The organism is Achromobacter sp. ACRQX, assembly GCF_022346505.1.
GTDB classification, from domain to species: domain Bacteria; phylum Pseudomonadota; class Gammaproteobacteria; order Burkholderiales; family Burkholderiaceae_B; genus Achromobacter; species Achromobacter animicus.
In genome coordinates this window covers 1-55,910 of record NZ_JAKRML010000024.1, presented here as the reverse complement: position 1 = coordinate 55,910, position 55,910 = coordinate 1, and the positions used below count along the sequence as shown (strand labels likewise).

Here is a 55,910-nt window from a genome sequence, read left to right as displayed (position 1 = left end):
GACGGTGGATGAAGAAGTTGATGCACAGCAGCACCGCGCCCACCGACAGGTGATTGAACAGAAAGTGCTTCATGTCCACCTGCCACTCGCCGCGGAACACGGGCTGGCCGGGGTACAGCGGCGTCAGCTTTTCAAAGATGATAAAGACGGTGCTGGACGCCAGCAGATCCAGGATGAACCAATCAAGACCCAGGTACGGATGGCCGCCGGTGTTGGTGGCATTGACCGCTACCTGGCTGCCGCCAGCAGCCACCGCGCAGCACACCAGCACGAACGCGGAAATATTAAGCCAGCGCTGCCGCCCCAGCACCGTGTTGGCCAGCGCGATCGAACCGGACACCAGCAGCGCGCCGAACAGCAGCGTGCGCATGGCTTCCACCGAATAGAAGCTGCGCAGCTCGGGCGTGGTCAGGTAGGCGGGAAAGTGAAACGCCAGCACGCCCAGCACAGAAAGAATCGCCAAAAACAGCGCGATCACGCCGCTCATCATTCCGGTGCCGGGATGAATCCGGCCGTCCTGCTTGAAAAGATCCATCACTCTGCGATAGACGGGGGCGTGCTGTTTCATTGGGGATCTGGGACAGTCCAAGGGGAAGCGAGTGTATCGCCGGGGACGGACCCTTCTGTAAAGAAACGTGAACGCTCACGACAGAATGGCTCATTTATTGACACCCTTGCGCGGGGTCAACGGCGCACAGCCGTGGTTCGACCCGTAAGGTTGACAAGGCGTTGTCATTGGCGTGTCATGGCCTTTGACGCTGATGATCGCGTCGTGACAGGCGCATCGTCGGTCCCGTCAACCGGTTCCTCAAGAGGCCTTTATGTTCCCTGAATACCGCGAGCTCATTACCCAACTCAAGTCCGAAAACGCTCACTTTTCGGCGCTGTTCCAGCGGCATAACGATCTGGACCAGGAAATCCAGAACATGGAGGACGGCATCAAGCCGTCCTCGGGCGCCGCGATCGAGGTGCTTAAAAAAGAAAAACTGCACCTGAAAGACAAGCTCTACGGCCTGCTCCGCGCGGCCGACCAGAACGGCCACGGCAAAAGCAACGGCAGCTGACCTGCCGCTCGGCGCGGGCTACATCAGTTCCAGGCCCGCGCCCTTGACGACGGAGGCGTACTTCGTCATTTCCGAACGGAAGTACGCCACCGTCTGTTCCGGCGGCATCAGGACGATACGGTTGTTCTGGGTCGCCATCGCCTGCTTCACCTCCGGCGAGTTGAACGCGCGCCCCAGCGCGTCGTAGATGCGGCGCACGTCCGCTTGCGGCAACTTTGCCGGCCCGACCGCCGCAAACCATCCGCCGATCTCGTAGTCCGCCATCCCCTGTTCGCGCAGCGTCGGCAGGTCGGGCAGCGCCGCCATGCGCTCCGCGCCACAGGCGCCCAGCGCCTTGAGCGCACCGCTCTTGATCTGCGGCAGCACGGACGGCAGCGACAGCACGCCAAAGTCGACCTGCCCGCCGATCAGATCGGCCATCATCGGACCCACGCCCTTGTAGGGAATGTGCCGCGCCTTCACGCCCGCTTGCTGCACGTACATTTCCGCGGCCAGGTGCAGGATCGTGCCGTTACCCGAGGACGCGTAGTTATAGCGGCCGGGTTGGCTCTTCAAGAGCGCGGTCAGCGCCTTGATGTCGTTGGCGGCAATCTTTTGCGGATTGGCGACCAGCAGGAACGGCGTCATGCCCACCATGCTGATCGGCGTGATGTCGGCCAGCGGATCGAACGGCAGGCTCTTGTAGACGCTCGGGAAGATGACATGGTTGTTCGACACCATGCTGAGCGTGTACCCATCGGGCGCCGATCGCACCAGCGCCGACGTGCCCACGATGCCGCCCGCGCCCGGCTGGTTTTCCACCACGACGGTATGGCCCAGCGCGGTGGACAGCGCTGGCCCCGCCGCCCGCGTGATCGTGTCCACGCCGGACCCCACGCCCACCGGCAAAATGAATTTCACCGGCCGGTCCGACTGCGCCCACGTCACGCCGGGCACGCCCAGCATGGCGGCGCCCAGCGCACCCAGAACCTGGCGGCGGCTCCAGCGCCCGCCCGCACGTTGATTGCTCATGTCTGTCTCCTGATGGTTTTTGTATCGGCCGACTTGCGCGGCCGTTTACTGCAAGGGCTTCAATCATTGCGCTGGCGCGGCATGCTGCCCGCTTTGTGCGCGCCGTTACCTCATGCCGCGGCGCCCTGCTCGCGCAACGCTTCGATCTGTCCGGCGTCGTAGCCCAGCGCTTGCAGAAGGTCTTTGGTGTCCGCCCCCAGCACAGGCGGATCGCGCCTCACTCCAAGCCGCTGCCCGTCCATCATCAGCGGAAACAGCGCGGCGCCGGCGGTCTGCCCGGCACGCTCGCCGTCGGGCAGACGGATCTCGGCCAGCCCGCCGGTGGCGCGCAGGTGCGGATCGTCGTACAGCTCCTCGGGCTTGACGATGGGGGCGAACGGCAGACCGATGCGTTCGAATACGGCCGCCAGTTCGGCGGCGCGGTAATGTGCCAGCCGCTTGCGCAGATCCGCCAGCAGCGTGGGCCGCAACAGGACCCGGTCATTGTTCGTGGCCATTGCGGGATCGTTCTTCAGGTCGTCGAATCCGAAGGCATCGCAGAACGTCACCCACTGCGCGTCGCTCACTGCCGCCAGGAATATCTGCTCGCCATCTTTGACCGTGAAGACGTCGTAGAGCGCCCAGGCGGACACGCGCTGCGGCATCGGCGCGGACGGCTGGCCCGTGATCGCGTACTGCAGCATGTGTTGGCCCACGAGGAACACATTGTTCTCGAACAGCGCCGACTGCACTTCCTGCCCCCGCCCGGTGATGCCGCGCTGGATCAGCGCCGCCATCGCTCCGATGGCGCCGAACATGCCGCCCATGATGTCGTTCACGCTGGTGCCGGCGCGCACCGGATCGCCCGGCCGCCCGGTCATGTAGGCCAGCCCGCCCATCATCTGCACGACCTCGTCCAGGGCCGTGCGCATGGCGTAAGGGCCCGGCAAAAAGCCTTTGTGGCTGACGTAGATGAGGCGCGGATTCGCTTTGGACAGCGAGGCGTAGTCCAGGCCGAATTTCGCCATCGTGCCGGGCCGGAAGTTTTCCGCCACCACGTCGGCGCTGGCGGCCAGCTTGCGCGCCACTTCCGCGCCCGCCGGGCTTTGTATGTCCAGCGCGATGCTCTTCTTGTTGCGGTTGAACATCGGAAAAAAGCCCGCGCCGACGCCCAGCAGATGACGCGTGCGGTCACCGCGCACAGGTTCGACCTTGATGACTTCGGCGCCCAGATCGGCCAGGACCATTCCGCAGGTGGGGCCCATGACCATGTGGGTGAACTCCACGACGCGCAGGCCGGCCAGCGGCAACGGACGGGAGGATGGGGGAACGGCGGCGTTTTGCATGGTAAGGCTCGATGTCGATGCGTGATGCGCGCGCTCAGGCCGGCTGGCCGATGCGTGCAGGATAGGTCTTGGGCAGGCCGGCGCGCCACAGCGCGCCGTGCAGGGGCTGATCGGGCAGCCACCCGGCGGCGGCTTCGCGCAAGGCGAGCAGACGGGGCAGATCGACGCCGGTCTCGATGCCCATGCTCTGCAGCATGAACACGAGGTCCTCGGTGCTGACGTTGCCGCTGGCGCCTGGCGCGTGCGGGCAGCCGCCGATGCCGGCCAGGCAGGCGTCAAAGCGGGCCACCCCGGTGTCCAGCGCGGCCAGCACGTTCGCCAGCCCCAGCCCCCGTGTGTCGTGAAAGTGCGCGCAGCACAGGCGATCGCCCGCGATGCGCCTTGCCGCCTCAAACAGGCGTCCCACCGAGGCCGGATCGGCATATCCCACGGTATCGGCCAGACTGACGCGGTCGGCGCCGGCATCCAGCAGCGCCTGCATGAGCCGCAGCACTTCCTCCTGCTGCACTTCGCCCTGCAACGTGCAGCCAAAGGCCGTTCCGACGCCACCCTCGATCAGCATGGACGAACCCGCCGCGTCGCGCGCCGCGCGCATCTGGCCGACCATCGCCACCACCTCGTCCGGCGTCTTGCGCAGGTTCGCCAGGCTGTGCGCGTGGCTGGCCGACAGCGGCACCAGCATCAGGTGGGCGCCGCTGGCCAGCGCCAATTCCGCGCCCTTCAGATTGGGAACCAGCACGGACACCATCAGGCCGGCAAGCTGCGTGGCATGCGCGATCAGTTCCGCCGTATCCGCCAACTGCGGCAGCAGGCGGGCGGGCACGAACGAGCCCACTTCGATCTCGCGCTGGCCCGCCGCGTAGGCCGCGTCGATCCAGTCGAGTTTGATCTGCGTGGGCATCACGACAGAAAGGCTCTGCAGGCCATCGCGCAGGCCCACTTCACGGACCGTGACGGCCGATGGGCGACAGGCGGGTTCTTGGATGGGCATGGCGACAAGGCCTCTAAAAAGACAAAGCCCAGTGTAGATATTCTCAAACCAGCCACAAGCGGTATTTTGGAACGCTTAAAATTCCGTTTCGGAACATCAAACAGGATGACCGCCATGCGCGACCTCGACATCACCACCCTGCGGCTCTTCGTCTCCGTCTGCGAGACCGGCAACATTGCCCGCGCCGGCCAGCGCGCCAACATCGTGGGGTCGGCCATCAGCAAGCGGCTCGCGCAGCTTGAGGACACCGTGGGCGCCAAACTGCTGACGCGCAAGCGCCGGGGCGTCGAGCCCACCGAAGCCGGCGAAACGCTGCTGGAGCACGCGCGCGCCATCCTCGCCAGTTCCGAACGCATCGAACGCGACATGTCCGCCTACGCCAGCGGCGTGAAGGGGCAAGTGCGCATCCTGGCCACCGCGTCGGTCCTGGCCGAATCCCTGGCAGAGGACATCGCGGCCTTTCTTCAAGCCGCCCCCCACCGCAACATCCGGGTCGACATGGAAGAACGCGTCAGCCAGGAGGTCGTGCGCGGCGTCCGCGAGGGCATCGCCAGCCTGGGCATCTGCTGGGATGCGGCCGATTTTCATGGGCTGGAACGGCGTCCCTACCGGGGCGACCGCCTGGCCATCGTCACCGCGCCGGGCCATCCGCTCGCTGACCGCGAAGCCGTTTTCTTTGAAGACGCGCTGGAGTATGAGCATGTCAGCATGCCGGCCGCCGGCGCCGTCCTGCGCATGTTGCAGACGGCAGCCAACGACAGCGGCAAGGCGCTGCGGCACCGCGTCACGGTCAGCAACTTCGACTCGGCCTTTCGCGTCGTGCTGGCGGGACTGGCCATCAGCGTGGCGCCCATCGAAGTCGCCACGCCCTATGCGATGGCGCACGGGCTGCGGGTGCTGCCGCTGAAGGACGCCTGGAGCCGGCGGCGCTTTGCGATCTGCATGCGTAGCGAAGCGGCGCTGCCTGCGGCGGCGGCATTGTTGCTGGATCATCTGGTGGCGGCGGGCGCGAGCAGCGAGTCGTGAACTGGCGTGGGCTTGGACGGGGCTTCGGCGTGCGCATCGACCGGGAGCAGGCAAGTCAGGGATGATTAGCCATGCTAATCAAAGATTAGGATATTTAGTTTTTCTAATTTCCCAGCCAGCGCTAGTCTGAGCGCCCCCTAATGACCTGCCAGACCTTGCAGTATGTCCACCGCCTTCATCCCTGGATTTCTCCTCGGCCTCAGCCTCATCGTCGCCATCGGCGCACGAAACGCCTTTGTGCTGCGGCAAGGCTTGCGCAAGGAGCATGTCTTCCTGATCTGCCTGACTTGCGCGCTGTCCGACGCCATCCTGATCGCGGCGGGCGTGGCGGGCTTTGGCATGGCGGTCGGCCTGCTGCCGTGGCTGGAGCCCGCCATGCGCTACGGCGGCGCCTTGTTTCTCTTTGTCTACGCGGCGCGCAGCCTGCACTCGGCGTTTCGCAAGCAGCACGACCATCTATCACCCTCGTCCCGTCAGGCAAATAGCCCGTTAGCGGCGCTGGCCACGTGTCTGGCGCTCACCTGGCTAAACCCGCATGTCTACCTGGACACCGTCGTCCTGCTGGGCTCCATCTCCAGCCAGTACGAAGGGCGCAAGCTGGCCTTTGCTGCCGGCGCGATCTGCGCGTCGTTCTGCTTTTTCTTTGCGTTGGGATATGGCGCGCGGCTCCTGCGACCCGTCTTCGCCAATGCCACCGCGTGGCGTGTGCTGGATGCCTGCGTCGGCATCCTGATGATCGTGATCGGCATACAGCTGGTGAGGTAATCCTCATCCTTCTGACGGACGGCGAAGGCGGCGGCGCGCTGCTACGCTGCCCTACCCGTCGTCCTTGAAGGATCGTCCGCCATGAGAATCGCAGCTGGCGCCGCCGGCGCATTGGCCATCCTGCTGTGCAGCGGCCCGGCCTTTGGCCAGTATGTGGTGCGGACCCAGGACATGAGCGGCAAATGGAGCGTGCCCAACCCGCAGTACGAAGGCGTGCCCGAGCTGTTCCGGGCAAGCTCGGGCGCCAAACGTGCCTGCCTGGATCGCGGCCCGCCCAGCAACCTGTACCGCGCCGCCAAGGTCATCGACCTGCGGACCGGCGAAGAGGTGCTGGTGGTGGACTGCATTCCGATCCGCAACGAGCAGCGCCAGCGATCGGAGCAGATTCGGGCCAATGCGTTGAAGGCGGCGCCGACGCAGTGACCCCTCGTTCTTGAAACGTGGCGCCGTCCGTGATGGCGCGCCGCCAGGGTTCGGCGGCGTAAGCCACGCGTCTTTGCGACGAGCGCCCTATCGCTTCTTTTGCGCGCCGTCCCTTTCGCCCGCGGACGCGTTCATGTAGTCCTTGACCGTGCCGTCCTTGTTGTAGGTCACCGTCAGCGTGCGCTGATCCTGCATGGCGCCGTACTCGCTGTTGTTGAAGTAGAACCATGACGCGGTGCGCAGGCCTTGCGAATTGACCTGCTGCGTGCGAGGGGGACCAAAGTCGCGGACCATCTCATCGAACGTCGTGACGTTGATCTGGATGGCTTGCACCTTATCTTGCGTGATCATGTCTCCCGGCGCGGGAGCAGCGCAGCCCGCCACGATGGCGGCCACGAAAAGCACGGACGATCTCATTGAACTTCCCCAGTCCTGTGTCAGCCGGCAAACGCGGCCGTTGTGTTTGTGAATTCCGAACGAGCATAAGAATACTCTGCCCGCTGCCGCGCGCAGCGTGGGCGTGCGCCGCAATGGCCGGTTAACGTCTGTCACGTTGCGGTCATCTACAATGCCGCCAGTTGCCGAGCGCGAAGTGGCGCCGGCCCGCAACAAACAGGCAGCATGACCCGCGCGAAGAAATCAGCACCCAGAAAGAGAGCACCGGCCAGCAAAAGCCGGGCCGCCAGCCCCGGCCGCATCTACCGATTCCTGCGAACGTTCACGCTCACGTCGCTGGCCGCTTTCGGCGCGGCCACGTACGCGCTGAACCCGCAATGGCGCGCCCACTTCTCCATCGACGACATCCTTGCGCGCGTCGGTTGGCCGACCCAGGAAAAGTTCGCGCCGGCCGCGGTGCCCGCCGGCGGCATGGCGCACACGCGCTTTGCCGACTGTCCGCAATTCTTCCCGCAGCAGCGCCCGCCCGTCGTGCCCGCCAGCCAGGCGCTGCGCGAGCTGTGCTTTTCAAACTTCGCCATCCTGCACAACGGCCAGACCAAGACGCCGGTGTTCGTGGCCGAGCGCCTGAACCGCAAGATCCTGACGCAGGCGCAGGGCATGGAGCGGTCCGACAAGTTCTATGCCGAGGCACGCGTGCCGCGCGCCGAACGCGCTGAACTGACGGACTACAAGGGGTCGGGTTACTCGCGCGGTCACATGGCGCCGGCGGGCGACATGTCCACCCATGAGTCCATGGCGCAAAGCTTTTCACTGGCGAACATGGTGCCGCAGGACCAGCGCCACAACGGTGGGCCGTGGAGCCAGATCGAACAGGACACGCGCAAATACGTAATGCGGGCATCGGGCGACGTGTATGTGTTCACCGGGCCGTATTACGGCGACAAGCCCAAGGAGATTGGGTCCGGCGTGGCGGTTCCGAGCCATCTGTTCAAGGTGGTGTTTGATGCGTCCACGGGGCGCTCGTGGGTGCATTGGCAGGCGAACAGCGCGAGCACAAAGGCGGGGGCGCCGATCAGTTATGAAGAGTTCGCGCGCCGCACGGGGATGCAGTTGCTGCCGACGGGGAATTGAACGTCTCGTCGGCGTTGACTGCCCGGTTTTGGTTTAGGTGTCGACCGCATATCGCCCGCGGCGCCTACTTCGGCCGCGGCGATGGCAACCCCTGATCCACGGCGGGCCACTCTCCGGCCCGCAGGCGCGGCAGGCACAGCACCATCGCCTTCGCCACATTGCGCACCTCTTCCTGCAACGCCGAGTCCTCGTCCAGCTCGGCATGACTCGTGGCATACGGCTTGTAGTAGCCAATGTAGCGATCCAGCTTCGACGACGCCCCGGCATCCACCAACCCCATCCATTCGAGCCAGTCGCAGAGCGCGCGCCGCTGCCCCTCAATGCCCGCCACGTCGCCGTGCACCACCACGCCGTAGGCGCGGCCAGCCAAATGCTTCGGAAACGGCCATCCGTCCATTTCGATCTGCTTGGCCTTCCTCGCGTCTTTGCCTGACGTCGTCGTCGGATCGGGGTTGCCGCCATCCGCACAGACCAGCCGGTCGATCATCAGCTTCAGGACGCTGGGCGACTGATACCAATAGGTCGGCGCGAGCAGGATCACACCATGCGCCGCCATCCACTGCTCGTAGATGTCGTTCATCGCATCGTTGTCCTGCGCGAGCGAATGGTTGGGATAACAGCTACAGGGCCAATGGCAGAGCGGCATCGCGGTGGACACGCAGCCTTTGCAGGGGTGGATGAGGTACTGGTATTCCGACGTGAGGCGGCTCAGATCCAGCATGTCCGCCTGCACACTGGCCGACTCCAGTTCGTCGCGCACGATTTCCGACAGCCGCCAGGTCTTTGAGACCTCGCCAGGACAGGTCCCGTCATTGCGCGCCGCGCCGTTGACCACCAGGACGCGGGAGCGCGTTTCCGGATCGCGCTGCACCAACGCCGCGCGCGCGAGGCGGTCACGGGCATCTTTCCATTCCACAGATAAGTCGTAATCGGGATCTGCGTAACCTGATCCCGCCTTGACGGTATCGGGCGCCTTGCGTCCATTCTCGTAGGCATCCCAGGCGATGGCCTCAAGCCTTTCCAAGGCTTCGGTTTCAGACTTGAACGCCGGGTCATAGAAGCGGCGCATGAAACGCAGGCGGAATGTGTCGCGGGGCAGCTTGCCGGAATATTGTCCTGTTCGGACGTCGAGCTTCGGATTGGCCATTGCAGTGGTTCCGCGAAGATGAACCCTGCCAGGCAGCAACTCTCATGCCCGCCTGCTTGCCGCATGGCTTGTGCATTCGGCTGATGACTGCGCGGGCGCGTCACACCTTTCAAGCGCGCATCGAGTGCAGTAGGATGAACCGACCGACTGGAGGAATTATGCAAACAGCCAAATGGGACTTTCAGATCGCGCAGCCAGAGCAGGAAGGCGATGAATGGCGCATCGGCTACACGCTGATCTCACCGATCGCCGGCGTGCCGTCCGAACGCATTGCCATCGACGAGCGGTTTCATTCCGCGCATGGCGCAATTGCCGAGGCGACCCGCCTCGCGCAGATTCATGTTGCCGACCTGAACGGTGAAGCGCCGGCGTTCGAACGTCCGAGCGATGCCGAGGTGCCGTTCGACAAGGACCAGCGGTTTTAGGCAGTCGCTCGCAAACAGACAAACGCAGCCACGCGAACGTTTCTCGCGTGGCTGCAAATCGCTACGTTTGTGCGTTCTACGACAGGCCGTTCAGCGGGCCGGCGCCGGTGCCGTGCTGGCTGGTGTAGCCGGATTCGCCGGGGTGGCGGGCACCTGAATCTCTTTCTTGCGCAATACGCCACCGCCCTGCACGCTACCCTGCACATTCGTGGGCGAGGTCATCTTGGCCACGCAGGTTGCACGCTGCGATTCGGGCAGACGGTTGCAACGAGCCAGCTCATTCTGCCGAAGTTGCTCGGGGCTCTCCGCACTCAGATTCTGACGATCACGCTCTTGCCGTGCCGCCGCCGCTTCGCGCAGGCAAGTTTCCAGCGGTTGGCCGGAGGCGCCGCTCTTGCAGGTGGCGACATCCTGCTGATGCTGCGCTTGCGAGGTAGCGCTGGTGTCAGCGGCGTAAGCCGCGCCCGTGGCCCACGTCATACCCGCCATGCAAAGAATCGCGGAAACTCTTTTCAGGGGCACTTGAACAGCATTCATCTTGTGAACAGTATTCATGGTCAGCTCCTCAAAAAAGGGACATGCGCCCGGCGACACGCCGAACGGAATCTCCCGGCGATATATCTACCACGCGGGGTTCAGAAGCAGCAGCGAACGAAGTAACGCGATGTGTCAACCGCCGCGTTCGATAGGCGTGTTTCAACGCGCAAGGTAGGCGCGTACGAGTTCCATCAGATACTGACCTTGCGGCGTCGGCGTGGTGTCACGGCGGCGCACGATATACACATCCCGCGCGATGTCGGGATCCAGCACAGGAATCGACTTCAGGCCATACCCATGCGCTTCGAACAACGCCGGCATGATGGTCACGAAATTGCCCGATTGCACCAGCCCGATCATGGTAGCCAGCTGATCGACTTCGATGGTCCAGGGCAACTCCAGCCCGCGAGCGTTCAGGACGCTGTCGATCTGCAAACGGGTGGAACTGACCGGATTCAGCCCCACTACCGGCAGGCCCGGCAGCTTTTTCCAAGACAGCTTGCGGCTGCGTGGCGCCAGGGCAGAACCCTCGGCAAACACCAGGTTGTAGCCATAGGTGGCGACGCGCTCGGCCTCCAGGGTGGGACCGAATGACACCGGCGTGGTGATGCCGAATTCCACCTCGCGCTCTTCGACCAGTCCCGTCGTGACGGTCGCGTTGCCGTCGCGGATGGACAGATACACCTGCGGATGCCGTGCATAGAATTCGGGCAGCACATTCGGCAGCACCGAATAGCCTACCGAAGCCACCGTGCTCACCATCAGCGTGCCTTCGTGCCCCCGCGCCCGGCGGGCGGCCTCGGTCAGGCTGGCATCCATCTGGGTAACGATGGGCAGCACGCGCTCATACAGCGCGCGGCCTATCGACGTCAGCACCACGCTGCGCGTCGTACGTTCAAACAAGCGTCCGCCGATTTCCGATTCCAGCTTTGCGATACGCCGGCTCAAAGCCGACGTCGTGACGCACAGCAGCGCAGCGGCGGACGTGTACTGGCCCATGCGCGCCACGCAGCAGAACGCGCGGATATCTTCCAGATCGTAATTGATTCGCATGGATCAAGAATCGTTGAAATTTTTTCGATAGACGTAACTATACGCGCGGCCTGAACATGCAGGCATCACTTCAACGAGCCATCATGAATCCACAAGGCAAGGGCATTTTCCTGAAATCGATGAACAGCTTCTTCGTGGGCGGCGCGACCGCCGTGCTTGAAGGCCTGCCCGTCGAATATCGCAGCATGGTCCTGAACGGTTCCCCGCGCGAGGTCAACCCGAACGGAGAGCAGGTCTATGGGCAGATGTATGTCCAGGAATACCGCCTGGCACAGCCCCGGCATCCGGATCCGGTGCTGCTTTGGCATGGCGGGGGCATGACCGGCTGCACATGGGAAACGACCCCAGATGGCCGCAACGGCTGGCTGTGGAAATTCCTGGATGCCGGTTACGACGTCCTGGTCAGCGACGCAGTGGAACGCGGCCGTTCGTCCTGGGCACGCTTTCCGCAGGTGTATCGCGAGTCGCCCGTCTTTCGCACCAAGCGCGAGGCCTGGACGACGTTTCGAATCGGACCCGTCTACGACCCGGATCCGCCGCAGCGAAAGGCCTATCCAGGGCAACAGTTTCCCACCGAGGCGTTTGACGCGTTCGCCAATCAATGGGTGCCGCGCTGGCCGGGCCATGAATCCATGATTCTGGCGGCGTACGAAGCGTTGATCGACCGGGTGGGGCATTGCCATATCGTCGCCCACAGCCAGGGCGCGGGCTTTGCCGCCGAAATTGCGCGCCGCCGTCCTCAAGCAGTGCGCCGGGTGGTGGGCGTGGAGCCTGGCGGTATGCCGCAAGCGGCCCCGATTGAAGCGCTGCCGCCGCATCTTGTTGTGTGGGGCGACTTCATCGAAGCGTCGGGCTCGCACTGGGTCGGCTACCGCCAACAAGCCGAGCGTTATCTGGATTCCATCCGGGGGTGCGCCGACGTGTCGGTGCTGGACCTGCCCGCCAACGGCGTCGCGGGCAATTCCCACCTGCCGATGATGGACCGCAATAGCGACGAGGTGTTCCAACGCGTCTTGAAGTGGCTGCAAAGCTGAAGCAACACGAACGAAAACAACAGGAGACAACCATGACCATTCGACCCCTTTCCTGCGCAGCGCTGCTGGGAGCCCTTGTGTTGGGAGGAACCAGCGCGGCGCATGCGCAGGCCTACCCCGCCCATCCCATCAAGCTCATCGTGGGCTACGCACCGGCAGGATCGGTGGACACGTTCGCTCGCATCATCGCCCCCGAACTGGGCCGCGAGCTGGGGCAGACCATCGTCATCGAGAACGTCGCGGGAGCCGGCGGCATCATCGGCGTCACGCGCGCCGTCAACGCCAAGCCCGACGGGTACACGGTGCTGATGGGCATCGTGTCCGATGTCGTGATCGCGCCCATTCTGCAATCGTCGGCGAAATACACCTACCGCGACCTGGCCGCCGTCGCGCCGCTGGGCACAAGCGGCGTTGGCGTCGTGGCGAATCCGAACCTGGGCGTGAAATCGTTCGGCGACCTGATTGCACGGGCCAAGGCAAACCCGGGCAAGCTGACGTACGGCGCCACGGGCGTCGGCTCGCTGCCCGCCATCGCCATGGAGAGCTTCAAGCTCACCACGGGTACGGACATCACGTTCATTCCCTACGCCAGCGCCTCGAAAATCGCGACCGATGTCATCGGCGGCAATGTTGATATCGCGGTGTCCGGGCTGCCAGCCCTGCTCGAACTAATTAAAAGCGGCCGTGTGACGGGCGTGGGCGTCATGAGCCGCGACCGCGACATCGGCAACCCGGACTTGGCGTCGGCGGGTGAAACACCGGAACTCAAAGGGATGGACTATTACTTCTGGACCGGAATTTTCGCACCGTCGAATACGCCGGAGCCCATCGTCCAGACGTTGAACGCCGCGTTCAGCCGTGTCATGGCCAAGCCGGAGATCCAGGCACGGTTCAAGGAATTGGGTGTCAAGGTCAGCCCGGCCACCTCGCCGTCTGCGTTCGGCCAGTTTGTGGCAAGCAGCGATGCGCAATGGCAAAAGCTGATCGAAGAAGCGAAGATCCCGCGTCAGTAGGAGGAAGGGACGGAGCATGCGCTTACACGCCTGAGCTCACACGCTCGAAGCCCGATCGCGAGTCGGGCAGACCAACAAAATGGCCCCAACCTCGGTGAGTTTGGGGCCATCTTTATGGTGGTCCCAATTTTCTTGGACCACCTGTCGTCTTTGCTTGCACTGCGGAAATCCGGAGACCCGCATGGATATTGGTCGGGGCGGTGGGATTCGAACTCACGACCCTCTGCTCCCAAAGCAGATGCGCTACCAGGCTGCGCTACGCCCCGAAGGGTGGCAACTATACCAGAAAGCGATCACTCGCGGCCGAGGTTCAACCAATCGGCGACGTAACAAAATAACCGCCCTGCATCCCATCAAATGAAAAACGGCGCGCCACCCAGGCGCGCCGCTTCCAGCACTGCAGGACAAATCGCGATCAGCCAAAACGGCCCGTGATGTAGTCCTCAGTTTCCTTGCGCGAAGGCTTCACGAAGATCTGGTCAGTCTGCCCAAACTCCATCAGCTCGCCCAAGTACATATACGCCGTGTAATCCGAGCAACGCGCAGCCTGCTGCATGTTGTGCGTCACGATCACGACGGTGTAGTCGTTCTTCAGTTCGGCGATCAACTCTTCGATCTTGGCGGTGGAGATGGGATCCAGGGCCGAGCACGGCTCGTCAAGCAGGAGCACTTCGGGCTTGATCGCCACGCCGCGCGCGATGCACAGACGCTGTTGCTGGCCGCCGGACAGGCTGTTGCCGCTCTGGTGCAGCTTGTCCTTCACTTCGTTCCACAGCGCGGCCTTGCTCAGCGCCCATTCCACGCGCTCGTCCATTTCGCCCTTGGACAGGCGTTCGAACAGACGCACGCCGAAGGCGATGTTGTCGTAGATGCTCATGGGGAACGGCGTGGGCTTCTGGAAGACCATGCCGATCTTGGCGCGGATCAGCGAGATGTCGGTCTTGGCCGTGAGCAGATTGTCGCCGTCCAGCAGAATTTCGCCCTCGGCGCGCTGGCCGGGGTACAGCTCGAACATGCGGTTGAACGTGCGCAGCAGCGTCGATTTGCCGCAGCCCGACGGGCCGATGAAGGCGGTGACCTTCTTCTCCTGGATCGACATGTTCACGTTGCGAATCGCGTGGAACTTGCCGTAGTAGAAGTTCAGGTTCTTGACCTCGAGCTTGTTCTTGACTGCGGTAGCGGTGTTTTCCATTGGGTTTCCCTTGGATGTCGGCGCGTCCAGCGCGCCGGCAAAGCGATCTTTATTTGCGGAACAGGTTGCGGGCGATGATGTTGATGCCCAACACCAGCAGCGTGATCAGCGTGGCGCCGGCCCAGGCCAGGTTGTTCCAGTCCTTGAAGGGGCTGGCGGCGTATTGGTAGATGACGACCGGCAGGTTGGCCATCGGGCCGTTCATGTTCAGCGACATGAACTGATTCGACAGCGCGGTGAACAGCAGCGGCGCGGTTTCGCCGGAGATGCGGGCGATCGCGAGCAGCACGCCGGTGATGATGCCGGACTTGGCGGCGCGATAGCAGACCAGCGTGATCATGCGCCACTTCGGGCAGCCCAGCGCGGCGGTCGCCTCGCGCAGGCTGTTGGGCACCAGCAGCAGCATGTTGTCGGTGGTGCGGACCACGACCGGGATCACCAGGATGGACAGCGCAATGGCGCCGGCCCAACCCGAGTAATGCCCGACCTGCGCCACATACACGGCATAGATGAACAGGCCGATGATGATGGACGGCGCCGACAGCAGCACGTCGTTCAGGAAGCGCGTGGCCGGCGCCAGCCAGCCGCGCTGGCCGTATTCAGCCAGATAGGTGCCGGCCAGGATGCCGACCGGCGTGCCGATCAGCGTGCCGACGCCCGCCATCATCACACTGCCGAGAATGGCGTTGAGCAAGCCCCCCGCCTGGCCCGGCGGCGGCGTGATTTCGGTGAAGAGCGTGTACGACAGCGCGGGCGCACCCTTCATCAGCAACGTGAGAATGATCCAGAACAGCCAGAACAGGCCGAAGACCAGCGTCGTCATCGACACGGCGAGCATGATGCGATTGACCACGCGGCGCCGGCGGTAGATGCCGTTCTGCATGTTGAGTACGGATTCAGCCATGATTTTTTCCTTGTGCTCCGGGCGTCAGGTCTTCTTGCCTTCGCCGGCGGACAGGCGGACCAGCAGCGTCTTGGCCAGGGCCAGCACGATGGTCGTGATCAGGAACAGGATCAGGCCCAGTTCCAGCAATGCCGCCTTCTGGATGCCGCCCGCCTCGTTGAATTCGTTGGCGAGCGCCGAGGCGATGGAGTTGCCGGGCGAGAACAGGGAACCGGACCACTTGAAGGCGTTGCCGATGACGAAGGTCACGGCCATGGTCTCGCCCAGGGCACGGCCCAGGCCGAGCATGATGCCGCCGATGACGCCCGACTTGGTGAAGGGCAGCACTACGCGCCACATCACTTCCCAGGTCGTGCTGCCCAGGCCGTAGGCCGATTCCTTGAGCATCGCGGGGACCAGTTCGAACACGTCGCGCATCACCGCGGCGATGAACGGGATGATCATGATCGAGAGGATCAGGCCGGCGGTGAAAATGCCGATACCGAACGGTGGGCCCGCAAACAGCCCGCCGATGATGGGAAGATTGCCCAACGTCGCGATCAGGAACGGCTGCACGTACTGCTGGAACACCGGCACGAAGACGAACAGGCCCCACATGCCGTAAATGATGGACGGAATGGCCGCCAGCATTTCGATGGCGGTGCCCAGCGGGCGGCGCAGCCAGGTCGGGGAGAGTTCGGTCAGGAAGATGGCGATGCCGAAGGACACCGGCACGGCGATGATCAGTGCGATCGCGGACGTCAGCAACGTGCCGATGATCGGCACGACGGCGCCGTAATTGGAGTTGACCGGGTCCCAGTCATTGAGCCACAGGAACGACAGGCCATATTTGGCCAGCGATTCGCGGCTGCCGTAGATGAGGGAGATGAGAATCGCCGCCAGAAGAATGAACACCAGGAAGGCGAACAGGCGGGTCAGATTCTTGAACAGCGCATCCATCAGCGCGTTTTTTGTTTGCTTCATAGGCGAAGGCGTGCCGGTAGTCACGGAATCCGCCACGCTGGGCGGAAGCGGCACACTATTATCCATTACCGCGCTCATGGATGGACTTTCCTTAGGAAACCTGGGGGAACAGCAGAGAGGTCGATTTACAAGCGGCGGCCCCGCCCGCCATCAGGCGTCGGGGCCGCTCGGTACTGATTTACTTCCAGACAGCCTGGCCGTCAGCGGACTTCACTTCGCCCCAGGCGGCGCGGATTTCCTTGGTCACGGCTTCCGGCAGCGGCACGTAGTCCATGGCTTCAGCCGACTTGGCGCCGTTCTTGAAGGCCCAGTCGAAGAAGTCCAGCACAGCCTTGCCCTGAACCGGCTTGTCTTGCGACTTGTGGATCAGGATGAAGGTGGCGGCGGTGACGGGCCACGAATCGGCGCCCGGCTCGTCGGTCAGGACCACGCCCATGCCCGGCGCGCTCTTCCAGTCGGCGTTGGCGGCCGCGGCGGCGAAAGCCTTTTGCTCGGGCTGGACGAACTTGCCGTCCTTGTTCTGCAGTTGCGTCCAGGCCAGCTTGTTCTGCTTGGCGTAGGCGTATTCGACGTAGCCGATCGAGTTCTTCAGCTGGCCGACGTAGGCGGCGACGCCTTCGTTGCCCTTGCCGCCCTGACCGGTGGGCCACTTGACGGCCTTGCCTTCACCGACTTGCGACTTCCACTCCGGCGACACCTTGGACAGGTAGTTCGTCCAGCCGAAGGTGGTGCCCGAGCCGTCCGAACGGTGCACGACGATGATGTCGGCCGAGGGCAGCTTGACGTCGGGGTTCAGCGCCTTCAGGGCAGCGTCGTCCCACTTCTTGATCTTGCCCAGGAAGATGTCGGCCAGGACCTTGCCCGACAGCTTCAGCTTGCCCGGCTCGACGCCGTCGACGTTCACGACGGCGACAGTGCCGCCGATCACGGCGGGGAATTGCAGCAGGCCGTGCTTTTCCAGGTCGGCAGCCTTCATCGGGTCATCCGAGGCGCCGAAGTCGACCGTCTTTGCAATGATCTGCTGTTGACCGCCGCCCGAACCGATGGACTGGTAGTTGACCGCGTTGTTGGTCGCAGCCTTGTAGTCGGACGCCCACTTGGCGTAGATCGGGTACGGGAACGATGCGCCGGCGCCGGTGACGTTGGCGGCCTGGACGGCAAAAACGGCGGCGCTCAGCGCGACGCCCACGGAAACTTGCTTGAAGACACGTTTGAACATCTGGGTTCCTTCTGTGCTCGTTAAAGGAGTCTTGGCAGGCTTTTTAGCTGCCTGTCTTTCAGCGACCCTCGCATCTTAGGCACGCAACGTGACAAGACCATGACAGTCACAAACTGTTCATGCAGACGTTCGATGCGGCATAAAAACCACGGCCGCCGGGCAGTTGCCGGGCGGCCGTGAGGCTCAGACAAGATTAAAGGGACAAACCCTATTTCGGCCCTGGTCGTTCAGACGCCCAGCTTCTGCATCAGGAACTGGTGCAGGTTGTAGGGCTCGCGGCGGCTCTTGACGCGCGCGTAGTCGCCGCTGGGTTGCTGCTGCCAGGCCAGCTGGTTGTCGCGCAGCGCGTAGGTGAAGGCCTCGTCGATAACGCGCTTCTTGAGCGTCTTGTCGTAGATCGGGAACGCGATCTCGACGCGGCGGAAGAAGTTGCGGTCCATCCAGTCGGCGGACGACAGGTACACGGTCTCTTCGCCGTCGGCGTAGAAATAGAAGACGCGGGAATGCTCCAGGAAGCGGCCAACGATGGAGCGCACACGGATGTTTTCTGACAGCCCCGGCACCCCGGCGCGCAAGGCGCAGACGCCCCGCACGATCAGGTCGATCTTCACGCCCGCCTGGCTGGCCTTGTAAAGCTCGGCGATGATCTGCTCTTCCAGTAGCGAATTCATCTTGGCCATGATGCGCGACCGTTTGCCCGCCTTGGCGGCGCGCGCCTCGGCGCGGATCAGCGACACCATGCCTTCGTGCAGGGTGAACGGCGACTGCATCAGCGATTTGAGCGCGCGGCGCGCACCCAGGCCGGTCAACTGCGCGAACACCTTGTCCATGTCCTCGCACAGCTTCGGGTCCGCCGTCAGCAGCCCGAAATCGGTGTACAGACGCGCCGTGCGCGGGTGGTAATTGCCGGTGCCCAAGTGGGCGTAGCGGCGCAGACGGCCCTTTTCGCGGCGCAGCACCACCGCCATCTTGGCGTGCGTCTTGTGCGCCACCACGCCGTAGACGACGTGCGCTCCCACCTCTTCCAGCTTGGAGGCCCAGTTGATGTTGGTCTGCTCGTCAAAGCGCGCCATCAGCTCCACCACCACCGTCACTTCCTTGCCGGCGCGCGCGGCCGCCAGCAGGATCTTCATCAGCTCGGAGTCTTCGCCGGTGCGGTAGATGGTCTGCTTGATGGCCATCACGTCCGGATCCAGCGCGGCGGCGGTCAGGAAGTCGATGACTGGCTGGAACGACTGATAGGGATGGTGCAGCAGGCGGTCGCACTCGGCCACTGCCTCAAAGAGTTCTGCGGGCTTGTCGCCGACGCGGTCAAACGGCGCGGGCACGGGCGCGCGGTAGTCGGGAAACAGCAGGTCCGGGCGCGCCGCGGAATTGCACAGCTGCATGAGCCGGGACAGATTCACCGGGCCGGGCACGCGATAGGTGTCGTCGGCCTTCAGCGAAAACTCGCGCTGCAGGAAGGTTTCCAGTTCGACGGGCGTCAGCTTGTCGATCTCAAGGCGGACGGCGGCGCCGAAGTTGCGCTGCGACAGCTCGCCCTGCAGCGCGTGGCGCAGGTTGGTGACTTCTTCCTCGTCCACGAAGAGGTCGCTGTTGCGCGTGACGCGCCACTGGTAGCAACCCAGCATCTCCAGGCCCGGGAACAGCTCGCCCACGAAGGCGCGCAGGAGGGAAGTCAGGAGGATGTAGCCCTCGGGCTGCCCAGAGAGCTCCTGCGGCATCTTGATCAGGCGCGGCAGCGCGCGGGGCGCCTGGACGATGGCGATGGACGCCTGACGGCCGAACGCGTCAGCGCCGGCCAGCGACACGATGAAATTCAGGCTCTTGTTGTAGACGCGCGGAAACGGATGCGCCGGGTCCAGCCCGATGGGGGTCAACAGCGGCATCACGTCACGGTGGAACACGTCGCGCGCCCATTCCTGCTGCTCCGGATTCCATTCGGAAGCGTGATGCAGCGCGATGCCCTCCTTGTGCATGGCGGGCAGGATCTGATCGTTGAGCAGGTTGTACTGGCGGTTCACTAGTTCGTGCACCGCCTGCTGGACGCATTCGAATGCCTCGTCGGGCGTCATGCCGTCCGGGCCGACCAGATTGGGCGACTGGCGCTGCTGCTCTTTCAGGCTGGAGATCCGGATCTCGAAGAACTCGTCCAGGTTGGAACTGACGATGCACACGTAGCGCAGCCTTTCCAGCAGCGGCGTCTTGGGGTTTTCCGCCATCGCCAGCACGCGTTCATTGAACTTGAGCAGCGACAATTCGCGATTCATGAGCAGAGGCTCGCCTGGCGGACGTGTGGGCATACCGGATTCCATACGAAAAGAGAGCGTGAAGTTTTACTGCAAACAGGTGACGGTTCTATGACAGCGCCCAATCGCTAAGGGTACGTCAAATGCGGGACATATGGCGCACCGGACAATGGCTTCCAAGCCTCTGTTCCGTAAGCAAAAACCCGTATCCGGCGGCGTTGTCACATGGGGTCCTTATAATCGGTCCACCTCACAGCCAATATTACGAGCCGCATGGATCAACTTCTGGCCGCGGTGGACCTCGGGTCCAACAGCTTTCGCCTCTCCATCGGACGCATCGTTCAGCAGGACGGTACGCCCCAGATCTACCAGATCGACCGCCTCAAGGAAACCGTCCGGCTCGCCGCCGGTCTGGACGCCGAAAAACGGCTTGGCGACGCCGCCATCGACCGCGCCATTGCCGTCCTGGAACGCTTCGGCGAACGCCTGCGCAGTTTCCACCCCAACCGGGTCCGTGCGGTTGCCACCAACACGTTCCGCGTCGCCCGCAATACCAAAGATTTCCTGCCCCGGGCCGAAGCCGCATTGGGCTTTCCCATTGAAGTCATCGCCGGCCGCGAAGAGGCCCGCCTGATCTTCACGGGCGTGGCCCACACCCTGCCCCCTTCGCCCAACAAGCGCCTGGTCATCGACATCGGCGGCGGTTCTACCGAAGTCATCATCGGCAAGGGCCACGAACCGGGCCTGATGTCCTCGCTGTACATGGGCTGCGTCAGCTACAGCCGCCAGTTCTTCTCGGACGGCGTGGTGGATGCGCACCAGATGAAGCAGGCCGAGCTGGCCGCGCGCCGCGAAATCGAAGTCATCGCCAAGCAGTACCGTAAGATGAGCTGGAAGGAAGCCTATGGCTCCTCCGGCACCGCCAAGGCGCTCTTTGCAATCCTGACCGAAGGCGGCTATTCCGACCGCGGCATCACGCGCTCGGGCCTGACCAAGCTGAAGGACCGTCTCATCCGCTCGGGCCGCGTCATTCCGTCCGAGCTTCCCGGCATCAAGATCGAACGCGCCGACGTGCTGCCCGGCGGGCTGGCCATCATGAGCGCGCTGTTCGACGAGCTGGGCATCGATGTCATGCACACCGGCGACGGCGCACTGCGCCTGGGCGTGTTGTACGACCTGCTGGGCCGTGACGACGAGCACGACAAGCGCGATGAATCGGTACGCCAGTTCGTCAAGCGCTATCACGTGGACGTGAACCAGGCGCGCCGCGTTCGCCACGCCGCCCTCAGCCTGTTCGACGCCATGTTTCCCGAAGGCCAGGAGCGCGCCGAGCTGCGCCCGGCACTGGGCTGGGCGGCCGATCTGCACGAAGTGGGTCTGTCGATTGCCCACAACGCGTATCACAAGCACACCGCCTACGTGCTGGAAAACGCCGACATGCCGGGCTTTTCACGCGCCGACCAGCAACTGTTGGCCTTGCTGGCGCTGGGACACCAGGGCAAGCTGGCCAAGGTGGAACCGCTGGTGCGCACGCGCCCGCAATGGAAGGCCATCCTGGCGCTGCGTCTGGCGGTGTTGCTGTTCCGCCGCCGCGGCGAGATCGAACCCCTGCCCCTCACCGCGTCGGTCCGCGACAACTCCATCGTGGTGCGCGTCAACCGCGAATGGCTGGCCGAACACCCGCTCAGCGACTTCACGCTGCGCGCGGAAGAAGCCGAGTGGAACAAGGTCGGGTTTTCGTTCGAACTGCTGGAGTTCTGAAAATCAAGAACGGGGCGGCGCGGCCGCCCCGGCTGATCAGAATGGCGAGAGATCGGTTTCCCGATCCAGCCGCCTGAGTTCCATGCGCAGCGGCCGGGTGGCCCGCCGGATCAGTCTGATTGTCATTCGGCGGAACAGGCGGCGCATGATGGATGGGGTCTAGCGCTGGGTAGCGATGATGGCCGGCTGGTCCAGGCCGAAGTGGCGACGGTAGCGCTCGTCCATGCGCTCCATCTTCAAGAGCACCGGGAAGTCGGCGGCGTTGAAATCCGGATCCCATGCCGGTTCGCCGCATACCTTGGCGCCCAGCTTCAGATAGCCCTTGATCAGCGGCGGCACGCGCGCCGGTAAGGTGCTGTTGAGCTTTTCGACCGGGTAGCGGTGCAGCGGCGTGACGCGCGGCTCGTTGCCCTGGGGCATCTGCTTGGCCACCGTACGCCACACTTCCGCTGCGGTGACGCCGTCATCGCGCAGGCTGACGCTGGCGCAACCGAGCACGTATTCGTAACCGCCGCGGCGCAGGTATTCCGCCAGGCCGGACCACAGCAGCATGATGACCGCGCCGCCACGGTAATCGGCGTGGGTGCAGGAGCGGCCGACTTCAACGACTTCGTCGCGGATGGCGCCCAGGCCCGACAGGTCGAATTCCGACTGCGAGTAATAGCCGCCGGCTTCGCGCGCCTTTTCGGGGGTCAGGATCCGATAGGTGCCAACGACTCGGTCGGTGTCGAGTTCGCGGACCATCAGGTGTTCACAGAACGGATCGAAGCGGTCTTGCTCGATGCCATCTTGCGCATCAGGGAAGACGACACCCATGTCTTCGGTGAAGACCTCATAGCGCAGGCGTTGGATCTGCTCTATTTCTTCGGCGGTACGCGCCAGGCCGACAGCCAGGACCTTCGGGGCCGAGCCCGTCCAGGGTTCTGCGGTACTGCGGCTCGGATTGATGCGTGCTAATTCCAGCATTGCGCGAAGCTCCTAGAGAGTCCAGCCAGTGTGGACGCCCTGTATGTCAATGACTTGACCAATATGTTACGTGACTATGACGCTTAGACCGGCATCGAAAACTCAAACAACAAAAGGCCACGCGACGATTTCGACGCGTGGCCCACATATTAAATCGAAACTCAGGGTTTACCCCAGGCTTGCCGCAAGCTTCTCTGCAGAATTGGTCGCCAGCGCCTCATCTTCGGCCTCAACCATCAGGCGCAGCTTGGGTTCCGTCCCCGAAGCGCGGATCAGGATCCGGCCCCGGCCGTCCAGCTCTGCCTCGACGGCCTGGCGCGCGGCGGTCAGACCGGCATGCGTCTTCCAGTCCAGGCCCGGCGTCAGCGGCACGTTGATCATCTTTTGCGGATACATGCGCAGGTCGCTGACCCAGTCGCCAAGCGTGGTGGAATTGCGACGCAGCGCGGTCAAGACCTGCAGCGCCGCCACGATGCCGTCGCCGGTGGAGTGGCAATCCAGGCACAGCAGATGGCCGGAGCTTTCGCCGCCGTACAGCCAGCCGCGCGATTGCATCTGTTCCAGCACATAGCGGTCGCCCACGTTCGCGCGGTCAAAGCCCACGCCCAGGCGCTTCATTTCGCGCTCGAAGCCAAAGTTGGTCATCAGCGTGCCGACCACGCCCTCGACCTTGCCGCGCTGCATGCGCTCGCGCACGATGGCGTACATGAGTTCGTCGCCGTTGTAGATGCGGCCCTCGCCGTCCACCATCTGCAGGCGGTCGGCGTCGCCGTCCAGCGCAATGCCAAGCTGGGCGCCGCGCGCCTTGACTTCCTTGGCCAGCAGCTCGGGATGCAGCGCGCCCACGCCCTTGTTGATGTTGAAGCCGTCGGGGTGCACGCCGATGGCGTGGACTTCGGCGCCCAGCTCACGGAAGACGTGCGGCGCGATGTTGTAGGCGGCGCCGTGTGCGGCGTCGACCACGATCGTCATGCCGTTCAAGTCCAGGTCGTTGGGGAACGTGCTCTTGCAGAATTCGATGTAGCGGCCCTGAGCGTCGCCCATGCGGCGCGCGCGTCCCAGCGCTTCCGATCTGACGCAACCCAGGGGCTCGTCCAGCGCGGCCTCGATGTCGGCTTCGATTTCGTCGGGCAGCTTCATGCCCTGCGCCGAGAAGAACTTGATGCCGTTGTCCTGGTAGGGATTGTGCGAGGCGCTGATGACGATGCCGGCGACCAGGCGCAGCGCGCGGGTCAGGTAGGCGACCGCGGGCGTCGGGATCGGGCCGGCCAGCAGCACGTCGATACCGGCGGCGGACAGCCCCGCTTCCAGCGCGGACTCCAGCATGTAGCCGGAAATCCGGGTGTCCTTGCCGATGACGACCTGCGGGCGGCTTGCGCCGCGCACGGCGTGCTCGCGGGCCAGCACGCGGCCAGCGGCGTAACCCAGGCGCAAGGCGAATTCGGCATTGATCACCGGACCGCCGACTTCACCGCGTACGCCATCGGTACCGAAATATTTGCGTCGAATCATGAACTGATTGCTCCTTGTTCAGCCGCCTGCCATACCTTAAGCGCATCCACCGTGGCCGCAACATCGTGCACGCGCACGATGGAGGCGCCACGCGCGACGCAGGCAAGCGCGGCGGCAATGCTGCCGGGCAGCCGGTCGCCAACCGGCCGGCCGGTGGCCTGGCCGATCATGTTTTTGCGCGACAGGCCGATCAGCAATGGATAACCGGTACTGCGCAGGCTGGACAGCCGGCGCAGCAGTTGAAAGTTCTGGTCGGCCGTCTTGCCAAACCCGAATCCCGGGTCCAGCACGATGCGGCGAGGATCGATCCAGGCCGCGCGCAGCTTTTGCGCGCGAGCCCCCAGAAACAGGCCGATTTCACCGATCAGGTCGGTGTACTCGGGCGGCGCTGCCTGCATGGTGCGAGGCTCGCCTTTCATGTGCATGACGCACAGGCCACAGCGCGATTGCGAGACGGCTTCGATCGCGCCTGGCTGCCTGAAACCGTAGATGTCGTTGATCATGTCCGCGCCGGCGTCCAGCGTGGCGCGCATGACTTCCGGCTTGAACGTGTCGATGGAGAGCGGCACGCCGCAGTCGCGCAGCGCCTCGACCACCGGGAGCAGCCGGTTCAGCTCGTCGGCCACGGAAACGGGGTCGGCCCCCGGGCGCGTGGATTCGCCGCCCAGGTCCAGAATCTGGGCGCCTTCCTCGATCAACTGGCGCGCATGCGCCACGGCGGAATCGGTATCGTCGTGTTGGCCGCCATCGGAAAACGAGTCCGGTGTGACATTGACGATGCCCATGACAAGCGGGCGCTCGAGATCAAACTCGAAGCGCCCGCAAAGGAAGTTATTTGCCATAAACCAGAACGAAGAACCTCAGACCGCAGCTGCCGTGCTACCGCCTGCAGCCAGGCCGGTCGGCGGCGTATCGGACGTGTCCGACGGGCCTTGCGGCGTCTTCGGGGGACGCGGGGGGCGGCCCTCCATGATGTCGTTGATCTGGTCGGCGTCGATGGTTTCCCATTCGAGCAGCGCGGACGTCATGACTTCGACCTTATCGCGGTTGTCTTCCAGGATCTTGCGCGCAACGCCGTACTGCTCGTCGATGATGCGGCGGATCTCGGTGTCCACCTTCTGCATGGTGGCTTCGGACATGTGCGTGGTCTTGGTGACGCTGCGGCCCAGGAAGACTTCGCCTTCGTTCTCGGCGTAGACCATGGGACCCAGTTCGTCGGTCATGCCGTAGCGCGTGACGATGTCGCGGGCGATGGCGGTGGCACGTTCGAAGTCGTTCGAGGCGCCCGTCGTCATCTGGTCCATGAAGATTTCTTCGGCGATACGGCCGCCGAACAGCACGGCGATGGTGGACAGCAGACGGCCCTTGTCCATGCTGTAGCGGTCGGTTTCCGGCAACTGCATCGTCACGCCCAGCGCACGGCCGCGCGGGATGATGGTGACCTTGTGGACCGGGTCGGTCTTGGGCAGCATGCGCGCGACGATCGCGTGGCCGGATTCGTGGTACGCGGTGTTCTTGCGTTCCTCTTCGGGCATCACGATGGAGCGGCGCTCGGCGCCCATGATGATCTTGTCCTTGGCCTTTTCAAAGTCGGACATATCGACCGTGCGGCCATTGCGGCGGGCGGCGAACAGTGCGGCTTCGTTGACCAGGTTGGCCAGGTCGGCACCGGAGAAGCCCGGGCAACCGCGCGCCAGGATGGTCGCGTCGACATTGGGCGACAGCGGAACCTTGCGCATGTGGACCTTCAGGATCTGCTCGCGGCCACGGATATCGGGCAGCGGCACCACGACCTGGCGATCGAAACGGCCCGGACGCAGCAGCGCCGGATCCAGCACGTCGGGACGGTTGGTTGCGGCGATCACGATGACGCCCTGGCCGGATTCGAAGCCGTCCATTTCAACCAGCATCTGGTTCAGGGTCTGTTCGCGCTCGTCGTTGCCGCCGCCCAGGCCGGCGCCGCGCTGGCGGCCGACCGCATCGATTTCGTCGATGAAGATGATGCAGGGAGCGTGCTTCTTGGCGTTTTCGAACATGTCGCGGACACGGGCCGCGCCCACACCGACGAACATTTCAACGAAGTCCGAACCGGAAATGCTGAAGAACGGGACCTTGGCTTCGCCGGCGATGGCCTTGGCCAGCAGCGTCTTGCCGGTACCGGGCGAACCCACCATCAGCACGCCGCGCGGGATACGGCCGCCCAGCTTCTGGAACTTGCTGGGGTCACGCAGGAAGTCGACCAGTTCCTGCACGTCTTCTTTGGCTTCGTCGCAACCGGCGACGTCAGCGAAGGTGATCTGGTTGGTGTTCTCGTCGAGCATCCGGGCGCGCGATTTGCCGAAGCTGAATGCGCCGCCCTTGCCACCGCCTTGCATCTGTCGCATGAAGAACACCCATACGCCGATCAGAAGCAGCATCGGGAACCACGAGACGAAGATGCTCATCAGGAGCGACTGCTCTTCGCGCGGCTTGCCCGAAACCTGCACGCCGTACTTCAGCAGATCGGAGACCATCCAGAGATCGCCGGGGGAAGTCAGCGTATAGGCGCGGCCCGCGTCCGGGGTGACGTAGAGCACGTCGCCTTGAACGTCGACCTTGCGGATACGTCCCGCCTTGGCGTCGTCCATGAACTGCGTGTAAGTCACACCGTCCTGGGTCTGAGCGCGTCCGTCGAACTGTTTGAAGACGGTGAACAGCACCAGGGCTATCACCATCCAGACAGCGACTTTGGAAAATGAATTGTTCAAGGTCGATCTCCTGCTTTCGATTCCGACCGGCGACTGCGCACCCGCGTATGGCACAGTCACAAGTATGTCAATAGCCCATTCTAACCTGTAGGACGGAGTTGCGTCCTGGCAGCCGTGGGGCCCATTTAATTACATTTGATTCTTGAGTTTTCTGGTCGTTGTCTCGGCGGGACGGGGGTTTTCTTGGCCGGGACGGTTTGCCCCGGATGATTACGGAAGGGTTACTTCAGATCGCGCGCCACCAGAAAGGTTTCTGAGGACTTGTCCCGAGAGGCCTTCGGTTTGCGTTCGACCACCCGGCGGAAGCGCTTTTTGAAGGATTCCACGATCTGCGAGAAGCCCGTGCCGTGGAAAGCCTTGACGATCAGCGCCCCGTTGGGCTTGAGGTGGGCGCAGGAAAATTCCATCGCCAATTCGCAAACATGCTGGATGCGCGCGGAGTCGGCAATACCCACCCCGGACAAGTTGGGGGCCATGTCTGAAATAACAAGGTCCACCGCACGCGATCCGACCATGTCTTCCAATTGTTTCAAGACTTCGTCTTCGCGGAAGTCGCCCTGGATGAATTCCACGCCTGCCACGGGCTCCATGGGCAGGATGTCCAGCGCGATGATGCGCCCGTCCACGACGCCGCCCGGCCCGGCGAGCCGCTCGCGCGCCACCTGTGACCAGCTGCCCGGCGCGGAGCCCAGATCGATGACCAGGTCGCCCCGGCGCATCAGCTTTTCGGTGTCGAGGATCTCGATCAGCTTGAAAGCGGCGCGGGCGCGATAGCCCTTCTGTTGCGCCAGCTTCACATAGGGATCGTTGATGTGCTGGTGAATCCAGTCTTTAGAGAATTTATTCTTGGCCATTACCGTACAATTCCACGCATGCCTATATTAGAACTTACCTCTCGTGAGCGCAGCGACCTGCGGTCCGCCGCTCACCCTCTGCGCCCCGTCGTCCTGATTGGCGACAATGGTTTGACCGACGCCGTGCTGAAGGAAATCGATCGGGCGCTGACTTCGCATGGCCTCATCAAGGTTCGCGCGGGCGGCGACGACCGTGAAGCCCGGGACGCCATGCTCGCCACGATCTGCGAGACGCTATCCTGCGCGCCCGTGCATCACTTGGGCAAGACCCTGATCCTGTTCCGCCCGCTGCCCGGCAACATCAAGCCCGCCGCGCTGGCCGCCCAGGAACCCGAAGCGCCTGCCAAACGCCGCGCCTCGGAACCTTACACGCCCAAGAAGCTGGCCGCCGAAGGCAGGACCCTTGCCAAGCGCCCGCGCCGCAGCGAATCCGAAGAGCCCGCACCCGCCAAGAAGCGCTACGTCCCCCAGGACGAACTCAACAAGAACGGCAAGCCCATGCGGCCTTCCAACAAGCGCGCCACAGCTGGCGGCCACGGCATTCCGCGCCGCGCCGGCAGCGCGCTGAGCCTGCGCGCCGGAGCCCGCAGCGGCACCAGCCGCAAGACCGCAAAAAGGTAAGTCCAGGCACAAAAACGGGCGCTTTACGCGCCCGGTCCACCATAGCGATCCGCAATGTACCGCGGAATTCAGACGAACGTAGCGTCCGGGCCAGGGTGGTTTGACATTTTTACTGCTTGTGGCGCTAGCGTCAGATGTAACGCACGCCCAGGACTTCGTATTCGCGAACGCCAGCCGGGGCAACGACCTCGACCACATCGCCTTCACTCTTGCCGATCAGCGCGCGAGCCACGGGGCTGGACACGGAAATCAGGTTGGACTTGATATCGGCTTCAACGTCGCCGACGATCTGATACGTAACGCGATCGCCCGAATCCAGGTCTTCGATGTCGACGGTAGCGCCGAACACGGCGCGGCCTTCGGCCTCTAGCGACGTCGGGTCGATGAGGTGGGCATTGGAAAGTGTGCCTTCAAGCTCGGCAATCCGGCCCTCGATGAAACCTTGGCGCTCGCGAGCGGCATCGTACTCGGCGTTTTCCGACAGATCACCCTGTGCGCGCGCCTCGGCGATTGCGTTGATCACGGCAGGACGTTCGACGGTTTTCAGCCGTTGGAGCTCTTCTTGCAAGCGCTCGGCCCCGCGCACGGTCAAAGGAATGGCAGACATGTCGTTTCCCAAACAAAAAGTAGAAAAACGCCCCGAAGGAGCGTTCTCGGTGAAGGCCGCAGGACCGGCGCGCTTGCCTTTTGTTTGCCATTTGATGCTTGGAAAAATCTGGCGAGCGGCGCGGGCGACCAAAACAAAACCCCGGCTCGGGTCGGAACCGGGGCAATCAAAGTCATATTGTGGTCAATCTCGGCGGGAATTGCAAGCCGCCGGAGAAAACGGCCTTTTCGGCGCATTTCGGCGCTGTAACCCGCTAAAACCGGCGATTTCGCACCGAAAAGGCTTTGCGGCCTTGCCGGGCCCGATGGACTCCCGCGCGAACCGAGGGTTTTCCGGGAGCCTCCCGAGCCAAGATACTACTGGACGATAGGCTTTGCGCCACGATGCGGGACGCCTCGGCGTCCCGCATGTCGCCGTTACTTCGTGCGCCGCAAGAGCGCGTACAGGATGATCGCGCCGAACGTGGCGGTACCGATGCCGCCCAGCGTGAAGTTGCCCAGCTTGATGGTGAAGTCGCCCGCGCCCAGCACCAGCGTGACCGCAGCCACGATGAGGTTGCGGTTGTCGGTGAAATCGACCTGGTTGACGACCCAGATACGGGCGCCGGCAATGGCGATCAGGCCGAAGACAACCACCGACATGCCGCCCAGCACAGGTCCCGGGATCGTCTGGATGAGCGCGCCGAACTTGGGCGAGAAGCCCAGGACGATCGCGATCAGGGCAGCGATCACGAACACGAGCGTGGAATAGATGCGGGTGACCGCCATCACGCCGATGTTTTCGGCGTAGGTCGTGACGCCCGTGCCGCCGACGGCGCCCGACACCATGGTGGCCACGCCGTCGCCGACGAAGGCCCGGCCGAGGTAGCGGTCCAGGTCGCGGCCCGTCATGGCGCTGACGGCCTTCACGTGCCCCAGGTTTTCGGCCACCAGGATGATGGCGACCGGCACGATGAGGCCCATGGCCTCGGCCTTGAAGACGGGCGCCGCGAAGTGCGGCAGGCCGAACCAGGCGGCGGCCGACACGGCGGTGAAGTCGATGGGCTTGCCCAGGCCCAGACCGTTGGCCAGCACGGCGTACACCACGCACGCGAGGATCAGGCCGACCAGGATCAGCAGGCGCTGCACCATGCCGCGCGTGTAGACGGCGATGCCGCCCACGCAGACGATCGTGACGATGGCCATGGCGCTATCGAAGCCCGACGCCCCCATCGCGCCCTTGGCGGCGATGGGCGCGAGATTCAGGCCGATCACGGCCACCACCGCGCCTGTGACGACGGGCGGCATGAGGGTATCGATCCAGTCGGCGCCGCCGCCTGCCCGGGCATTGACGATCCAGACGATGACGCCGATCAGCGTGTAAGCCAGACCGCAGGCAATGATGGCGCCCAGCGCGACGCCGATGTTGGCGTTGGCCCCGCCGCCGGCATAGCCGGTCACCGCGATGACGCCGCCGATGAACGCGAAGCTGGAACCCAGGTAGCTGGGCACCCGGCCGCCCACGAACAGAAAGAAGATCAGCGTGCCGATGCCCGACATCAGGATGGCGACGTTGGGATCGAACCCCATGAGCAACGGCGCCAGGACGGTCGAGCCGAACATCGCGACGACGTGCTGTGCGCCCATGGCGACGTTCTTGGGCCAGGACAGCCGTTCGTCGGGCGCGATGATGACGCCGGGCTCGGCGTCGTCCGCCAGGCGCCAGCGCGGAAAGTAGGAGTTGGACATGGATTCCCCGGGGTGGTACGAGAGGGTTTCAAACTGCGAGCGGGCGCCAGTGTAAAGGGGGCCATCAAGCGGGGGCAACGTTTAAGTTTTGCCGGCCGATTGCCGTATTAGTGGAAACCCCGAAATCCCAGGCAAAGGAATAGTCATGGCGATCAATAGCATCAGCGGCACCTCCCGGATCAGCAGCCTTGCAGATCTTTGGGCCGAGAAGATCCAGGCCAACAAGGAAGCGAAGAACGCTTCGGGGCAGGATGCCGTGTCGGTGACCGCGGAAGGCAAGATCCGCGTCAACAATCCGGGCGCCACCAAGGTCGGCAACGCGCAGGCCACCGAAGAAACCGACAACGACGACGAATACACCCGCCAGATCAAGGAGTTGCAAAAGCAGCTCAAGCGCATCATGGATCAGATCGCCAAAGTGAAGGCGAGCGGCATGTCGGCCGAAATGAAGGCGCAGCAGATCATGGCGCTCAATGCCCAGGCTGTGCAGATCCAAGGCCAGATTTCCCAACTCCTGGCAAAACAGGCGCAGGCTGCCAAACAGGCCGGCGTGTCGGCCCAGGCCTGATTCGGCGCAAGCGATGTGGCGCCGTCGCTGATGGCGCGCATCAAAATTTCTGATTGGACGCTCATCGGGCGTGCCAGTACTGTCTCCAGACAAATCTAAAACCACGGAGACAAACCATGCACGCAATGCGCACAGCCCTTGCCGGGGCGCTGCTGGCCGTTTGCGCGGCGCCGGCCCTGGCCGGCACCGTCACGGTGATCACGTCGTTCCCCAAGGACCTGACCCAGGCCTACAAGACCGCTTTCGAGAAAGCCAATCCCGGCATCACGCTGGAAATCCTGAACAAGAACACGGTGTCGGGGATCGCCTTCGTGCGGGAGACGCCAGCGGGTCAGCGCCCCGAGGTCTTCTGGGCCAGCGCGCCCGATGCGTTCGAGGTGTTGGGACGCGACAAGCTGCTGGCCAAGTCGGCCGACATCGCGAACAAGGATGTGCCGGACAAGATCGGCAGCTATCCCATCAATGATCCGGGCGGCATGTATCTGGGCCAGGCGCTGGCGGGCTACGGCATTATCTACAACACCCGGTACATCGCGGCGCACAAGATTCCCGCGCCTGTCGAGTGGAAGGATCTGCTGTCGCCCAAGTGGTTCGGCCACGTGGGCATCACGTCGCCCTCGCGTTCGGGCACGATGCACCTGACCGTGGAAACCATCCTGCAAGGCGAAGGCTGGGATGACGGCTGGAACACGCTTTTGCGCATGTCGGGCAACAGCAGCGCCGTCACCGAGCGCTCGTTCGGCGTACCCGACGGCGTGAACAACGGCCAGTTCGGCGCCGGACCGGTCATCGACTTCTTCGGGCTGTCGAGCAAGTACTCCAAGTTCCCCGTTGAGTTCGTCTATCCGTCCGAGACCGCCATCGTCCCGGCGAACATCGCGCTGATCGAGGGCGCCAAGAACACCGAGGAAGGCAAGAAATTCATCGCCTTCACGCTGAGCCAGGCGGGCCAGGAGCTGCTGCTGGAGCCGAAGATCTCGCGGTTGCCGGTGCTGCCCTACTCCGCACTGGCTGGCAAGATTCCGCCCGGCTATCCCGACCCGGCGGAAATCGCCAAGCGCAGCAAGGTTCATTTCGACGCGGACCTGTCGCAGTCGCGCTACTACGTCGTGCAATCGCTGTACGACCAGACCGTCACGTTCCGGCTGAAGGAATTGCAAGCGGCCACCAAGGCGATCTACGACGCCGAGGCCAAGCTGGGCGACAAGGCCAAGAGCGGCAAGGCAGCCGAATTGCTGGGAGAGGCACGCAAGCTGGCCTGGGCGCCGCTGATCGACAGCAAGAAGGCGGCCGACCCGGCGTTCCTGGCGATCTTCGCCGGCAACAAGAAGGACGCGGCCGTCAACCAGCAGATCACGCAGCTTGAAGGCGAGTGGAATGGCCGCGCGCGCGCCAACTACGAAGAAGCCGTCAAGCTGGCACGGCAGGCCGCCGCGCTCTGATCGTCTGAATGCGCTGAACACGGCAGGCGGACTTAGCCCCGCCCGCCGTGGATCGCGCCTGTCTTCTGGCAACGATTTTCGGGACTCTCGATGAATCATTCGAGCCATTCGCGCCTGCCCGCCGGCCCCGTCCTGGCGGCGCTGCTGGTGTTCGGCTTTCTGCTGCTTTTCCTGGCCGTCCCGGTGGGTACGGTCTTTCACAGCGCCTTCGTCAATGCCGACGGCAGCTTCACCACCGGTCACTTCGGCGCCTTCTTCAACCAGCCGTTGATGCGGGAAGCGTTCTTCAACAGCCTGTACGTGGCGGGCTGGTCGGCGCTGATCGCTTCCCTGATCGCGGTGCCGCTGGCGTACTTCACGGTGCGCTTCGATTTTCGCGGCGCCCTGCTGATCCAGACGTTGGGCGTGCTGCCGCTCATCATGCCGCCCTTCGTGGGCGCGGTGGCCATGCAGCTGATCTTTGGCCGTTCGGGCAGCGTGAACCTGCTGCTCAATGACTGGTTCGGCTTCACGATTCCGTTCATGGAAGGGCTGAATGGCGTCATTTTCGTGGAAGCCATCCACTATTTCCCGTTCATCCTGATGAACCTCGTGGTGGCGCTGCGCAACATCGACGGGGCCATGGAAGAAGCGGCCTTCAACCTGGGTTCGCGCGGGTTCCGCCTGTTCCGCCGCGTGATCTTTCCGCTCGCCCTGCCCGGCTATGTGGCGGGCGCGTCGCTGGTGTTCGTGAAGGTGTTCGACGACCTGGGCACGCCCCTGGTGCTGGGCACGACCAACATGCTGGCGCCGCAAGCGTACCTGCGCATCACGCAGGTGGGGCTGGAGGATCCGCTGGGCTATGTGATCAGCGTGATCATGGTGGGATTTTCGATCCTGGCGCTGTGGCTGTCGGCGCGCGTGCTCAAGGGACGCGACTACTCCACGCTGCAAAAGGGCGGCAATTCCATCCAGAAGCGCAAGCTGGGTCCGATGGAAAGCGTGCTGGCGTATGGCTGGATCATCCTGGTGCTGCTGCTGGTGCTGTCGCCGCACATCGGCGTGCTGCTGCTGTCGCTGGCCAGCGTCTGGAGCTACGCGCCGCTGCCGGACGGGTACACGCTGGCCCACTACTCAGCCGTGTTCTCGGAATCGCAGGGCATGATCGCCAACACGCTGCTGTATTGCGGCCTTGCCGCGGGCATCGACGTGATCCTGGGCACCGCGATCGCCTACCTGATGCTGCGTACCCGGCTGCCGGCGCGCCAATGGCTGGATTTTCTGGCTTCGGCGGCATTGGCGATTCCGGGCATCGTGCTGGCCATCGGCTTTCTGCGCACCTTCCGCGGCATCGAGCTGCCTGGCACAGGCACGATGCTGACGTCGTCATGGATCATCATCATGCTCGCGTATTCCGTGCGGCGTCTGCCGTACGCGCTGCGTTCGTGCGTAGCGGCGTTGCAGCAGATCCACGTGTCGTTGGAAGAGGCGGCCCAGTCGCTGGGCGCCACGCGCATGAGCACGATCCGACGCGTCGTGGTGCCGCTGATGGCGGGCGGCATGCTGGCAGGGTTCGTGACCAGCTTTGTGACGGCCGCCGTGGAACTGTCGGCCACCATCATGCTGGTGACCAAGGACAGCCAGGCGCCCATGAGCTACGGCATCTATCTGTACATGCAGAGCGCGGCGGGCCGCGGACCGGGCGCCGCGCTTGGCGTCCTGGCAGTGGTCGCCGTGGGTATCGGCACTTACGTATCGCACCTGCTGGTGGACCGCGCATCAAAGCGCCAGCAACCGGCGCGCAATGAAGGGGAATCCGCATGAAGAAAGTCAGCGTCGAATGCCGCAACATCCAGCTCTCGTACGGCAAGACCGAAGTGCTGAAGGACGTCAGCATCAGCATCGAGCCGGGCGAGTTCTTCGCGCTGCTCGGGCCGTCGGGCTCGGGCAAGTCCACCCTGCTGCGGTTGATCGCGGGTTTCAATCGCCACAGCGCAGGCCAGTTGCTGGTGGACGGCAAGGACATTAGCGGGACCCCGCCCTGGCATCGGAACATCGGCATGGTGTTCCAGAACTATGCGCTGTGGCCGCACATGACGGTGTGGGACAACGTGGCGTTCGGCCTGGTCGAGCGCAAGCTGCCGCGCGCCGAGATCCGCACCAAGGTGGAAGCCGCGCTCGATCTGGTGGGGCTGTCGCAATATGCCAAGCGGCGTCCCAACCAGCTTTCGGGCGGACAGCAGCAGCGCGTGGCGCTGGCGCGCACCATCGTGATCGAACCGCAGGTGCTGCTGCTGGACGAGCCGCTGTCCAACCTGGACAAGAAACTGCGCGTGCAGATGCGCCAGGACCTTTTGAGCCTGCAGCGCCGCCTGGGCATCACGACGATCTTCGTCACGCACGACCAGGAAGAAGCGATGACCACCGCTGACCGGATGGCGGTGCTGGACCATGGAGTGGTGCAGCAGATCGGCGCGCCGAGCACGCTGTTCGACTACCCCGTGAACCGCTTCGTGGCGAATTTCGTGGGCACGATGAACGTGTTGGAAGGCAATGTGCGCGAGCGCACCAGCAGCAGCGTAACGCTGGCGGTGGACGGCGTGGGCGACCTGCACCTGCCGCTGACGGGCGAGGCGCCTGCGGCGACGCGGCTGGCAGCGAGCTTTCGGCCCCACACGGTGCAGATCGAGATGGCGGATGGCCTGGGCGATGCGCGTTATGTCTGGCTGCCGGGCATCGTGGAAAGCAGCGAGTTTCTGGGCGAATTCACGCGCTATCAGGTGCAGGTTGGAGAGCAGCGGCTGACGGCCGACCAGGCGCATCTGGCCGGCCTGTCGCCGTTTCCGGCGGGCGCGCCGGTGTCGGTGGGACTGGAGCCGACACAGGTGCGGCTGCTGGCCGCCTGACCTACACTCGCGGCCATGGAAATCTACCAGATCCGCGCCTTCGTCACGGTTGCCCGATTGGGCAACCTGACGAAGGCGGCCGAGGCGCTGTCGCTGACACAGCCCGCCGTGACCGCGCAGATCAAGGCGCTGGAGCAGAGCCTGGGCGTCGCGCTGTTCGACCGCAGCGGCGGCCGGCTTGCCCTGGCCAAGGCGGGCGAAGTGCTGCTGCCGACGGCGGAATCGCTGCTGGTGCTGGGCGCGCAATTCAAGTCCGAAGCCCAGCAGTTGCAGGGCAATCTGCATGGCGTTGTCGAACTGGGTGTTCCCAGCGAAAAGCCCGATTTCCTGCGCTTGGGGGAGCTGGCCTCGGCCGTCACGCAGCGCCTGCCGCTGGTTGAACTGAAGACCCAGACCCAGCCCGCTGCGGCGCTGGCCGAACAGGTCAGTACCGGCCGCCTGCCCGCCGCGCTGACCATCGCGGCCAACGCGCCGCGCGGCGTGTTGTGGCAGCCGCTGCGCAGCGTGCGGTATCGGATTGCGATGCCCGCCGAGCACGCGGCGGTGCTCAAACGCGGCGGCTGGCGCGAGGTGGCGCAACTGCCGTGGCTGGACGGTCCGTCCGGCAGCCACACGCATCTGTTGCTGCGCGATATGTTCGAGCGCCACGGGCTGTCGCCGCGCATCGTCATGCAGAACGACGATCAGGCCAACATGGACGCGCTGGTGCGGGCCGGCGCGGGCTGCGCGCTGCTGCGCGAGGAAACCGCGCTGGCGGGTGCCGCGTCCAGCGACTTCATCGTGTGGGGCCAGGCGCGCGTCGACGCGGTGCTGGGCTTCATGCTGCCTTACGAACGCGCTAGCGAGCCCGCGCTGGTCGCGTTAAGCTCGATCATTCAAGCCATCTGGAAGCCGCGCGCGCCCATCGCGCCGGTCCAGGCATAAGGCTCAATCCCCGCAACAAGACTGCAATGACTGAAATCTGGTTCATCCGCCACGGCGAAACCGACTGGAATCGCCAGCGGCGCCTGCAAGGCTGGCAAGACATCCCCCTGAACGAATTCGGCGTCAACCAGGCCAGCCTGCTGGCCGCGCGCCTGCACGAAGAGGCCAAGCACACGCCAATCCACGCGATCTACAGCAGCGACCTGCAACGCGCGCACGCGACGGCCGTGCCTGTGTCGGAGCAGCTTGGCCTGCGTGTACGCGTGGAACCCGGCATCCGCGAGCGGGGCTTTGGGGTGCTGGAAGGCCTGGACCATGAGCGCATCGACGTCCTGGCGCCGGAAGCCGCGGCGGCATGGAAGAGCCGCGATCCGCTGCGCCCGCTGGACGGCGGCGAATCGCTCGGGCAGTTTCAATCGCGCGTCATCAGCACCGTGGACGATATCGCCAGCCGCCATGAGGGCGAGCGCATCCTGATGTTCACCCATGGCGGCGTGCTGGACATCATTTGGCGCCATGCATCGGGCGTGCCGCTGAATGCGCCGCGCGACGCGGCCCTGCTCAATGTCAGCATCAACCGCGTCGGCGTTGACGGCCGTAAATGGGAAGTGCTGGATTGGGGTGACGTGACGCACATCGCCGCCGAAGTGGGCGACGACGTGGTGCCTTGAGGGACATGCCTGCCCCCGTCCGGCGGGCGCCGGACGGCTGGCCTCACACCGTTTTGCGCGGCTTGCGCGGGGCGTTTCGGGCCAGCCTGTCGTAGACGGCATTGGGCAGCAACCGCATCAGCTTGGCCACCACGCCCATTTGCCACGGAATCACTGTGTAGCTAGTCCCCCGGCTGATTGCCGCGTGCGCGCGGGTGGCGAAGGCGTCGGCTTCCATCAGGAAGGGCATCGAGTACGGGTTATGCGCCGTCATGGCCGTCTTGATATAGCCGGGCGCGATCGTCACGACGCTGATGCCCTGCGCGGCCAGTTCCAGCCGCAGGCTTTCGCAATAGGTCACCACTGCCGATTTGGACGCGCTGTAAGCGCCGGCACCGGGCAGGCCGCGTATGCCCGCCACGCTGGCGATCCCGACCAGGCGCCCTGCCCCCGCCGCCCGCATCGGCGCGATGAAGGGTTCGAACGTGGACACGGTGGCCAGAAGATTGGTGTCGACGATGGCCTTGAAGACGTCGAAATCCTCGCCGTGGTCGGTCAGCGTGCCGGCGCTGATGCCGGCGCTGGCGATGACCACATCCACCCTGCCCTCGCAGAACGCGATGAAGTCCTGCGCCGCGCCGTGCAGCGCCGTGCGGTCGCGCACGTCCACGGCATAGCAGCGATGCTCGCCCGGCAGGCTGGCGGCCAGTTCGCGCAGCGCTTCCTCGCGGCGGCCCAGCAAGCCCAGCGTGGCGCCCTTGGCTGCGTATTGCTGCGCCAGGGCGCGCCCCAGGCCGCTGCTGGCGCCGGTGATGAAGACTTTGTCCATGTCCTGACCTGCCTGTTGTCGCGTTGCAAAAAATTAGGGCACGCTTTCGCGTGCCCTAATTGTGATCTGCCGGCTTACTTCTGCAGGGAAGCGTGAAGCTCTTGCAGCGGGTAGACCTGCAGGCCGAGGCCCTGGCGCAGATACTGCATGCCTTCGACCGCGGCGCGGGCGCCGGCGATGGTCGTGAAGAAGGTCACGCGGGCGGCCAGCGCCTGGGTGCGGATGGTGCGCGAGTCGGCGATGGCGTTGCGGCGCTCTTCGACGGTGTTGATGACCAGCGAGATTTCGCCGTTCTTGACCATGTCGACGATGTGCGGGCGGCCTTCGTTGACCTTGTTGACCACCTGCACCGGGATGCCGGCCGCTTCGATCTCGGCGGCCGTGCCGCGCGTGGCGACCAGCTTGAAGCCCAGGGTGTGCAGGCCGCGAGCCACTTCAACGGCGCGGGCCTTGTCCTGGTTCTTGACGCTGATGAACACCGTGCCGGACTCCGGCAGGCGCACGCTGGCGGCAAGCTGCGACTTCACGAAGGCTTCGCCGAAGCTCATGCCCACGCCCATCACTTCGCCGGTCGACTTCATTTCCGGACCGAGGATGGTGTCCACGCCCGGGAACTTCACGAACGGGAACACGGCTTCCTTGACCGAGAAGTAAGGCGGCACGACTTCCTTCGTGATGCCCTGCGCGGCGAGGGTCTGGCCAGCCATGGCGCGCGCGGCGATCTTGGCTAGCTGCAAACCGGTGGCCTTGGAGACGTAAGGCACCGTGCGCGAGGCGCGCGGGTTCACTTCCAGCACGTAGACGTCGCCGCCCTGGATCGCGAACTGCACGTTCATCAGGCCGCTGACGTTCAGGGCCTTGGCCATCATCGTGGTCTGGCGCTTGATCTCGGCGATGACTTCCGCCGACAGCGAGTACGGCGGCAGGCTGCACGCCGAGTCGCCCGAGTGCACGCCGGCCTGCTCGATGTGTTCCATGACGCCGCCGATGAAGACGGTTTCGCCGTCGGCCAGGCAGTCCACGTCGACTTCGGTGGCGTTGTTCAGGAAGCGGTCGAGCAGCACGGGCGAGTCATTGCTGACCTTCACGGCTTCGCGCATGTAGCGTTCGAGGTCCTGCTGCTCGTGCACGATTTCCATCGCGCGGCCGCCCAGCACGTAGCTGGGACGCACGACCAGCGGATAACCGATTTCGGTGGCGTGAGCCAGGGCCTCGCCTTCGGTGCGCGCGGTGCGGTTGGGCGGCTGACGCAGGCCGAGCTTGTTGAGCAGCTTCTGGAAGCGCTCGCGGTCTTCGGCGACGTCGATGGATTCGGGGCTGGTGCCGATGATGGGCACGCCGTTGGCTTCCAGGGCGCGCGCCAGCTTCAGCGGGGTCTGGCCGCCGTACTGGACGATCATGCCGACCGGGTTTTCCTTGTGGACGATTTCCAGCACGTCTTCGAGCGTCAGCGGCTCGAAGTACAGACGGTCGGAGGTGTCGTAGTCGGTGGACACGGTTTCCGGGTTGCAGTTGACCATGATGGTCTCGTACCCGTCGTCGCGCAGCGCCAGCGCGGCATGCACGCAGCAGTAGTCGAATTCAATGCCCTGGCCGATCCGGTTCGGACCACCGCCCAGCACCACGATCTTCTTGCGATCGGTGGGCGCGGATTCGCACTCTTCCTCGTACGTGGAGTACATGTAGGCGGTGCGGGTGGCGAATTCGGCGGCGCAGGTGTCGACGCGCTTGTAGACCGGACGCACGTTGAGCTGGTGGCGCAGCTTGCGGACTTCGGATTCCGAGGAATCCAGCAGGAACGCGAGGCGGCGGTCGGAGAAACCGCGGCGCTTCAGTTCGAACAGCGTGGCGTAGTCCAGGTCGGCCAGCGTCTTTTGCTCGAGCGCCAGCTCGATGTCGACGATTTCCTTGATCTGCGAAAGGAACCACGGGTCGATGTGCGTGATGTTGTGCACTTCGTCCAGCGTGAAGCCTTGCGCGAAGGCGTCGCCCACGTACCAGATGCGTTCCGGACCCGGTTCGCCCAGCTCGACCTGCAGCTTTTCGCGGTCGGTGGTCTTCTGGTTCAGGCCGTCGACGCCCACTTCCAAGCCACGCAGCGCCTTCTGGAACGATTCCTGGAAGGTGCGGCCGATGGCCATGACTTCACCCACGGACTTCATCTGGGTGGTCAGGCGCGCGTCGGCGGTGGGGAATTTTTCGAATGCGAAACGCGGCACCTTGGTGACCACGTAGTCGATCGTGGGTTCGAACGACGCCGGCGTGGCGCCGCCGGTGATCTCGTTGCGCAGCTCGTCGAGCGTGTAGCCGACGGCCAGGCGCGCGGCGACCTTGGCGATGGGGAAACCGGTGGCCTTGGAGGCCAGCGCCGACGAACGCGACACGCGCGGGTTCATCTCGATGACGATCATGCGGCCGTTCTTGGGATTGACGGCGAACTGCACGTTCGAGCCGCCCGTATCCACGCCGATCTCGCGCAATACCGCGATCGATGCGTTACGCATGATCTGGTATTCCTTGTCGGTCAGCGTCTGGGCCGGCGCGACGGTGATGGAGTCGCCCGTGTGGACGCCCATCGGATCCAGGTTTTCGATGGAGCAGACGATGATGCAGTTGTCCGCCTTGTCGCGGACCACTTCCATCTCGAATTCCTTCCAGCCGAGCAGCGACTCTTCGATCAGGAGTTCGCTGGTGGGCGAGGCTTCCAGGCCGCGGCGGCAGATGGTTTCGAATTCTTCGGCGTTGTAGGCGATGCCGCCGCCCGAACCCCCCATCGTGAAGCTGGGGCGGATGACGGCGGGGAAACCGGAGGTGCCGACTTCGGCCGCGATGCGGCGCTGCACTTCCCAGGCTTCGTCCATGCTGTGGGCGACGCCCGACTTGGCCGATTCCAGGCCGATGTCGGTCATGGCCTGCTTGAACTTCTGGCGGTCTTCGGCCTTTTCGATGGCGTGCTCGTTGGCGCCGATGAGTTCCACGTTGTGCTTCTCTAGCACGCCATGGTGGGCCAGGTCCAGCGCGCAATTCAGCGCGGTCTGACCGCCCATCGTGGGCAGGAGCGCATCGGGCTTTTCACGCTCGATGATTTTTTCGACGGCTTGCCAGGTGATGGGCTCGATGTAGGTGACGTCGGCCGTTTCCGGGTCCGTCATGATCGTGGCCGGGTTGCTGTTCACCAGGATGGTGCGGTAGCCCTCAGCCTTGAGCGCCTTGCAAGCTTGCGCGCCGGAGTAGTCGAATTCGCAGGCCTGCCCGATGATGATGGGGCCGGCGCCGATGATGAGAATGCTTTTTAGGTCTGTACGCTTGGGCATGATGCAGTCTTTACTTTTGGCCGGACATCAGGCTGATGAACTTGTCGAACAGCTCGAGGATGTCGTGCGGACCCGGGCTGGCTTCGGGGTGACCCTGGAAGCAGAAGGCCGGGCGGTCGGTGAGCTCGAAGCCTTGCAGCGTGCCGTCGAACAGCGAGACGTGCGTCACGCGCGCGTTGGCGGGCAGGCTGGCTGCGTCGACACCGAAACCGTGGTTCTGGCTGGTGATGAACACGCGCTTGGACGCGAGGTCCTGCACCGGATGGTTGGCGCCGTGATGGCCGGTCTTCATCTTGACGGTCCTGCCGCCCACCGCCAGGCCCATGATCTGATGACCCAGGCAGATGCCGAACACAGGCAGCTTCTTGTCCAGGAAGGCGCGGGTGGCGTCGATGGCGTAGTCGCAGGGCTCGGGGTCGCCGGGGCCGTTGGACAGGAACACGCCGTCGGGATTGAGCTTGAAGACGTCTTCGGCGGAGGTCTGGGCCGGCACCAGCGTGATGCGGCAGCCGCGGTCGGCCAGGAGACGCAGGATGTTGCTCTTTACGCCGTAGTCATAGGCGACCACGTGGAACTTGGACTGGTCGGGCGACGTGAACCCGCCTTCGAGCTGCCAGGTGCCTTCGGTCCAGCCGGTGCTTTCCTTGATGGACACGACCTTGGCCAGATCCTGGCCGGCCATGCCGGGAAAGCCGCGGGCGAGTTCAACGGCGCGCTCGGCGTCGGAACCCACGAGGATGCACGCGCCCTGGGCGCCCTTTTCGCGCAGAATGCGCGTGAGCTTGCGGGTGTCGATGCCGGAAATGGCAACGATGCCCTGCTCGGTCAGGTAGTCGGGCAAGGATTGCGTGGAACGGAAGTTCGACACGCGGGCGGGGCAGTCGCGTACCACCAGGCCGGCGGCATAGACGCGATTGGATTCCACGTCTTCGGCGTTGACGCCGGTGTTGCCGATGTGCGGATAGGTCAGCGTGACGATCTGACCGCTATAGCTGGGATCGGTGAGAATTTCCTGGTACCCGGTCATCGCGGTGTTGAACACCACTTCGGCAACGGTATGGCCAGGCGCACCGATCGACACGCCTCGAAAAATGGTACCGTCCGCCAGAGCCAGAATTGCAGGAGGGAAGCGGTTGATCCCCTCGGGAAAGAGTTGCGGCAGCACAGTAAACCCCGGTTTTAGAATCGATAATCAAACCTTCGGATTATACCTCGAGCGGCCGTTTTTCCCGGAGAACCGCGCCAAATAAGGCCGAAACCGGGTTTTTCGGCCGTTTTGCCGCGCCGTTGCGCGGCCTGCAATCAGCGCCCCTCGCCCTTGCGGCGGACTGCGGGCCGGCAGCGTCGGTGATACGCTAGCAGCACCTTCAACCCTAGCCAGCTGCGAGTCGTATAAGTCCATGCCCAGCCAACTTGACGCCCTGCGTGACCACACCACCGTTGTTGCCGACACCGGCGATTTCGAAGCCATGAAGGCGTTGCGTCCCACGGACGCGACCACCAACCCATCCCTGATTCTGAAGGCCGTCCAGCAGGACGCCTACCGCCCGCTGCTGGAAAAGACCGCGCGCGAGCACCGCGGCGCCTCCACCGCCGAACTCATGGATCGCCTGCTGGTCGCCTTCGGCCGCGCGATTCTGGACATCGTGCCGGGCCGCGTGTCCACCGAAGTGGACGCCCGCCTGTCCTTTGACACCCGCGCCACCATCGAACGCGCCCGCGGCCTGATCGCCCTGTACGAAGCCGCCGGCATCCCGCGCGAGCGCGTGCTCATCAAGATTGCGTCCACCTGGGAAGGCATCCAGGCCGCCCGGGTTTTGCAGTCCGAGGGCGTCCGCTGCAACCTGACCCTGCTCTTCTCGCTGCCCCAGGCGGTCGCCTGCGCCGATGCGCACGTGCAGCTCATTTCGCCTTTCGTCGGCCGCATCTACGACTGGCACAAGAAATCGGCCGGCGCGAACTGGGTCGAAGACGACAACACGGGCGCGCGTGACCCGGGGGTTCAGTCCGTCACCAATATCTACCGCTACTACAAGCACTTTGAAATCCCGACCGAGATCATGGGCGCGAGCTTCCGCAACGTGGGTCAGATCCTTGCGTTGTCCGGCTGCGACCTGCTGACGATCAGTCCGGACCTGCTGAACAAGCTGGCCGCCACCGAAGGCGACGCGCCCGCCCAGCTTCGCGCTGACGACGCGCGCGGCGACATTGCGCGCATCGGCGCGGACGAAGTGACGTTCCGCACGCTGCTCAATGACGATGCGATGGCCAGCGAAAAGCTGTCCGAGGGGATCCGCCTGTTCGTGGCCGACGCCATCAAGCTGGATGCCCTGATCGACGCGCAGCGAGGCTGAGCCAGTGCGGCGCGCGGTTGCTGTCCGCGCGCCCTTGCCTAGCGGTGATCGTGAGAGTGCACCTGCAGCGCTTCCAGGAACCGCGATACCATGTTGTACGCGGCGATTGTCGCCGTCAGCTCTACCACCAGCTTTTCCGACCCCAAGGCCGCCCGGACGGCGTCGAACACCGCCTCGGGAACCTGCACGTGACGCGTCATGGCGTCCGTGTAGGCCAGCACCGCCCGTTCGCGTTCGCTGAACAGCCCCGAGGTTTCCCACGCATCCAGCGCGTCCAGCTGCGCCTGGGATACGCCTTCCTTCAACGCGATCGGCGCATGCTGGTCGGCCTCGTAGGGCGCACCGTTGATGGCCGCCACCCGCATGATGACGAGCTCGCGCAGATCGCCCGGCAACGTGCTGAGCTGCCTGATCGACGTCAGGTAATTCAGCCAGCCGCCGGCCACCGCGGGACTGTGCAGCAGCATCTGATACAGATGCAACACACTGCCCCGCTGCGCGACAATGCTTTCCACCAGGGGCCGTGCTTCGGGATGAGTCAGATCAGCGTAGGGCAAACGGGCCATGCGAACTCCGGGAGGTAGAGGGCAGCAAATGCACACATTCTCACAATATCTTTGACATAATGGCAACACACTTGCGCGTCCACGGTATCTCACTCGCATGAATGCGCCCACCGAATCCTACCCCCAACTCACTCTCGCCAATTGCGACAGCGAACCGATACACATACCGGGCGCCATCCAGCCGCTCGGGGCCCTGCTCGCGTTCGATCCCGACGGCACGCTGCGTTACGCCAGCGAGAATGCCGCCCAGTTGCTCGACACCTGCCTGACGCTGGACCAGCCTTGCGCGCCTGAGGCGTTGCCGCCGGGCCTTGCGTACTGCCTGTCCACTTGGCTCGGCAACCCCGACCCCATTTTCGATCCGCTGACCATCACGCTGGATCGCGCCACCTATGACGTGATCGGCCATCGCAATGTCGATGGGCTGACGATTGTCGAACTCGAGCGCCGGGCCGACGGCGTCGGCATTGCCGCGCCCGAGCGCATCTACCGCAGCATCGAGCGCGTGCGCCGGCAGCGTGACATTCCCGCGCTCCTGGACAGCATGGTGCGCGAAGTGCAGCGCGCCACGGGCTTTGACCGGGTGATGGCGTATCGCTTCCATCCCGACGACAGCGGCGAGATCGTGGCTGAACAGCGACGCGCCGACCTGGACGACTGGGTGGGCCGCCGCTATCCCGCCGGCGACATTCCGGCGCAGGCGCGCCGGCTCTATACGGTAAACACCCTGCGCCTGATCGCCGATGCGACCTACCACCCGGTGCGCGTGCTGAGCGCCCCTTCGCCGGATCCCCGCCCGCTGGACTTGAGCTTCTCGGTCTTGCGCAGCGTGTCGCCCGTCCACCTGGAGTACATGGCGAACATGGGGGTACGGGCGTCTATGAGCCTGTCGCTGGTGATCGGCGGCCGCCTGTGGGGCATGATCGCCTGCCACCATCACACGCCGCGGGCCGTGCCCTACCCTGCCCGTCTGGCGTGCGAGGCGATGGCGCAGGTCGTTGCGGCCACGGTGTCCGGCATCGAAGCCAATGAGCGGGCCGAGCAATCCCGCCAGAATGCCGCGCTGGTCAGCAAGCTTGTCGAGCGCGTTTCGGCCTCTGAAAACGTGCATCAGGCACTGTCGCAGGGCGGTGAGACGCCGGCCTCGCTGGTCCCGAACGATGCCGCGCTGTGCCTCTGGAGCAACAGCGTCACGGTGTTTGGCGGCATTGCGCCGCGCGGCGAACTGGCGGGCATCCTGAACGCGCTGGACCAGAGCGGACAGCGCGTGGTGCACACCACCAACATCGCGCGCGATTACCCCGAATTGCAGACCGAAATCGTCCCGTACGCGGGCCTGCTCGCGTGCAAGTTCGACCCCATGAACAATGGCTGGCTGGTCTGGCTGCGCAAGGAGCAGATCGAGACCCTCGTGTGGGGCGGCAAGCCGGAGAAGCAGTACGCGGTCGGCAGTCTCGGCCCGCGGCTGACCCCGCGCGGCTCGTTCGAAGCCTGGCGCGAGGTCGTACGCGGGGTCTGTCTTCCCTGGCTGCCTGGGGAGCTCGAGGCCGTGGACAACCTGCGTGACGAGCTCTCGCACATTTCGACCAGCCGCGCCGCCGACGTCGACCGCGCCCGCACCGCGCTGCTGGCCATGCTGGGCCACGACCTGCGCGACCCGCTGCAATCCATTTCCATGGCCGCGACCCTGCTGTCCCGCACCGATACCGGCGCGCGCATGGGCGAGCGCATCCGTTATTCCAGCGGCCGGATGCAGCGCCTGATATCGCAGGTGCTGGACCTGTCGCGCCTGCAAGGCGGCCTGGGGCTGGGCATTGAAAAGCGGCTGTGCGACCTGTCGGCACTGGTGAACGGCCTGATCGAGGAAAAGCGCCAGGCCTACCCCGGCCTGCGCATCGAACCCGACGTGCCGGACGGCCTGACGCTCATGGCCGATACCGACCGTATCGCGCAGGTGGTGACCAATCTGATGGGCAACGCGCGTCAGCACGGCGCGCCCCGTCAGCCCATCATGGTGACCGCCGCAAAAACCGATGACGGCATTACGCTCAGCGTCATCAACCATGGCGGCCCGATCGCCGAAGACGTGCTCGCGCACCTGTTCTCGCCCTTCAAGCCGGAATCGGTGGGCCAGTCGCGCAACCGCTCCGGCCTGGGGCTGGGCCTGTACATTGCCGAGCAGGTCGTGCGCGACCACGGCGGCGACATTGCCGTCCAATGCCGCGACGGGCTCGTCATCTTCACGGTCACGCTGCCCCGCGCCATGCCTGAAGCAACCCCCTCTTGAACCTGGGAGACATAACTTGAACGAAGTGCGCGCCATGCGGGTCCTGCTGGTGGACGACAACGAAATGGGATCGGAACTGCTGGCCGAGTTCCTGGCGCTTTCAAACCTGGAGACGCGGTGCGCCGCCACCGGGGCCGAAGCCATGGAGCTGGTCAACACGTTCGCGCCGGATGCCGTGCTGCTGGACATCCTGCTGCCCGACATGGACGGCTACGAGCTGGCCAAGCGCCTGCGCGAACGCGCCAACCCGCCGCGCATCTATGCGCTGAGCGGCCTGGCGCGGCACGAACGACGCGATGCCATCAACGGCATCTTCACTGGATGGATCGAAAAGCCGGCGGACCCCGACGCGCTCCTGGCCATTCTGCACGAGGCCAACTGACGGTTCTTTCATGATGCAATCCGACACCCTTGGCCTGCTGGCCGCAAAGGGCGTGCAGCTCAAGGTGCTCAGCCAGATCTTCCCCGTGCTTCGCCATGAAGTCCTGGGCCCGCTGTCCAGCGCCTCGCTCGCGGCCGCCATGCTGCGCCAGGCGCCTGAAGGCACCACCGGCGAAGCCGTCCAGCAACGCTGCGAGCGGCTTGCCGGCGACCTTTCCGACATGCTCGATGAAAGCGTGGGCGTGGTGCGCGAGCTGGATGGTTGGCTGAGTGATGGCGGCGCCATGACGTCCAGCGGCGACCTGCTGCACGACTGCCGCAAGCTGATGTTCTCGCACCTGCTGCTGGCGAGCCACGGCATCCGCTGGCCCGATCAGGTGGCGCACGCGGACGTGCCATTGTTCAGCACACGATATCTGGTCCTGGCATGGCTGTTGTGCCTGTTGCCGCTGGTGCCCGCGGATGCGCAGCTCGAAGTGGACGCGTCCGAGCCCGGCGTGTGGCGTGCCCGCGTGCCCGAAGGCGCACCGGCCTCGGACAAGCCGCCCGCGTTTGATCTGCAGGAAATCGAGCTGCTGGCGTCCGCTTCGGGCTGGCGGCTGGAGCGTCAGGATCGCTGCTGGTCGCTGCATCTGCCGGCGTAACCCGCCGCCGTATTAGCACCGGTTCGATGTCGCCGGTTCAACCGTCCCACCAACCCTTCACGTCACGATCCCCATGATTTCTCCCGTCCATCAGGTGCTGCGCGATGGCACCCGCGAACGTCACGAAACGCTGGACCAGGGTCTGGCGCTGGCCGAAGACCATGTCGACCGCGGCCATTATCTGGCCTATCTGCGCGCGCTGCTGGGATGGCTGGAACCGTTGGAGCAACAGCTCTGGCAACTGGACTGGCCGGCGTCGCTGCGCGCCCCTGAGCGGGCCGGCAAGACCGCCTGGCTGCATGAAGACCTGAAGGCGGCGGGCGCCCCTGCGCCCGTCGTGCATTGCGCACAGCCGCCGCAGGTGGCGGCGCCCGACGCCTACGCATTGGGCGTCGCGTACGTCGTCGAAGGGTCGCAGTTGGGCGGCCGGTTCCTGGCCAAGCGCCTGCAGGCGGTGGCGCCCGACTTGCCCCAGCGCTACTTGCGCGGGTATGGCGAGCAGGTGGGACCGCTGTGGAAGGAATTTCTGCTGTACCTGGACAGCGAGGCCGGCGCGGCGGGCCGCGAGGAACAGGCGCTGCAAGGCGCCCGCGACGCCTTCGACAGCCTGACCGCCTGGCTGCGCAGCCAGGGCGCGCTGCGGGCCTGAGCCCGGCAGCGCGACCCAAGGCGGATTACAGCTTTTCGGTTTCGCCCGACTTGGGCTGCCACTTCATCAAGCGCTTCTCGCCAACCCCGACGATGGTGTCCAGGATCAGCGCAAAGGCGGTCAGCACGATGATGCCGGCAAACACGGTGTTCACGTCGAACGTGCCTTCGGCCTGCAGGATCAGATAGCCCACGCCGCTTGCCGACCCCAGGTATTCGCCGACGACCGCGCCCACGAACGCCAGACCCACCGAGGTGTGCAGGCTGGAGAACACCCAGCTCGTAGCCGACGGCAGGTACACGTGACGCAGCAGCTGGCGCTTGCGTGCGCCCAGCATGCGGGCGTTGTCCAGCAAGGTGGGGCTGACTTCCCGCACGCCTTGATAGACGTTGAAGAACACGATGAAGAACACCAGCGTCACGGCCAGCGCCACCTTGGACCAGATGCCCAGGCCGAACCACATGCCGAAGATGGGCGCCAGGATGACGCGCGGCATCGAGTTGGCTGCCTTGATGTAGGGGTCCAGGATTGCGCTGGCGCGCGGCGACAGCCCGAGCCACAAGCCGAAAGCCAGGCCCGCGATCGTGCCGATGAAGAACGCCAGCACGGTCTCGGTCAGCGTCACGGCCAAGTGGTTATAGATGTCGGCGTTGGTGACGAACCACGCCCGGATGCGCCCCCACACCTTCAGCGGTTCGCCGAAGAAAAAGGCGACCTTCGGATCGCGCGACGCAAAATGCCAGACGGCCAGGATGATGACGAGCAGCAGCAATTGCCAGACGCGCAGGCTGCCGGAACCGGATTTGTTCAGTTTGGGCATGGCTCAGGCTCGCTTCTGTTGGGCATAGCCCTTGAGCACTTCCTCGCGCAGCACGCCCCAGATGGCGGCATGCAGCTCGACGAAACGCGGGTCGATGCGCACTTCGGCCACGTCACGCGGACGCGGCAGATCGATGGCAAATTCTCCGATGGGATGGGTGCCCGGACCGGCGGACAGCACGATCACGCGGTCGCTCATGGCGATGGCTTCGTCCAGGTCATGAGTGATGAACAGCACCGCCTTGCGCTTGGCCATCCACAGGTCCAGGACCTCGTTCTCCATGAGCTGGCGCGTCTGGATGTCCAACGCCGAGAACGGTTCGTCCATGAGGATGATGTCGGGGTCGCGGATCAGCGTCTGCGCCAGCATGGCGCGTTTGCGCATGCCGCCCGACATCTGATGCGGATAACGGCCCTCGAAACCGCCCAGGCCGACGCGGCGCATCCATTCACGTCCGCGGTCCAGCGCCTCGGCGCGGGGCACGTTGGCGAACTCCAGGCCGGCGATGACGTTGTCCAGCGCGCTGCGCCAGGGGAGAAGCGCCTCGCCCTGGAACATGTAGCCCGCACGTTCGTTGATGCCAACCAGCGGCTGGCCAAAGACCTTCACCTGCCCCGACGACGGCGCCAACAGGCCGGCGCTGACGTTGAGCAACGTGGACTTGCCGCAACCGGTCGGGCCCACCACGGACACGAACTCGCCCGGCGCGATGGCCAGGGTAGTGTCGCTGACCGCGGTGTAGCGCTGCGACCGGTCGTCACGCGAGACAAAGGTGCAACTTATGTTTTCCAGCGACAGCGCGGCTTCAGCCATTGGCATACTTCTCGTTGGCGCGGCGCGCGAAATCGTTGGTCCACACCTTCGACGGATCGACCTTCGAGCCGTTGAAGTCAGCCTGGTAGGCGGCCAGCGCCTTGAGCGCGGTGGCCGCGCCGTCTTCCGGGATCATGCCGTCCGGCGACAGGCCTTCCATGCTCTTGCCGAGCGCGGCCTTGTAGATGGCCGGATCGCCCAGCAGGTAGGTTTCGGGCACGACCTTGGCGATTTCCTCGGGGCCGGCCTTCTGAATCCACTTGTCGGCGCGCACGATGGCGTTGGTCAGCGCCTGGACGGTGTTGGGATTGGCGTCGATGAACGTCTGCGGCGCATACAGGCAGCCGGCGGGCATGTTGCCGCCGAAGATTTCCTGCGTGTCCTTGAGCGTGCGCGTGTCGACGATGATCTGGATGTCGCCGGGCATTTCCAGCATCGAGACCACCGGGTCCGTGTTGGAGATGGCGTCGATCTGGCCGCTGCGCACGGCAGTCACCGCGCCCGCGCCAGCGCCCACGCCGATGAAGGACACGTCGGAGGCCTTCAGGCCGTGTTTGGCAAGGAAGAAGCTGACCACCATGTTGGTGGACGAGCCCGGCGCGGTCACGCCGATCTTCTTGCCTTTCAGGTCAGCCGCGCCCTTGTAGCCCGGGATGTTCTTCTTGGAGACGCCCACGCCGATCATCGGCGCGCGGCCTTGCAGCACGAAGGCGCGATAGGCCTGACCCTTGGAGTGCATGGACAGCGTGTGCTCGAAGGCGCCCGAGACCACGTCGGCGCTGCCGCCCACCACGGCCTGCAGGGCCTTGGAGCCGCCGGCAAAGTCCGCGATGCTGACGTCCAGCCCTTCGTCCTTGAAGTAACCGCGCACCTCGGCGATCGTCAGCGGGAGGTAATAGATCAGCGGCTTGCCGCCGACTGCGATCTGGACCTTGGTCTTTTCAAGCTTCTGCGCGCGCACGATGGCAGGGGCCATGCTCATGACGCCGGCAGCGCCGGCGATCTTGAGCAGTTCACGGCGGGTGACTGTCATTGCTTTGTCTCCTGGTTGTCGGATATTCCGATAGCGCCGGTCTTCGCCAGCTTGTCGATAGCCGCTGAATCATACCCCAGCGATTTCAGGACTTCCTCGGTATGTTCCCCTAATTTCGGGCCCACCCAGCGCGTCTGGCCAGGTGTTTCGGATAGCTTGGGAACCACGCCCGGCAGCTTGACGGGACTGCCGTCTGCCAGGCGATGCTGTTCGATCATGCGGCGCGCAAGGAACTGCGGATCGCTGAACATGTCGGCCACGCTGTAGATCTTGCCGACCGGCACGTCGGCGCGCTTCAGGGCTTCGAGCGCCGCTTCGATACCGCGTCCGTCGCACCAGTGCTGGATGGCGCCGTCGATCTCTTGAACGCGCCGCGCGCGGCCGTCGTTGCGCACCAGATCCGGATCCTCGGCCAAATCGTCACGGCCGATGGCCCGCATCAGACGATGAAAAATCGCGTCGCCGTTGCCGGCGATGACGATGTTCTGGCCGTCGCGCGTGGTGTAGGTATTCGAGGGCACGATGCCCGGCAGCGCGCCGCCGGTGCGCTCGCGCACCACGCCGGCCACGTCGTACTCGGGGACCAGGCTCTCCATCATGTTGAAGACGGCTTCGTACAGCGCCACGTCAACCATCTGGCCCTGCCCTGCCTGGCATTCGTCGCCCGTCTTGCCGTTCCAGCGGCCGCCGGTGGCGTCGCGATGGCGCAGCGCCATCATCGCGCCGATCACGCCGTGCAGCGCCGCGATGGAGTCACCGATGGAGATGCCGACCCGCAGCGGCGGGCGGTCGGGGTGGCCCGACACGTAACGCAGGCCGCCCATGGATTCACCGATGGCGCCAAAGCCGGGCTGATCCTTCATGGGGCCCGTCTGGCCGTAGCCGGACAGGCGGACCATGATGAGCGCGGGATTGATGGCGCGCAGCTGCTCAAAGCCGAGCCCCCACTTTTCCAGGACGCCGGGGCGGTAGTTCTCGACCACCACATCGGCGTCCAGCGCCAGCTTGCGGGCGATCTCTTGCGCACGCGGGTCCTTCAAATTGAGCGCGATGGATTGCTTGTTGCGGGCCTGCACCGTCCACCACAGGGAATTGCCCTCGTGCAGATGGCGCCAACTGCGGATGGGATCGCCGCCGCCCGTGCCGTCCGGCCCGTGCGGGGTCTCCACCTTGATGACGTCGGCGCCGAATTCGCCGAAGATGCGCGCGGCGAATGGGCCGGCGATAAGCGTGCCGAGTTCCAGGACTTTCAGTCCGGTCAGCGCTGACATGGATTGTCTTCCTCACATTGATTGCCCGGCCGATACGTTGCCGGCGGGCGTTCTGGTACCGCGAGCGTCAGGTGGTCTTGCGCTCCATCAGCGCCCAGGCGATGGTGCCGGCGTCGACGTACTCGAGCTCGCTGCCGGCAGGCACGCCACGCGCCAGGCGCGTGACCCGCAGGCCGCGCTCGCCCAGGGCCTCGCCCAGGAAATGCGCGGTGGTCTCGCCTTCGGCCGTGAAGTTGGTGGCCAGGATGACTTCCTGCACCACCCCATCCGTCGCGCGCTTGATCACGCGCTCGAAATCCAGTTCACGCGGGCCGATGCCTTCCAGCGGCGCGACCCGGCCCATGAGCACGTAATACAGGCCACGGTAACCGTGGCTGGACTCGATCATGTTCTGGTCGGCCGGCGTTTCGACGATGCACAGCAGCGAGGGATCGCGCTTGACATTGGAGCAGGTGGCGCAGACCTCGTCTTCGGAAAAACTGTTGCAGCGCGCGCAGTGCTTCAGATCCCGCACCGCGCCGGCAAGCGCCCGCCCCAGCAGATCCGCACCCTGCGGATCATGCTGCAACAGGTGATACGCCATGCGTCTAGCTGATCGCACGCCCACGCCGGGCAGGCGCCGCAGCGCTTCGATCAGCGAGACCAGCGGCTCGGGTTCGGGCAGTAAGGGATCCATTGCAACCTACGGCAGCGGCAATCAGAACGGCAGCTTCATGCCCGGGGGCAGCGGCATGCCGGCGGTGACGGACGCCATCTTTTCCTGGGACGTGGCTTCGGCCTTGCGCAGCGCGTCGTTGAACGCGGCGGCGACCAGGTCTTCCAGCATGTCCTTGTCGTCGGCCAGCAGCGACGGGTCGATCTCGACGCGCTTGACGTCGTGGCGGCAGGTCATGGTGACCTTCACCAGGCCGCCGCCCGAGGCGCCTTCGACCTGGATGTCGGCCAGCGCGTCCTGCGCCTTCTTCATGTTTTCCTGCATCTGCTGCGCTTGGCGCATCAGGCCGGCGAGTTGTCCTTTCATCATGATGGGAGCTTCCTTGAACGAGGGGAATGAGGTTGGCCGCCGCGTCAGGCGGCGGCCGCTGAATCAACGTGGCGGATCGAGCCAGCAACGACGTGGCCGCCGAAATCCGAAAGCAGCGCTTGCACGAAGGGATCGTCGGCGACGGCGTTTTCGGCCGCGAGCTGGCGCGCCGCGCTCTCGGCCTGGGCCACGGCATACGCCGTGGCGTCGCCGGTGACGCCAACCTGCACGTCCAGCCGGATGCCCTGCCCGAAATGTTCGCACAGGACGGTCTGCAGGCGCACGCGGCTTTCGCTTTCGGCCAGGGTCTTGACGGCCACGCGCAGGATGATGGCATCGCCCTGCACGCCGGCCCATTCGCTCTGGCGAGCCAGTTCCGACGCCAAGCCCGTAACGGGCAGGCGCGCCGCCAGCTCGGGCCAGGACGCCGAGTCCATGTCCGTCAGGCGAGGCGCACGCGACTGGCGCTTGCGCGCGGGCGCGGGGGCATCGCGGCGAGCGGCCGGCGGTGCAGGCGCCGGGGTGGGCGACGTGGCCAGCGTTTCGAAGTCGTCGTCCGGGTCGGACGTGAAGCCGCTGTCGGGCATGAACCCGCCTTCGGCTTCAAAAGGAATTTCTTCGTCGACCCAGGACGGCGGGCCGTCGGTGTCGCCCATTGCCGGGGCCGACGCGGATGCCGGAGCGATCGCGGCGGAGGCCGGTGTCACGGCCAGGGCAGCGGAGCCTTGCGGTTTGGCGGTCGGGGCGTGAGGCGCTGCGGCGTCGGGAGGCGAGCAGTCGGCGGTCGGGGTGTCGCCCGTCGATGCGTCGGCGGTCGATGCGTCAGGCGTCGATGCGTCAGCGGCCGTTACGGCGCGCGCTGCAGCGTTGCTAGTCGGTGCATTGGACGTCGCTGCGCCCGCATCTGCATTCGTGGCGTCCGGCGGCAGGTCTTCCCAAGGGGGGACACTGCTGCTGTCTGCGGATTGCGGGACGGGCGCGGCAGGCGATTGCGGCAATGCGACGGCGGCGGGCTGCGCGGGCGCGGCAGCGACAGTGGCGGGAGATTCCGACGGCGCGTCAACGGATGCGGACGCTGATGCGGACGCGGACGCTGATGCGGATGCCGGCGCCTCGTTGCGCGACGCATTGTCGTCGGCGGCGGTGCTCGCCGAGGCATTTACGGTCTCGGCATGGTTGACCGCTGCGCCTGACACTGGCGGAGCGACCGCGCCGGTGTCGGGCGCAGACACGGCAGGCTGACCCGCGCCCGAAGGCGCTGCGGCGGCGGTGACAGCGGCGCCAACCGCATCGGCGGCCGGCGCGGCGATGGCCGCCGCGGGTTCCGCGGTCTGACGCGCAGGCGCGGCGGGCGCTTCCAGCGCGGTCTGCGGACCGGCGTCGCCATTGAGCGCCAGCATGCGCAGGCACGCCATGATGAAGCCCGCGTATTCGTCGGGCGCCAGCGTCAGTTCGCCGCGGCTGTGCACGGCGACGGAGTAGAACAGTTGCACGGCGTCCGGATGCAGCGCCTGTGCAAGCCGGGCGATGTCGCCGGCCAGCGGATCTTCGGCGGCGGTCACGCCGGTCACGCGCTGCTCGATCGCCACGCGCGAGAGCAGCACGGCCAGGTCGGCCAGCGCACCGGCATACGACAGTCCGCGAATCGCAAGTTCGTCGGCCACGGCCAGCACGCCCTTGGCATCGCCCGAAGACAGGGCATCCAGCAGGCGCACGAGATGGCGTTGGTCGATGGTGCCGAGCATGCCGCGCACGGCATCTTCGGTAAGGTTGTCCGCGCTGTAGGCGATGGCCTGGTCGGTGAGCGACAGGGCGTCGCGCATCGAGCCCGACGCCGCCTGCCCGATCAGCCGCAGGGCCGGGATTTCAAAGCCGACGTCTTCCTGGCCGAGCACGGCCTGCAGATGGCCAACGATAGAGTCGGCCGGCATCTGCTTCAAATTGAATTGCAGGCAGCGCGACAAAACCGTCACCGGGATCTTTTGCGGATCGGTGGTGGCCAGGATGAATTTGACGTGCGGCGGCGGCTCTTCCAGCGTCTTGAGCATGGCGTTGAACGCGTGCCCGGTCAGCATGTGGACTTCGTCGATCATGTAGACCTTGAAGCGTCCCGCGCCCGGTGCGTAAACCGCCTGCTCCAGAAGCTGCGTCATTTCCTCGACGCCGCGGTTGGACGCGGCGTCCAGCTCAAGGTAGTCGACAAAGCGGCCCGCATCGATCTCGGTGCAGGCGCGGCAGACGCCACAGGGCTTTGAGGTGATGCCGGTTTCGCAGTTGAGCGATTTGGCCAGGATGCGCGAGAGTGTGGTCTTGCCGACGCCCCGGGTGCCGGTGAACAGCCAGGCGTGATGCAGGCGTTGCGTGTCGAGCGCATGCGTGAGCGCGCGCACCACGTGATCCTGTCCCACCAGGGTATCGAACGATCGCGGCCGCCACTTGCGGGCCAATACCAGATAAGTCATGGCTGGATTGTAGAGCCTGATTGTTGAACCCGTTGATCGAGCGGGCTGGAATGCAAAGGGGACGGGCTTATTCCCGTGGAACGAATCCTTGGAAAATAACCCCGTCCCCTGTGAAAGCGAAGTAGCAAACGCTACAGCTTTGAAGAATCCGGTTGGCGAGCCTTACTCCGGCACTGACCCTAAACGACTATGGCTGCTTCGTTCCCGACCTGACCAGGTTCACCGTCGAACCATGCGAAGGGGCCCGCCAGCCGAGATTCTAGCAGAGCTGCGCTTCGCGCGCTCGCTAGCCTCTCGGCGGGCGGGCCCCGGGGGGCAATATGTGGGC

General features: G+C 64.7%; 52 protein-coding genes, 1 tRNA gene and 1 other RNA gene (1 of these 54 running past the window's edge). 21 read left to right on the top strand and 33 right to left on the bottom strand.

Annotated features, from left to right (window positions below; translation table 11 throughout):
• Positions 1-568: the 5' portion of a sterol desaturase family protein gene (locus tag MHZ91_RS19985; protein ID WP_175125987.1), read on the bottom strand. The gene continues 584 nt to the left of window position 1, outside the view; the window shows 568 of its 1,152 coding nt (coding positions 1-568); it begins with the start codon at positions 566-568; the stop codon falls past the left edge of the window.
• A gap of 253 nt (positions 569-821) precedes the next feature.
• On the opposite strand from MHZ91_RS19985, the gene MHZ91_RS19980 reads away from it, so the two are divergent.
• Positions 822-1,064 carry a YdcH family protein gene (locus MHZ91_RS19980; protein ID WP_175125986.1) on the top strand — a complete coding sequence of 81 codons (243 nt, stop codon included), beginning with the start codon at positions 822-824 and terminating at the stop codon, positions 1,062-1,064.
• An 18-nt stretch (positions 1,065-1,082) separates the two neighbouring features.
• Here the strand turns inward: MHZ91_RS19980 and MHZ91_RS19975 are convergent, their stop codons facing one another.
• From MHZ91_RS19975 to MHZ91_RS19965, 3 genes are all read right to left on the bottom strand, one after another.
• The gene (locus tag MHZ91_RS19975) at positions 1,083-2,075 is read right to left on the bottom strand and encodes a tripartite tricarboxylate transporter substrate binding protein (protein WP_218343202.1); all 993 of its coding nucleotides are present in this window, start codon (positions 2,073-2,075) and stop codon (positions 1,083-1,085) included.
• A 110-nt stretch (positions 2,076-2,185) separates the two neighbouring features.
• On the bottom strand, positions 2,186-3,400 hold the full coding sequence (locus MHZ91_RS19970) for a CaiB/BaiF CoA-transferase family protein (protein ID WP_239215349.1): 1,215 nt from the start codon (positions 3,398-3,400) through the stop codon (positions 2,186-2,188).
• Positions 3,401-3,434: 34 nt separating this feature from the next.
• Positions 3,435-4,391, bottom strand: coding sequence for a hydroxymethylglutaryl-CoA lyase (locus MHZ91_RS19965; RefSeq protein ID WP_175125983.1), 957 nt, complete (start codon positions 4,389-4,391; stop codon positions 3,435-3,437).
• 114 nt (positions 4,392-4,505) lie between these two features.
• On the opposite strand from MHZ91_RS19965, the gene MHZ91_RS19960 reads away from it, so the two are divergent.
• The 3 genes from MHZ91_RS19960 (at position 4,506) to MHZ91_RS19950 (ending at position 6,605) form a co-directional block, all read left to right on the top strand.
• Positions 4,506-5,417, top strand: coding sequence for a LysR family transcriptional regulator (locus MHZ91_RS19960; protein ID WP_175125982.1), 912 nt, complete (start codon positions 4,506-4,508; stop codon positions 5,415-5,417).
• Between the two features lie 162 nt (positions 5,418-5,579).
• Entirely contained in the window at positions 5,580-6,182 is a 603-nt protein-coding gene (locus tag MHZ91_RS19955; RefSeq protein WP_239215348.1) for a LysE/ArgO family amino acid transporter, read from the top strand.
• Positions 6,183-6,263: 81 nt separating this feature from the next.
• On the top strand, positions 6,264-6,605 hold the full coding sequence (locus MHZ91_RS19950; protein ID WP_175125980.1) for a hypothetical protein: 342 nt from the start codon (positions 6,264-6,266) through the stop codon (positions 6,603-6,605).
• Positions 6,606-6,692: 87 nt separating this feature from the next.
• On the opposite strand, the gene MHZ91_RS19945 is transcribed toward MHZ91_RS19950, so the two are convergent.
• Positions 6,693-7,022 (bottom strand): hypothetical protein, encoded by a 330-nt coding sequence (locus MHZ91_RS19945; RefSeq protein WP_239215347.1) that lies wholly within the window; start codon positions 7,020-7,022, stop codon positions 6,693-6,695.
• Between the two features lie 204 nt (positions 7,023-7,226).
• Between MHZ91_RS19945 and MHZ91_RS19940 the strand changes: the two genes are divergently transcribed.
• On the top strand, positions 7,227-8,135 hold the full coding sequence (locus MHZ91_RS19940; protein ID WP_239215346.1) for a DNA/RNA non-specific endonuclease: 909 nt from the start codon (positions 7,227-7,229) through the stop codon (positions 8,133-8,135).
• 64 nt (positions 8,136-8,199) lie between these two features.
• Here the strand turns inward: MHZ91_RS19940 and MHZ91_RS19935 are convergent, their stop codons facing one another.
• Positions 8,200-9,282 (bottom strand): flavodoxin family protein, encoded by a 1,083-nt coding sequence (locus MHZ91_RS19935; RefSeq protein WP_175186579.1) that lies wholly within the window; start codon positions 9,280-9,282, stop codon positions 8,200-8,202.
• Positions 9,283-9,440: 158 nt separating this feature from the next.
• Here MHZ91_RS19935 and MHZ91_RS19930 point away from each other — a divergent pair, with 158 nt between their 5' ends.
• Entirely contained in the window at positions 9,441-9,707 is a 267-nt protein-coding gene (locus MHZ91_RS19930) for a hypothetical protein (RefSeq protein WP_175186599.1), read from the top strand.
• A 90-nt stretch (positions 9,708-9,797) separates the two neighbouring features.
• On the opposite strand, the gene MHZ91_RS19925 is transcribed toward MHZ91_RS19930, so the two are convergent.
• Positions 9,798-10,262 (bottom strand): hypothetical protein, encoded by a 465-nt coding sequence (locus MHZ91_RS19925; RefSeq protein ID WP_175186578.1) that lies wholly within the window; start codon positions 10,260-10,262, stop codon positions 9,798-9,800.
• 141 nt (positions 10,263-10,403) lie between these two features.
• A complete protein-coding gene (locus MHZ91_RS19920) occupies positions 10,404-11,297 on the bottom strand; it encodes a LysR family transcriptional regulator (RefSeq protein ID WP_175186577.1) in 894 nt (297 codons plus the stop codon).
• A gap of 83 nt (positions 11,298-11,380) precedes the next feature.
• Between MHZ91_RS19920 and MHZ91_RS19915 the strand changes: the two genes are divergently transcribed.
• Positions 11,381-12,331 (top strand): esterase, encoded by a 951-nt coding sequence (locus tag MHZ91_RS19915; RefSeq protein ID WP_239215345.1) that lies wholly within the window; start codon positions 11,381-11,383, stop codon positions 12,329-12,331.
• Between the two features lie 32 nt (positions 12,332-12,363).
• A complete protein-coding gene (locus MHZ91_RS19910; protein ID WP_239215344.1) occupies positions 12,364-13,344 on the top strand; it encodes a tripartite tricarboxylate transporter substrate binding protein in 981 nt (326 codons plus the stop codon).
• A gap of 189 nt (positions 13,345-13,533) precedes the next feature.
• Here MHZ91_RS19910 and MHZ91_RS19905 read toward each other — a convergent pair.
• The 6 genes from MHZ91_RS19905 to ppk1 form a co-directional block, all read right to left on the bottom strand.
• Positions 13,534-13,610, bottom strand: a tRNA-Pro gene (locus MHZ91_RS19905).
• 149 nt (positions 13,611-13,759) lie between these two features.
• Positions 13,760-14,536, bottom strand: a complete 777-nt coding sequence (gene pstB, locus MHZ91_RS19900; protein WP_175126057.1) for a phosphate ABC transporter ATP-binding protein PstB — start codon at positions 14,534-14,536, stop codon at positions 13,760-13,762.
• A 49-nt stretch (positions 14,537-14,585) separates the two neighbouring features.
• On the bottom strand, positions 14,586-15,440 hold the full coding sequence (gene pstA / locus MHZ91_RS19895; protein ID WP_082579045.1) for a phosphate ABC transporter permease PstA: 855 nt from the start codon (positions 15,438-15,440) through the stop codon (positions 14,586-14,588).
• Positions 15,441-15,464: 24 nt separating this feature from the next.
• On the bottom strand, positions 15,465-16,481 hold the full coding sequence (gene pstC / locus MHZ91_RS19890) for a phosphate ABC transporter permease subunit PstC (protein WP_175126056.1): 1,017 nt from the start codon (positions 16,479-16,481) through the stop codon (positions 15,465-15,467).
• A gap of 100 nt (positions 16,482-16,581) precedes the next feature.
• Positions 16,582-17,622, bottom strand: a complete 1,041-nt coding sequence (gene pstS / locus MHZ91_RS19885; protein ID WP_175138263.1) for a phosphate ABC transporter substrate-binding protein PstS — start codon at positions 17,620-17,622, stop codon at positions 16,582-16,584.
• 227 nt (positions 17,623-17,849) lie between these two features.
• Positions 17,850-19,925, bottom strand: a complete 2,076-nt coding sequence (gene ppk1 / locus MHZ91_RS19880; RefSeq protein WP_175138262.1) for a polyphosphate kinase 1 — start codon at positions 19,923-19,925, stop codon at positions 17,850-17,852.
• Positions 19,926-20,144: 219 nt separating this feature from the next.
• Here ppk1 and ppx point away from each other — a divergent pair, with 219 nt between their 5' ends.
• A complete protein-coding gene (gene ppx, locus MHZ91_RS19875; RefSeq protein ID WP_175126053.1) occupies positions 20,145-21,632 on the top strand; it encodes an exopolyphosphatase in 1,488 nt (495 codons plus the stop codon).
• A 159-nt stretch (positions 21,633-21,791) separates the two neighbouring features.
• Here ppx and MHZ91_RS19870 read toward each other — a convergent pair whose 3' ends face one another.
• The 5 genes from MHZ91_RS19870 to MHZ91_RS19850 form a co-directional block, all read right to left on the bottom strand.
• Entirely contained in the window at positions 21,792-22,598 is an 807-nt protein-coding gene (locus MHZ91_RS19870) for a GNAT family N-acetyltransferase (RefSeq protein ID WP_175126052.1), read from the bottom strand.
• 168 nt (positions 22,599-22,766) lie between these two features.
• Positions 22,767-24,110 (bottom strand): phosphoglucosamine mutase, encoded by a 1,344-nt coding sequence (gene glmM, locus MHZ91_RS19865; protein ID WP_239215343.1) that lies wholly within the window; start codon positions 24,108-24,110, stop codon positions 22,767-22,769.
• Entirely contained in the window at positions 24,107-24,952 is an 846-nt protein-coding gene (gene folP / locus MHZ91_RS19860; RefSeq protein ID WP_175126050.1) for a dihydropteroate synthase, read from the bottom strand. Before folP ends, glmM begins: the two co-directional genes overlap by 4 nt.
• Positions 24,953-24,970: 18 nt before the next feature.
• Entirely contained in the window at positions 24,971-26,857 is a 1,887-nt protein-coding gene (gene ftsH / locus MHZ91_RS19855; RefSeq protein WP_175126049.1) for an ATP-dependent zinc metalloprotease FtsH, read from the bottom strand.
• A gap of 221 nt (positions 26,858-27,078) precedes the next feature.
• A complete protein-coding gene (locus MHZ91_RS19850; protein WP_175126048.1) occupies positions 27,079-27,711 on the bottom strand; it encodes an RlmE family RNA methyltransferase in 633 nt (210 codons plus the stop codon).
• Between the two features lie 18 nt (positions 27,712-27,729).
• Between MHZ91_RS19850 and MHZ91_RS19845 the strand changes: the two genes are divergently transcribed.
• Entirely contained in the window at positions 27,730-28,332 is a 603-nt protein-coding gene (locus MHZ91_RS19845; protein WP_175138258.1) for a YhbY family RNA-binding protein, read from the top strand.
• A gap of 130 nt (positions 28,333-28,462) precedes the next feature.
• Here the strand turns inward: MHZ91_RS19845 and greA are convergent, their stop codons facing one another.
• Both greA and MHZ91_RS19835 read right to left on the bottom strand, forming a co-directional pair.
• Complete coding sequence (greA, locus tag MHZ91_RS19840; RefSeq protein WP_175126060.1) at positions 28,463-28,939, bottom strand: transcription elongation factor GreA; 477 nt, start codon at positions 28,937-28,939, stop codon at positions 28,463-28,465.
• A 416-nt stretch (positions 28,940-29,355) separates the two neighbouring features.
• Complete coding sequence (locus MHZ91_RS19835; protein ID WP_239215342.1) at positions 29,356-30,666, bottom strand: solute carrier family 23 protein; 1,311 nt, start codon at positions 30,664-30,666, stop codon at positions 29,356-29,358.
• Positions 30,667-30,811: 145 nt separating this feature from the next.
• On the opposite strand from MHZ91_RS19835, the gene MHZ91_RS19830 reads away from it, so the two are divergent.
• The 6 genes from MHZ91_RS19830 to MHZ91_RS19805 all read left to right on the top strand — a co-directional run bounded on the left by MHZ91_RS19830 (position 30,812) and on the right by MHZ91_RS19805 (position 37,156).
• Positions 30,812-31,234 (top strand): FlxA-like family protein, encoded by a 423-nt coding sequence (locus MHZ91_RS19830; protein WP_062841737.1) that lies wholly within the window; start codon positions 30,812-30,814, stop codon positions 31,232-31,234.
• A gap of 116 nt (positions 31,235-31,350) precedes the next feature.
• Positions 31,351-32,676, top strand: coding sequence for an ABC transporter substrate-binding protein (locus tag MHZ91_RS19825; RefSeq protein ID WP_239215341.1), 1,326 nt, complete (start codon positions 31,351-31,353; stop codon positions 32,674-32,676).
• Between the two features lie 90 nt (positions 32,677-32,766).
• A complete protein-coding gene (locus MHZ91_RS19820) occupies positions 32,767-34,479 on the top strand; it encodes an iron ABC transporter permease (protein WP_175126043.1) in 1,713 nt (570 codons plus the stop codon).
• The gene (locus MHZ91_RS19815) at positions 34,476-35,561 is read left to right on the top strand and encodes an ABC transporter ATP-binding protein (protein WP_105240132.1); all 1,086 of its coding nucleotides are present in this window, start codon (positions 34,476-34,478) and stop codon (positions 35,559-35,561) included. The genes MHZ91_RS19820 and MHZ91_RS19815 overlap by 4 nt, the downstream gene beginning before the upstream one ends.
• 15 nt (positions 35,562-35,576) lie before the next feature.
• Positions 35,577-36,485 (top strand): LysR family transcriptional regulator, encoded by a 909-nt coding sequence (locus tag MHZ91_RS19810; RefSeq protein ID WP_175126042.1) that lies wholly within the window; start codon positions 35,577-35,579, stop codon positions 36,483-36,485.
• Positions 36,486-36,511: 26 nt separating this feature from the next.
• Positions 36,512-37,156, top strand: coding sequence for a histidine phosphatase family protein (locus tag MHZ91_RS19805; protein ID WP_239215340.1), 645 nt, complete (start codon positions 36,512-36,514; stop codon positions 37,154-37,156).
• Positions 37,157-37,199: 43 nt separating this feature from the next.
• Here MHZ91_RS19805 and MHZ91_RS19800 read toward each other — a convergent pair whose 3' ends face one another.
• From MHZ91_RS19800 to carA, 3 genes are all read right to left on the bottom strand, one after another.
• Complete coding sequence (locus tag MHZ91_RS19800; RefSeq protein WP_239215339.1) at positions 37,200-37,964, bottom strand: SDR family oxidoreductase; 765 nt, start codon at positions 37,962-37,964, stop codon at positions 37,200-37,202.
• A 74-nt stretch (positions 37,965-38,038) separates the two neighbouring features.
• Positions 38,039-41,278 carry a carbamoyl-phosphate synthase large subunit gene (gene carB / locus MHZ91_RS19795; RefSeq protein WP_239215338.1) on the bottom strand — a complete coding sequence of 1,080 codons (3,240 nt, stop codon included), beginning with the start codon at positions 41,276-41,278 and terminating at the stop codon, positions 38,039-38,041.
• Positions 41,279-41,288: 10 nt separating this feature from the next.
• The gene (gene carA, locus MHZ91_RS19790; protein ID WP_239215337.1) at positions 41,289-42,443 is read right to left on the bottom strand and encodes a glutamine-hydrolyzing carbamoyl-phosphate synthase small subunit; all 1,155 of its coding nucleotides are present in this window, start codon (positions 42,441-42,443) and stop codon (positions 41,289-41,291) included.
• Positions 42,444-42,678: 235 nt separating this feature from the next.
• On the opposite strand from carA, the gene tal reads away from it, so the two are divergent.
• Positions 42,679-43,632 carry a transaldolase gene (gene tal, locus MHZ91_RS19785; RefSeq protein ID WP_218343185.1) on the top strand — a complete coding sequence of 318 codons (954 nt, stop codon included), beginning with the start codon at positions 42,679-42,681 and terminating at the stop codon, positions 43,630-43,632.
• A gap of 38 nt (positions 43,633-43,670) precedes the next feature.
• Here the strand turns inward: tal and MHZ91_RS19780 are convergent, their stop codons facing one another.
• The gene (locus MHZ91_RS19780) at positions 43,671-44,198 is read right to left on the bottom strand and encodes a carboxymuconolactone decarboxylase family protein (RefSeq protein WP_239215336.1); all 528 of its coding nucleotides are present in this window, start codon (positions 44,196-44,198) and stop codon (positions 43,671-43,673) included.
• 97 nt (positions 44,199-44,295) lie between these two features.
• Here MHZ91_RS19780 and MHZ91_RS19775 point away from each other — a divergent pair, with 97 nt between their 5' ends.
• The 4 genes from MHZ91_RS19775 to MHZ91_RS19760 all read left to right on the top strand — a co-directional run bounded on the left by MHZ91_RS19775 (position 44,296) and on the right by MHZ91_RS19760 (position 48,159).
• Positions 44,296-46,485 carry an ATP-binding protein gene (locus MHZ91_RS19775; protein WP_239215335.1) on the top strand — a complete coding sequence of 730 codons (2,190 nt, stop codon included), beginning with the start codon at positions 44,296-44,298 and terminating at the stop codon, positions 46,483-46,485.
• 25 nt (positions 46,486-46,510) lie between these two features.
• Positions 46,511-46,867, top strand: coding sequence for a response regulator (locus MHZ91_RS19770; protein WP_239215386.1), 357 nt, complete (start codon positions 46,511-46,513; stop codon positions 46,865-46,867).
• 10 nt (positions 46,868-46,877) lie between these two features.
• The gene (locus MHZ91_RS19765) at positions 46,878-47,510 is read left to right on the top strand and encodes a hypothetical protein (protein WP_239215334.1); all 633 of its coding nucleotides are present in this window, start codon (positions 46,878-46,880) and stop codon (positions 47,508-47,510) included.
• 73 nt (positions 47,511-47,583) lie between these two features.
• A complete protein-coding gene (locus tag MHZ91_RS19760) occupies positions 47,584-48,159 on the top strand; it encodes a biliverdin-producing heme oxygenase (RefSeq protein ID WP_239215333.1) in 576 nt (191 codons plus the stop codon).
• A 25-nt stretch (positions 48,160-48,184) separates the two neighbouring features.
• Here MHZ91_RS19760 and MHZ91_RS19755 read toward each other — a convergent pair whose 3' ends face one another.
• The 8 genes from MHZ91_RS19755 to ffs form a co-directional block, all read right to left on the bottom strand.
• Positions 48,185-48,979, bottom strand: coding sequence for an ABC transporter permease (locus MHZ91_RS19755; protein WP_239215331.1), 795 nt, complete (start codon positions 48,977-48,979; stop codon positions 48,185-48,187).
• A 3-nt stretch (positions 48,980-48,982) separates the two neighbouring features.
• Positions 48,983-49,792 carry an ABC transporter ATP-binding protein gene (locus MHZ91_RS19750; RefSeq protein ID WP_056570777.1) on the bottom strand — a complete coding sequence of 270 codons (810 nt, stop codon included), beginning with the start codon at positions 49,790-49,792 and terminating at the stop codon, positions 48,983-48,985.
• A complete protein-coding gene (locus MHZ91_RS19745; RefSeq protein WP_175186418.1) occupies positions 49,785-50,825 on the bottom strand; it encodes an ABC transporter substrate-binding protein in 1,041 nt (346 codons plus the stop codon). Before MHZ91_RS19745 ends, MHZ91_RS19750 begins: the two co-directional genes overlap by 8 nt.
• Positions 50,822-52,096 carry a CaiB/BaiF CoA-transferase family protein gene (locus MHZ91_RS19740; protein ID WP_239215329.1) on the bottom strand — a complete coding sequence of 425 codons (1,275 nt, stop codon included), beginning with the start codon at positions 52,094-52,096 and terminating at the stop codon, positions 50,822-50,824. The genes MHZ91_RS19745 and MHZ91_RS19740 overlap by 4 nt, the downstream gene beginning before the upstream one ends.
• A 67-nt stretch (positions 52,097-52,163) precedes the next feature.
• Positions 52,164-52,772, bottom strand: a complete 609-nt coding sequence (gene recR, locus MHZ91_RS19735) for a recombination mediator RecR (protein ID WP_175126029.1) — start codon at positions 52,770-52,772, stop codon at positions 52,164-52,166.
• Between the two features lie 21 nt (positions 52,773-52,793).
• Complete coding sequence (locus tag MHZ91_RS19730) at positions 52,794-53,120, bottom strand: YbaB/EbfC family nucleoid-associated protein (RefSeq protein ID WP_056326789.1); 327 nt, start codon at positions 53,118-53,120, stop codon at positions 52,794-52,796.
• A gap of 44 nt (positions 53,121-53,164) precedes the next feature.
• Positions 53,165-55,582: a DNA polymerase III subunit gamma/tau gene (dnaX, locus tag MHZ91_RS19725; RefSeq protein ID WP_239215327.1), complete on the bottom strand. Its 2,418-nt coding sequence runs from the start codon at positions 55,580-55,582 to the stop codon at positions 53,165-53,167.
• A 151-nt stretch (positions 55,583-55,733) separates the two neighbouring features.
• Positions 55,734-55,831: signal recognition particle sRNA small type (gene ffs / locus MHZ91_RS19720), an RNA gene on the bottom strand.
• Positions 55,832-55,910: the final 79 nt, after the last annotated feature.

Excerpts from the sequence above, each read along its gene's own strand:
- pstS (WP_175138263.1), bottom strand. The coding sequence starts at position 17,622 with ATGTTCAAACGTGTCTTCAAGCAAGTTTCCGTGGGCGTCGCGCTGAGC.
- dnaX (WP_239215327.1), bottom strand. The coding sequence starts at position 55,582 with ATGACTTATCTGGTATTGGCCCGCAAGTGGCGGCCGCGATCGTTCGAT.
- MHZ91_RS19945 (WP_239215347.1), bottom strand. The coding sequence starts at position 7,022 with ATGAGATCGTCCGTGCTTTTCGTGGCCGCCATCGTGGCGGGCTGCGCT.
- glmM (WP_239215343.1), bottom strand. The coding sequence starts at position 24,110 with ATGATTCGACGCAAATATTTCGGTACCGATGGCGTACGCGGTGAAGTC.
- MHZ91_RS19745 (WP_175186418.1), bottom strand. The coding sequence starts at position 50,825 with ATGACAGTCACCCGCCGTGAACTGCTCAAGATCGCCGGCGCTGCCGGC.
- MHZ91_RS19955 (WP_239215348.1), top strand. The coding sequence starts at position 5,580 with ATGTCCACCGCCTTCATCCCTGGATTTCTCCTCGGCCTCAGCCTCATC.
- folP (WP_175126050.1), bottom strand. The coding sequence starts at position 24,952 with ATGGCAAATAACTTCCTTTGCGGGCGCTTCGAGTTTGATCTCGAGCGC.
- MHZ91_RS19825 (WP_239215341.1), top strand. The coding sequence starts at position 31,351 with ATGCACGCAATGCGCACAGCCCTTGCCGGGGCGCTGCTGGCCGTTTGC.
- MHZ91_RS19975 (WP_218343202.1), bottom strand. The coding sequence starts at position 2,075 with ATGAGCAATCAACGTGCGGGCGGGCGCTGGAGCCGCCGCCAGGTTCTG.
- MHZ91_RS19935 (WP_175186579.1), bottom strand. The coding sequence starts at position 9,282 with ATGGCCAATCCGAAGCTCGACGTCCGAACAGGACAATATTCCGGCAAG.
- MHZ91_RS19730 (WP_056326789.1), bottom strand. The coding sequence starts at position 53,120 with ATGATGAAAGGACAACTCGCCGGCCTGATGCGCCAAGCGCAGCAGATG.
- ppx (WP_175126053.1), top strand. The coding sequence starts at position 20,145 with ATGGATCAACTTCTGGCCGCGGTGGACCTCGGGTCCAACAGCTTTCGC.
- ppk1 (WP_175138262.1), bottom strand. The coding sequence starts at position 19,925 with ATGCCCACACGTCCGCCAGGCGAGCCTCTGCTCATGAATCGCGAATTG.
- greA (WP_175126060.1), bottom strand. The coding sequence starts at position 28,939 with ATGTCTGCCATTCCTTTGACCGTGCGCGGGGCCGAGCGCTTGCAAGAA.
- MHZ91_RS19750 (WP_056570777.1), bottom strand. The coding sequence starts at position 49,792 with ATGGCTGAAGCCGCGCTGTCGCTGGAAAACATAAGTTGCACCTTTGTC.
- MHZ91_RS19760 (WP_239215333.1), top strand. The coding sequence starts at position 47,584 with ATGATTTCTCCCGTCCATCAGGTGCTGCGCGATGGCACCCGCGAACGT.
- MHZ91_RS19915 (WP_239215345.1), top strand. The coding sequence starts at position 11,381 with ATGAATCCACAAGGCAAGGGCATTTTCCTGAAATCGATGAACAGCTTC.
- MHZ91_RS19980 (WP_175125986.1), top strand. The coding sequence starts at position 822 with ATGTTCCCTGAATACCGCGAGCTCATTACCCAACTCAAGTCCGAAAAC.
- pstA (WP_082579045.1), bottom strand. The coding sequence starts at position 15,440 with ATGGCTGAATCCGTACTCAACATGCAGAACGGCATCTACCGCCGGCGC.
- MHZ91_RS19965 (WP_175125983.1), bottom strand. The coding sequence starts at position 4,391 with ATGCCCATCCAAGAACCCGCCTGTCGCCCATCGGCCGTCACGGTCCGT.
- MHZ91_RS19775 (WP_239215335.1), top strand. The coding sequence starts at position 44,296 with ATGAATGCGCCCACCGAATCCTACCCCCAACTCACTCTCGCCAATTGC.
- MHZ91_RS19830 (WP_062841737.1), top strand. The coding sequence starts at position 30,812 with ATGGCGATCAATAGCATCAGCGGCACCTCCCGGATCAGCAGCCTTGCA.
- MHZ91_RS19950 (WP_175125980.1), top strand. The coding sequence starts at position 6,264 with ATGAGAATCGCAGCTGGCGCCGCCGGCGCATTGGCCATCCTGCTGTGC.
- pstC (WP_175126056.1), bottom strand. The coding sequence starts at position 16,481 with ATGAGCGCGGTAATGGATAATAGTGTGCCGCTTCCGCCCAGCGTGGCG.
- MHZ91_RS19755 (WP_239215331.1), bottom strand. The coding sequence starts at position 48,979 with ATGCCCAAACTGAACAAATCCGGTTCCGGCAGCCTGCGCGTCTGGCAA.
- MHZ91_RS19780 (WP_239215336.1), bottom strand. The coding sequence starts at position 44,198 with ATGGCCCGTTTGCCCTACGCTGATCTGACTCATCCCGAAGCACGGCCC.
- MHZ91_RS19925 (WP_175186578.1), bottom strand. The coding sequence starts at position 10,262 with ATGAATACTGTTCACAAGATGAATGCTGTTCAAGTGCCCCTGAAAAGA.
- MHZ91_RS19835 (WP_239215342.1), bottom strand. The coding sequence starts at position 30,666 with ATGTCCAACTCCTACTTTCCGCGCTGGCGCCTGGCGGACGACGCCGAG.
- MHZ91_RS19960 (WP_175125982.1), top strand. The coding sequence starts at position 4,506 with ATGCGCGACCTCGACATCACCACCCTGCGGCTCTTCGTCTCCGTCTGC.
- MHZ91_RS19870 (WP_175126052.1), bottom strand. The coding sequence starts at position 22,598 with ATGCTGGAATTAGCACGCATCAATCCGAGCCGCAGTACCGCAGAACCC.
- MHZ91_RS19850 (WP_175126048.1), bottom strand. The coding sequence starts at position 27,711 with ATGGCCAAGAATAAATTCTCTAAAGACTGGATTCACCAGCACATCAAC.
- recR (WP_175126029.1), bottom strand. The coding sequence starts at position 52,772 with ATGGATCCCTTACTGCCCGAACCCGAGCCGCTGGTCTCGCTGATCGAA.
- MHZ91_RS19810 (WP_175126042.1), top strand. The coding sequence starts at position 35,577 with ATGGAAATCTACCAGATCCGCGCCTTCGTCACGGTTGCCCGATTGGGC.
- MHZ91_RS19820 (WP_175126043.1), top strand. The coding sequence starts at position 32,767 with ATGAATCATTCGAGCCATTCGCGCCTGCCCGCCGGCCCCGTCCTGGCG.
- MHZ91_RS19920 (WP_175186577.1), bottom strand. The coding sequence starts at position 11,297 with ATGCGAATCAATTACGATCTGGAAGATATCCGCGCGTTCTGCTGCGTG.
- carB (WP_239215338.1), bottom strand. The coding sequence starts at position 41,278 with ATGCCCAAGCGTACAGACCTAAAAAGCATTCTCATCATCGGCGCCGGC.
- MHZ91_RS19910 (WP_239215344.1), top strand. The coding sequence starts at position 12,364 with ATGACCATTCGACCCCTTTCCTGCGCAGCGCTGCTGGGAGCCCTTGTG.
- MHZ91_RS19940 (WP_239215346.1), top strand. The coding sequence starts at position 7,227 with ATGACCCGCGCGAAGAAATCAGCACCCAGAAAGAGAGCACCGGCCAGC.
- MHZ91_RS19815 (WP_105240132.1), top strand. The coding sequence starts at position 34,476 with ATGAAGAAAGTCAGCGTCGAATGCCGCAACATCCAGCTCTCGTACGGC.
- pstB (WP_175126057.1), bottom strand. The coding sequence starts at position 14,536 with ATGGAAAACACCGCTACCGCAGTCAAGAACAAGCTCGAGGTCAAGAAC.
- MHZ91_RS19805 (WP_239215340.1), top strand. The coding sequence starts at position 36,512 with ATGACTGAAATCTGGTTCATCCGCCACGGCGAAACCGACTGGAATCGC.
- MHZ91_RS19765 (WP_239215334.1), top strand. The coding sequence starts at position 46,878 with ATGATGCAATCCGACACCCTTGGCCTGCTGGCCGCAAAGGGCGTGCAG.
- tal (WP_218343185.1), top strand. The coding sequence starts at position 42,679 with ATGCCCAGCCAACTTGACGCCCTGCGTGACCACACCACCGTTGTTGCC.
- MHZ91_RS19970 (WP_239215349.1), bottom strand. The coding sequence starts at position 3,400 with ATGCAAAACGCCGCCGTTCCCCCATCCTCCCGTCCGTTGCCGCTGGCC.
- MHZ91_RS19845 (WP_175138258.1), top strand. The coding sequence starts at position 27,730 with ATGCCTATATTAGAACTTACCTCTCGTGAGCGCAGCGACCTGCGGTCC.
- MHZ91_RS19930 (WP_175186599.1), top strand. The coding sequence starts at position 9,441 with ATGCAAACAGCCAAATGGGACTTTCAGATCGCGCAGCCAGAGCAGGAA.
- MHZ91_RS19740 (WP_239215329.1), bottom strand. The coding sequence starts at position 52,096 with ATGTCAGCGCTGACCGGACTGAAAGTCCTGGAACTCGGCACGCTTATC.
- MHZ91_RS19800 (WP_239215339.1), bottom strand. The coding sequence starts at position 37,964 with ATGGACAAAGTCTTCATCACCGGCGCCAGCAGCGGCCTGGGGCGCGCC.